General features: G+C 64.0%; 58 protein-coding genes (2 of these 58 only partly in view). 28 read left to right on the top strand and 30 right to left on the bottom strand.

Annotated features, from left to right (window positions below; all coding sequences use genetic code 11):
- Together RMO25_RS01230 and RMO25_RS01225 are read left to right on the top strand one after the other, a co-directional pair.
- Positions 1-1408 carry the 3' portion of a CTP synthase gene (locus RMO25_RS01230; RefSeq protein WP_309660773.1) on the top strand. It extends 227 nt beyond the left edge of the window, so 1408 of the gene's 1635 nt are visible here — the last part of the coding sequence; its start codon lies beyond the left edge, outside the window; it ends in the stop codon at positions 1406-1408.
- Between the two features lie 67 nt (positions 1409-1475).
- On the top strand, positions 1476-1625 hold the full coding sequence (locus RMO25_RS01225; RefSeq protein WP_309660772.1) for a lmo0937 family membrane protein: 150 nt from the start codon (positions 1476-1478) through the stop codon (positions 1623-1625).
- Here RMO25_RS01225 and RMO25_RS01220 read toward each other — a convergent pair.
- Both RMO25_RS01220 and RMO25_RS01215 read right to left on the bottom strand, forming a co-directional pair.
- Positions 1622-2107: an SRPBCC family protein gene (locus RMO25_RS01220; RefSeq protein WP_309660771.1), complete on the bottom strand. Its 486-nt coding sequence runs from the start codon at positions 2105-2107 to the stop codon at positions 1622-1624. The genes RMO25_RS01225 and RMO25_RS01220 overlap by 4 nt on opposite strands.
- A complete protein-coding gene (locus RMO25_RS01215) occupies positions 2104-2412 on the bottom strand; it encodes a metalloregulator ArsR/SmtB family transcription factor (RefSeq protein WP_309660770.1) in 309 nt (102 codons plus the stop codon). Before RMO25_RS01215 ends, RMO25_RS01220 begins: the two co-directional genes overlap by 4 nt.
- A gap of 92 nt (positions 2413-2504) precedes the next feature.
- On the opposite strand from RMO25_RS01215, the gene trxB reads away from it, so the two are divergent.
- Complete coding sequence (gene trxB / locus RMO25_RS01210) at positions 2505-3470, top strand: thioredoxin-disulfide reductase (protein WP_309660769.1); 966 nt, start codon at positions 2505-2507, stop codon at positions 3468-3470.
- 1 nt (position 3471) lies between these two features.
- Here trxB and RMO25_RS01205 read toward each other — a convergent pair whose 3' ends face one another.
- Positions 3472-3765, bottom strand: a complete 294-nt coding sequence (locus RMO25_RS01205; RefSeq protein ID WP_309660768.1) for an acyl carrier protein — start codon at positions 3763-3765, stop codon at positions 3472-3474.
- Positions 3766-3891: 126 nt separating this feature from the next.
- Between RMO25_RS01205 and RMO25_RS01200 the strand changes: the two genes are divergently transcribed.
- Complete coding sequence (locus RMO25_RS01200; RefSeq protein WP_309660767.1) at positions 3892-5358, top strand: AMP-binding protein; 1467 nt, start codon at positions 3892-3894, stop codon at positions 5356-5358.
- The gene (locus RMO25_RS01195; RefSeq protein WP_309660766.1) at positions 5355-6584 is read left to right on the top strand and encodes a pyridoxal-dependent decarboxylase, exosortase A system-associated; all 1230 of its coding nucleotides are present in this window, start codon (positions 5355-5357) and stop codon (positions 6582-6584) included. The genes RMO25_RS01200 and RMO25_RS01195 overlap by 4 nt, the downstream gene beginning before the upstream one ends.
- Here RMO25_RS01195 and truA read toward each other — a convergent pair.
- Together truA and fmt are read right to left on the bottom strand one after the other, a co-directional pair.
- Positions 6581-7321, bottom strand: a complete 741-nt coding sequence (truA, locus tag RMO25_RS01190; protein ID WP_309660765.1) for a tRNA pseudouridine(38-40) synthase TruA — start codon at positions 7319-7321, stop codon at positions 6581-6583. The genes RMO25_RS01195 and truA overlap by 4 nt on opposite strands.
- The gene (gene fmt / locus RMO25_RS01185) at positions 7318-8244 is read right to left on the bottom strand and encodes a methionyl-tRNA formyltransferase (protein WP_309660764.1); all 927 of its coding nucleotides are present in this window, start codon (positions 8242-8244) and stop codon (positions 7318-7320) included. The genes truA and fmt overlap by 4 nt, the downstream gene beginning before the upstream one ends.
- A gap of 57 nt (positions 8245-8301) precedes the next feature.
- On the opposite strand from fmt, the gene recR reads away from it, so the two are divergent.
- Both recR and def read left to right on the top strand, forming a co-directional pair.
- Complete coding sequence (recR, locus tag RMO25_RS01180) at positions 8302-8898, top strand: recombination mediator RecR (protein ID WP_309660763.1); 597 nt, start codon at positions 8302-8304, stop codon at positions 8896-8898.
- 31 nt (positions 8899-8929) lie between these two features.
- Positions 8930-9469: a peptide deformylase gene (def, locus tag RMO25_RS01175; RefSeq protein WP_309660762.1), complete on the top strand. Its 540-nt coding sequence runs from the start codon at positions 8930-8932 to the stop codon at positions 9467-9469.
- 14 nt (positions 9470-9483) lie between these two features.
- Here def and RMO25_RS01170 read toward each other — a convergent pair whose 3' ends face one another.
- Positions 9484-10410 carry an SMP-30/gluconolactonase/LRE family protein gene (locus RMO25_RS01170; protein WP_309660761.1) on the bottom strand — a complete coding sequence of 309 codons (927 nt, stop codon included), beginning with the start codon at positions 10408-10410 and terminating at the stop codon, positions 9484-9486.
- 8 nt (positions 10411-10418) lie between these two features.
- Positions 10419-10811: a four-helix bundle copper-binding protein gene (locus tag RMO25_RS01165; RefSeq protein WP_309660760.1), complete on the bottom strand. Its 393-nt coding sequence runs from the start codon at positions 10809-10811 to the stop codon at positions 10419-10421.
- 106 nt (positions 10812-10917) lie between these two features.
- Between RMO25_RS01165 and RMO25_RS01160 the strand changes: the two genes are divergently transcribed.
- Positions 10918-12222 carry a DNA recombination protein RmuC gene (locus RMO25_RS01160; protein ID WP_309660759.1) on the top strand — a complete coding sequence of 435 codons (1305 nt, stop codon included), beginning with the start codon at positions 10918-10920 and terminating at the stop codon, positions 12220-12222.
- On the opposite strand, the gene RMO25_RS01155 is transcribed toward RMO25_RS01160, so the two are convergent.
- The 8 genes from RMO25_RS01155 to RMO25_RS01120 are packed head-to-tail and all read right to left on the bottom strand — an operon-like array spanning position 12219 to position 17752.
- Positions 12219-12587 (bottom strand): hypothetical protein, encoded by a 369-nt coding sequence (locus RMO25_RS01155; protein ID WP_309660758.1) that lies wholly within the window; start codon positions 12585-12587, stop codon positions 12219-12221. The two genes, RMO25_RS01160 and RMO25_RS01155, sit on opposite strands and share 4 nt — an antisense overlap.
- Before the next feature lie 36 nt (positions 12588-12623).
- Positions 12624-13424, bottom strand: coding sequence for an RNA methyltransferase (locus RMO25_RS01150; RefSeq protein WP_309660757.1), 801 nt, complete (start codon positions 13422-13424; stop codon positions 12624-12626).
- 12 nt (positions 13425-13436) lie between these two features.
- Positions 13437-13709, bottom strand: a complete 273-nt coding sequence (locus RMO25_RS01145; protein WP_309660756.1) for an HPr family phosphocarrier protein — start codon at positions 13707-13709, stop codon at positions 13437-13439.
- Entirely contained in the window at positions 13706-14113 is a 408-nt protein-coding gene (locus RMO25_RS01140) for a PTS sugar transporter subunit IIA (protein WP_309660755.1), read from the bottom strand. The genes RMO25_RS01145 and RMO25_RS01140 overlap by 4 nt, the downstream gene beginning before the upstream one ends.
- A gap of 4 nt (positions 14114-14117) precedes the next feature.
- Positions 14118-15047 carry an RNase adapter RapZ gene (rapZ, locus tag RMO25_RS01135; RefSeq protein ID WP_309660754.1) on the bottom strand — a complete coding sequence of 310 codons (930 nt, stop codon included), beginning with the start codon at positions 15045-15047 and terminating at the stop codon, positions 14118-14120.
- Complete coding sequence (locus tag RMO25_RS01130; RefSeq protein WP_309660753.1) at positions 15044-15487, bottom strand: aldolase; 444 nt, start codon at positions 15485-15487, stop codon at positions 15044-15046. Before RMO25_RS01130 ends, rapZ begins: the two co-directional genes overlap by 4 nt.
- Positions 15484-17049, bottom strand: coding sequence for a HAMP domain-containing sensor histidine kinase (locus RMO25_RS01125; RefSeq protein WP_309660752.1), 1566 nt, complete (start codon positions 17047-17049; stop codon positions 15484-15486). The genes RMO25_RS01130 and RMO25_RS01125 overlap by 4 nt, the downstream gene beginning before the upstream one ends.
- Positions 17042-17752: a response regulator transcription factor gene (locus RMO25_RS01120; RefSeq protein WP_309660751.1), complete on the bottom strand. Its 711-nt coding sequence runs from the start codon at positions 17750-17752 to the stop codon at positions 17042-17044. Before RMO25_RS01120 ends, RMO25_RS01125 begins: the two co-directional genes overlap by 8 nt.
- 220 nt (positions 17753-17972) lie before the next feature.
- Here RMO25_RS01120 and RMO25_RS01115 point away from each other — a divergent pair, with 220 nt between their 5' ends.
- On the top strand, positions 17973-19595 hold the full coding sequence (locus tag RMO25_RS01115; RefSeq protein ID WP_309660750.1) for a phosphoenolpyruvate carboxykinase: 1623 nt from the start codon (positions 17973-17975) through the stop codon (positions 19593-19595).
- A 43-nt stretch (positions 19596-19638) separates the two neighbouring features.
- Positions 19639-20085, top strand: a complete 447-nt coding sequence (locus RMO25_RS01110; RefSeq protein ID WP_309660749.1) for a hypothetical protein — start codon at positions 19639-19641, stop codon at positions 20083-20085.
- Positions 20086-20619: 534 nt separating this feature from the next.
- On the opposite strand, the gene RMO25_RS01105 is transcribed toward RMO25_RS01110, so the two are convergent.
- Genes RMO25_RS01105 through RMO25_RS01095 form a run of 3 tightly spaced genes read right to left on the bottom strand, consistent with a single transcriptional unit; the run spans position 20620 to position 23911 of the window.
- Positions 20620-22467, bottom strand: a complete 1848-nt coding sequence (locus RMO25_RS01105) for a DUF885 domain-containing protein (RefSeq protein ID WP_309660748.1) — start codon at positions 22465-22467, stop codon at positions 20620-20622.
- Between the two features lie 17 nt (positions 22468-22484).
- Positions 22485-22943 (bottom strand): NfeD family protein, encoded by a 459-nt coding sequence (locus RMO25_RS01100; RefSeq protein ID WP_309660747.1) that lies wholly within the window; start codon positions 22941-22943, stop codon positions 22485-22487.
- Positions 22940-23911 carry an SPFH domain-containing protein gene (locus RMO25_RS01095; RefSeq protein ID WP_309660746.1) on the bottom strand — a complete coding sequence of 324 codons (972 nt, stop codon included), beginning with the start codon at positions 23909-23911 and terminating at the stop codon, positions 22940-22942. The genes RMO25_RS01100 and RMO25_RS01095 overlap by 4 nt, the downstream gene beginning before the upstream one ends.
- Before the next feature lie 69 nt (positions 23912-23980).
- On the opposite strand from RMO25_RS01095, the gene RMO25_RS01090 reads away from it, so the two are divergent.
- The 4 genes from RMO25_RS01090 to RMO25_RS01075 all read left to right on the top strand — a co-directional run bounded on the left by RMO25_RS01090 (position 23981) and on the right by RMO25_RS01075 (position 28086).
- Entirely contained in the window at positions 23981-24784 is an 804-nt protein-coding gene (locus RMO25_RS01090; RefSeq protein ID WP_309660745.1) for a CoA ester lyase, read from the top strand.
- Between the two features lie 121 nt (positions 24785-24905).
- Entirely contained in the window at positions 24906-26384 is a 1479-nt protein-coding gene (guaB, locus tag RMO25_RS01085) for an IMP dehydrogenase (RefSeq protein WP_309660744.1), read from the top strand.
- Positions 26385-26387: 3 nt separating this feature from the next.
- Positions 26388-27563, top strand: coding sequence for an RsmB/NOP family class I SAM-dependent RNA methyltransferase (locus RMO25_RS01080; protein ID WP_309660743.1), 1176 nt, complete (start codon positions 26388-26390; stop codon positions 27561-27563).
- A 28-nt stretch (positions 27564-27591) separates the two neighbouring features.
- Positions 27592-28086: a hypothetical protein gene (locus RMO25_RS01075; RefSeq protein WP_309660742.1), complete on the top strand. Its 495-nt coding sequence runs from the start codon at positions 27592-27594 to the stop codon at positions 28084-28086.
- On the opposite strand, the gene rsmA is transcribed toward RMO25_RS01075, so the two are convergent.
- The 4 genes from rsmA to RMO25_RS01055 all read right to left on the bottom strand — a co-directional run bounded on the left by rsmA (position 28083) and on the right by RMO25_RS01055 (position 33478).
- On the bottom strand, positions 28083-28901 hold the full coding sequence (rsmA, locus tag RMO25_RS01070; RefSeq protein ID WP_309660741.1) for a 16S rRNA (adenine(1518)-N(6)/adenine(1519)-N(6))-dimethyltransferase RsmA: 819 nt from the start codon (positions 28899-28901) through the stop codon (positions 28083-28085). The two genes, RMO25_RS01075 and rsmA, sit on opposite strands and share 4 nt — an antisense overlap.
- Positions 28898-29899 (bottom strand): 4-hydroxythreonine-4-phosphate dehydrogenase PdxA, encoded by a 1002-nt coding sequence (gene pdxA / locus RMO25_RS01065; protein WP_309660740.1) that lies wholly within the window; start codon positions 29897-29899, stop codon positions 28898-28900. Before pdxA ends, rsmA begins: the two co-directional genes overlap by 4 nt.
- 35 nt (positions 29900-29934) lie before the next feature.
- Positions 29935-31263 carry a peptidylprolyl isomerase gene (locus RMO25_RS01060; protein WP_309660739.1) on the bottom strand — a complete coding sequence of 443 codons (1329 nt, stop codon included), beginning with the start codon at positions 31261-31263 and terminating at the stop codon, positions 29935-29937.
- Positions 31264-31372: 109 nt separating this feature from the next.
- Positions 31373-33478 carry an LPS assembly protein LptD gene (locus RMO25_RS01055; RefSeq protein WP_309660738.1) on the bottom strand — a complete coding sequence of 702 codons (2106 nt, stop codon included), beginning with the start codon at positions 33476-33478 and terminating at the stop codon, positions 31373-31375.
- A gap of 285 nt (positions 33479-33763) precedes the next feature.
- On the opposite strand from RMO25_RS01055, the gene RMO25_RS01050 reads away from it, so the two are divergent.
- The 3 genes from RMO25_RS01050 to ndk all read left to right on the top strand — a co-directional run bounded on the left by RMO25_RS01050 (position 33764) and on the right by ndk (position 36180).
- The gene (locus RMO25_RS01050; protein ID WP_309660737.1) at positions 33764-35218 is read left to right on the top strand and encodes a leucyl aminopeptidase; all 1455 of its coding nucleotides are present in this window, start codon (positions 33764-33766) and stop codon (positions 35216-35218) included.
- 22 nt (positions 35219-35240) lie between these two features.
- Positions 35241-35681, top strand: coding sequence for a DNA polymerase III subunit chi (locus RMO25_RS01045; RefSeq protein ID WP_309660736.1), 441 nt, complete (start codon positions 35241-35243; stop codon positions 35679-35681).
- A gap of 76 nt (positions 35682-35757) precedes the next feature.
- Positions 35758-36180, top strand: coding sequence for a nucleoside-diphosphate kinase (gene ndk, locus RMO25_RS01040; protein WP_309660735.1), 423 nt, complete (start codon positions 35758-35760; stop codon positions 36178-36180).
- A gap of 37 nt (positions 36181-36217) precedes the next feature.
- On the opposite strand, the gene RMO25_RS01035 is transcribed toward ndk, so the two are convergent.
- Genes RMO25_RS01035 through purM form a run of 4 tightly spaced genes read right to left on the bottom strand, consistent with a single transcriptional unit; the run spans position 36218 to position 38691 of the window.
- Positions 36218-36718, bottom strand: a complete 501-nt coding sequence (locus RMO25_RS01035) for a hypothetical protein (RefSeq protein WP_309660734.1) — start codon at positions 36716-36718, stop codon at positions 36218-36220.
- Entirely contained in the window at positions 36715-37077 is a 363-nt protein-coding gene (locus tag RMO25_RS01030) for an MmcQ/YjbR family DNA-binding protein (RefSeq protein ID WP_309660733.1), read from the bottom strand. The genes RMO25_RS01035 and RMO25_RS01030 overlap by 4 nt, the downstream gene beginning before the upstream one ends.
- Positions 37074-37583 (bottom strand): phosphoribosylglycinamide formyltransferase, encoded by a 510-nt coding sequence (gene purN / locus RMO25_RS01025; RefSeq protein WP_405051813.1) that lies wholly within the window; start codon positions 37581-37583, stop codon positions 37074-37076. The genes RMO25_RS01030 and purN overlap by 4 nt, the downstream gene beginning before the upstream one ends.
- 43 nt (positions 37584-37626) lie before the next feature.
- Entirely contained in the window at positions 37627-38691 is a 1065-nt protein-coding gene (purM, locus tag RMO25_RS01020; protein WP_309660731.1) for a phosphoribosylformylglycinamidine cyclo-ligase, read from the bottom strand.
- Between the two features lie 64 nt (positions 38692-38755).
- Here purM and RMO25_RS01015 point away from each other — a divergent pair, with 64 nt between their 5' ends.
- Positions 38756-40015 (top strand): heavy-metal-associated domain-containing protein, encoded by a 1260-nt coding sequence (locus RMO25_RS01015; protein ID WP_309660730.1) that lies wholly within the window; start codon positions 38756-38758, stop codon positions 40013-40015.
- Complete coding sequence (locus RMO25_RS01010) at positions 40012-40638, top strand: HdaA/DnaA family protein (RefSeq protein ID WP_309660729.1); 627 nt, start codon at positions 40012-40014, stop codon at positions 40636-40638. The genes RMO25_RS01015 and RMO25_RS01010 overlap by 4 nt, the downstream gene beginning before the upstream one ends.
- On the opposite strand, the gene RMO25_RS01005 is transcribed toward RMO25_RS01010, so the two are convergent.
- Together RMO25_RS01005 and rnd are read right to left on the bottom strand one after the other, a co-directional pair.
- Positions 40635-40925, bottom strand: a complete 291-nt coding sequence (locus RMO25_RS01005; RefSeq protein WP_309660728.1) for an I78 family peptidase inhibitor — start codon at positions 40923-40925, stop codon at positions 40635-40637. The genes RMO25_RS01010 and RMO25_RS01005 overlap by 4 nt on opposite strands.
- Positions 40918-42099 (bottom strand): ribonuclease D, encoded by a 1182-nt coding sequence (rnd, locus tag RMO25_RS01000; RefSeq protein WP_309660727.1) that lies wholly within the window; start codon positions 42097-42099, stop codon positions 40918-40920. Before rnd ends, RMO25_RS01005 begins: the two co-directional genes overlap by 8 nt.
- A 113-nt stretch (positions 42100-42212) precedes the next feature.
- On the opposite strand from rnd, the gene aspS reads away from it, so the two are divergent.
- Positions 42213-43988, top strand: coding sequence for an aspartate--tRNA ligase (aspS, locus tag RMO25_RS00995; protein WP_309660726.1), 1776 nt, complete (start codon positions 42213-42215; stop codon positions 43986-43988).
- A gap of 2 nt (positions 43989-43990) precedes the next feature.
- Here the strand turns inward: aspS and greB are convergent, their stop codons facing one another.
- Together greB and RMO25_RS00985 are read right to left on the bottom strand one after the other, a co-directional pair.
- Positions 43991-44473 carry a transcription elongation factor GreB gene (gene greB / locus RMO25_RS00990; protein WP_309660725.1) on the bottom strand — a complete coding sequence of 161 codons (483 nt, stop codon included), beginning with the start codon at positions 44471-44473 and terminating at the stop codon, positions 43991-43993.
- 12 nt (positions 44474-44485) lie between these two features.
- Complete coding sequence (locus tag RMO25_RS00985) at positions 44486-46450, bottom strand: lytic transglycosylase domain-containing protein (protein WP_309660724.1); 1965 nt, start codon at positions 46448-46450, stop codon at positions 44486-44488.
- Positions 46451-46541: 91 nt separating this feature from the next.
- Between RMO25_RS00985 and dapA the strand changes: the two genes are divergently transcribed.
- The 8 genes from dapA to clpX form a co-directional block, all read left to right on the top strand.
- The gene (dapA, locus tag RMO25_RS00980; RefSeq protein ID WP_309660723.1) at positions 46542-47417 is read left to right on the top strand and encodes a 4-hydroxy-tetrahydrodipicolinate synthase; all 876 of its coding nucleotides are present in this window, start codon (positions 46542-46544) and stop codon (positions 47415-47417) included.
- A gap of 5 nt (positions 47418-47422) precedes the next feature.
- Complete coding sequence (smpB, locus tag RMO25_RS00975; protein WP_309660722.1) at positions 47423-47905, top strand: SsrA-binding protein SmpB; 483 nt, start codon at positions 47423-47425, stop codon at positions 47903-47905.
- On the top strand, positions 47898-48461 hold the full coding sequence (locus tag RMO25_RS00970) for a DUF2062 domain-containing protein (protein ID WP_309660721.1): 564 nt from the start codon (positions 47898-47900) through the stop codon (positions 48459-48461). Before smpB ends, RMO25_RS00970 begins: the two co-directional genes overlap by 8 nt.
- Positions 48462-48602: 141 nt before the next feature.
- The gene (locus RMO25_RS00965; protein ID WP_309660802.1) at positions 48603-50669 is read left to right on the top strand and encodes a M13-type metalloendopeptidase; all 2067 of its coding nucleotides are present in this window, start codon (positions 48603-48605) and stop codon (positions 50667-50669) included.
- Complete coding sequence (locus tag RMO25_RS00960) at positions 50670-53054, top strand: response regulator (protein ID WP_309660720.1); 2385 nt, start codon at positions 50670-50672, stop codon at positions 53052-53054.
- A gap of 37 nt (positions 53055-53091) precedes the next feature.
- The gene (locus RMO25_RS00955) at positions 53092-53448 is read left to right on the top strand and encodes a response regulator (RefSeq protein ID WP_309660719.1); all 357 of its coding nucleotides are present in this window, start codon (positions 53092-53094) and stop codon (positions 53446-53448) included.
- A 61-nt stretch (positions 53449-53509) separates the two neighbouring features.
- On the top strand, positions 53510-54262 hold the full coding sequence (locus tag RMO25_RS00950; protein ID WP_309660718.1) for an alpha/beta fold hydrolase: 753 nt from the start codon (positions 53510-53512) through the stop codon (positions 54260-54262).
- A 179-nt stretch (positions 54263-54441) separates the two neighbouring features.
- Positions 54442-55502: the 5' portion of an ATP-dependent Clp protease ATP-binding subunit ClpX gene (gene clpX / locus RMO25_RS00945; protein WP_309660717.1), read on the top strand. Its footprint extends 202 nt past the window's final position; the window shows 1061 of its 1263 coding nt (coding positions 1-1061); its start codon is at positions 54442-54444; the stop codon falls past the right edge of the window.

The raw sequence follows: 55502 nt of genomic DNA, 5'->3' as shown, positions 1-55502 counted from the left end.
ACGCTTTACCGGCGTTACCGCCCGCCAGTCGGACAACGTCACCACCGGCCGTATCTATCGCGACATCATCACCCGTGAACGCCGCGGCGACTATCTCGGCGCCACGGTCCAGGTGATCCCGCACGTCACCAACGCGATCAAGGAATTCGCGATCAACGAGACCGACGACGTCGATTTCGTCATTTGCGAGATCGGCGGAACTGTCGGCGACATCGAAAGCCTGCCGTTCGTCGAGGCGATCCGGCAGCTGCGGAACGACATTGGTCGGGCCAATGGCGTCTTCGTTCACACCACTTTGGTGCCGTGGATCGCGGCAGCGGGAGAATTGAAGACCAAGCCAACCCAGCATTCGGTGCGTGAGTTGACCAGCCTCGGCATCCAGCCCGACGTGCTGCTATGCCGGGTCGATCGGCCATTGCCGGAGAGCGATCGGGCCAAGATCGCCTTGTTTTGCAATGTTGCCCAGTCGGCGGTGATCCCGGCGCTCGATGCTCGGTCGATTTATGACGTGCCGCTGCAATATCATGCCGAAGGCCTCGACGACGAAGTCCTGAAAGCGTTCGGGATCGACGACGCGCCGGCGCCCGACCTCACCCGCTGGACCGACATCATGGACCGGCTCGACCATTATGAGGGCGAGGTGAATATCGGCGTCGTCGGCAAATATGTCGGGCTTCCGGACGCTTATAAGAGCTTGAACGAAGCGCTGGTCCACGGCGGGCTGGCCAATCGCGCCAAGGTCAACATACGCTGGCTCGATGCAGAAATGTTTGAGCATGATGACGCGACGCTCGCGGCCGAGCTGGAACCGCTACACGGCATCCTCGTGCCGGGTGGATTTGGCGAGCGGGGCAGCGAAGGCAAGATTGCTTCCGTCACCTTCGCTCGTGAACGCAATGTGCCGTTCTTCGGCATCTGCCTCGGCATGCAGATGGCGTGCATCGAAGCGGCGCGAAATCTCGCCGGTATCGCTGAAGCCTCGACCACCGAATTCGGTGCCACGACCGAGCCGGTGGTCGGTCTGATCACCGAATGGATGAGTGACGAAGGCTTGCAGCAACGCGCCGTCGACGGCGATTTGGGTGGGACCATGCGATTGGGCGCCTATCCGGCCAAGCTCGACGGTAATAGCGTCGTGCGCAGCCTCTATGGCGAGGATCTGATCAGCGAGCGTCACCGCCACCGCTATGAGGTTAATGTCCATTATCGCGAGCCGCTGGAGAAGGGTGGGCTGGTGTTCTCCGGCATGTCGCCCGACGGCCAGCTGCCGGAAATCGTCGAGCGGCCCGACCACCCATGGTTCATCGGCGTCCAGTTTCACCCGGAACTGAAGAGCCGCCCGTTCGCGCCGCATCCCTTGTTCGCCGGCTTCATCAAGGCGGCGCTCGACAAGTCGCGGTTGTTCTGACGCATCCGGGAACGCCAGCCGCTGTCGATAGTTGCGGCTTTGTCACGAATACAAAAGGGTATCCGCCATGCTTATGACCATTGCAGCCGTCATCCTCGTGCTCTGGCTGCTCGGAGCGTTCGCTTTTCACGTCGGCGGGGGCTTGATTCACATCCTGCTGATCATCGGCCTGATTGTGCTGGTGATGCATTTCGTGCGGGGCCGCCGAGCGATCTAGCCTTCGGCGGCCTGCCGATATTGCTCAAGTAGCGCCGCCCAGCCACCATCCATGCCGCTTTCGTAGCCGCCGCGAAGCTCCTCGGCGCGGGTGCCAAATCGCTCGAGGTCGCGATGTTCAAATTCGACCAGGGTGTGATCGCCATCGGGGGTGAACCGCACCTCGACGGTGGTCTCGAAGTCGGGGTCGTAGGTCCAGTCGGCATTGAGCTGCCAGGCCAGCGCCACTCGCCTCGGCGGTGACCATTCCAGCACGCGTCCCCACTCGGTTTCGCTGTTGTCTTCGCCGATCTCGAACCAGCGTCCGCCGACTTGCGGCTCGACGATCACGGCCTTTTGCGGCGATTTGAGCAACGAATGACTCTTCAGCCACCATTGGCCCATATGGCCCACGAAAACGTCAAACGCCCGCTGCTGCGATGCCCTGACCAGGATCGACTTGCGAATCGGGGCGGGGGCGATGCGCTGGGTTTCCAGGGTCATCGGTCTTTCTCCTCTTCGCGTTCAACCGCGTTCGCATAAGCGGCCAGGGATTCGTCCCAGAAGCGATCTAGCCAGCCGCGGATTTGTCCGAAGCCGGCGGGGTCGATGCAATAGATCCGGCGAGTGCCCTCGGCCCGATCGCGCACCAGCGTCGCTTCCTTGAGTACTTTGAGATGCTGCGACACCGCCGGTCGGCTGACCGGAAGCAGCGCCGCCAGTTCGCCGACCGCCATTGGCTTGTGCGCCAGGCGCTCGACAATTTGCTGGCGAATTGGCTCGGCCAGGGCGGATAAGGCGTTAGTCATCACTAACGGTTAGGTTTGACTTACGGTCAAGTCAATGGATTCTTGATCCCTAAGCATTGCCAGCGTGGGGCCGCCGCTTTTAAAGCGCCGCGATGAGCAACAGCATGTCCAGCCGGGTAGTGATTCTCGGCTCCGGCCCGGCCGGCCTGACCGCCGCGATCTATGCCGCGCGCGCCGGTTTGAGCCCCGTCATCATCCAGGGGATCATCCCCGGTGGCCAGCTGACCACGACTACCGACGTCGAAAATTATCCCGGCTTCCGCGATGTCATCCAGGGCCCGTGGCTGGTCGAGGAGATGCAGGCCCAGGCCGAGCATGTCGGGACCAAGGTGGTGTGGGACCATGTCGCCGCGGTCGACCTGTCGCGGCGGCCGTTTCGCCTGACCGGCGATAGCGGGACAATCTATTCGGCCGATACTTTGGTCATCGCCACTGGCGCTCAGGCACGCTGGCTGGGGCTGCCGTCCGAAGAGCATATGAAGGGCCGGGGGGCGTCGGCCTGCGCGACCTGCGACGGCTTTTTTTATCGCGGCAAGAAGGTCGCGGTGATCGGTGGCGGCAACACCGCGGTCGAAGAAGCGATGTATCTGACCAACCACAGCCATGACGTCACCCTGATTCATCGGCGCGATTCGCTGCGGGCCGAAAAAATCCTCCAAGACCGGCTGTTCGCCAATCCGGCGATCAAGGTGATCTGGAATCACGAGGTCGCCGAATTCGTCGGCGGCGGCGATCCGGAAGCGCTGGTCGGACTCGACATTCGCGACACCCGCAGCGGGGCGATCAGCCGGGTCGAGGTCGAAGGCGCGTTCGTCGCGATTGGCCATACCCCGGCGACCGAGCTCTTCACCGGCCAAGTCGAACTCGACAAGGATGGCTACATCAAAGTCGACAGCGGCTCGACCGCGACCAATATTCCCGGCGTGTTCGCCTGCGGCGACGTAATGGACAAAATCTATCGCCAGGCAGTAACCGCGGCCGGAACCGGCTGCATGGCCGCGCTCGACGCGGAGAAATATCTCGCAGCCCAGGAATTCGAAGCGATGGCCGCTGAGTAGTTTAAGCTAGCGTCATCCGCTTGGTGAAGGCGAGCAGCCGGCCGAAACTGTCGAAATCCTCTGCTTCGACGTCGGAATCTTCGATCAGGACCGCAAACCGTTCTTCGAACGCGGTGAGGAAATTGGCCACCGCCAGCGAATCGAGCTCTGGCAGGGCACCGAACAGCAGCGTCTCGTCGGTGAAGCCGGCGACCCGCTTGCTTGGCAGACCGAGGACTTCGGCGAGTAACGCGCGAAGTGCCGCCTCGACCGTCGCAGCCGTACGCGCCTCTGTGGGTTGGGATTTCGACTGCACCGGCGGCGCGCTAGAGAAACTCTCCAGTTCCAGCAAGGAAATCGTCTTTGCGAGCGGAGCGAAGCAATCCCCCTATTGCGCTTTACTGGATTGCTTCGTCGCATTGCTCCTCGCAATGACGTTGGGATGGCTGAACTGGATCCGACACCGTTCCCGCTCGATCATCTGACGGGCCGAGGCGCCGCCGATGCGCCGGCACTTACGGTCGGCCAACAAACCCTGTCCTATGGCGAGCTGGATATGCTGGTCGGCAAGACGGCGGCGGCTTTGCTCGGGCAGGGGCTTGATCGGGGCGATCGGGTTGCGAGCTGGATGGGCAAGACCAGCCTTGCCTGCATATTGCCGCTGGCCTGCGCCCGGGCGGGCCTCGTCCACGTGCCCGTCAATCCAGTGCTCAAGCGGGCCCAGGCGGCACATATTCTTGCCGACAGCGGCGCCCGCTTGCTGATTGCCAACCAGGCGCGGCTGGTGACGCTGGACGATAGCGCGGACGCGCGACCGGTCGCGCTCGAGGATTGGCGGGTCAATGACGAGTCCCTGCCGCCGTCCTCCGCGAGCCCCGATGATCTCGCGGCCTTGCTCTACACTTCGGGTTCGACCGGGCTGCCAAAGGGCGTGATGCTGAGCCACGCCAATCTATGGCTGGGCGCAGTTAGCGTTGCGCATTTTCTCGGGCTTTCGGCGGCGGACCGCACGCTGGCGGTGCTGCCGCTGGCGTTCGATTATGGTCAGAATCAGCTGCTCTCGACCTGGGCAGCGGGCGGTCACGCGATCGCTTTCGATTATCTGATGCCGCGCGACGTGGTGCGGGCAGTGCGACGCCATGACGTCACGGTCCTCGCCGGGGTACCGCCGCTGTGGCTTCAGCTCACCGAGGCTGACTGGTCGGGTGGCGAGGGCGGGAGCCTCAGAACCCTGACCAACAGCGGTGGGCATTTGCCGCTGCCGGTGGTGCGCAAACTGCGGACGCTGTTCCCCGATGCGGATCTGCACCTGATGTACGGGCTGACCGAAGCGTTTCGCTCGACCAGCCTCGATCCGGCGCTGGTCGACCGGCATCCCGATAGCGTCGGTACCGCGATCCCGTTCGCCGAGATCGCCGTTGTGCGACCAGACGGGACCGAGGCCAGCACTGGCGAGGAGGGTGAGTTGGTCCATCGCGGGCCGCTTGTCGCGCACGGTTATTGGAATGACCCTCAGCGCACCGCCGAGCGGTTTCGCGATGGGGCAGTGTGGTCGGGCGATACTGTCGTTCGAGGAAAGGACGGTCTCATTCGTTTTCGCGGGCGCGACGATGCGATGATCAAGGTCAGCGGTAATCGCTTGAGCCCCAACGAGATTGAGGAAGCGGCGCTGGCCAGCGCCGCGGTTCGCGAAGTGCTTGCGATCGGCGTTTCGGATGACAAGCTTGGCCAGGCGGTGATGCTGATCGCGGTGGCCAAGGGCGACGATGCCGAGAAGCGGTTGCGCGCATATTTTATGGCCGAGCTTCCATTGTTCATGCATCCGCGCGAAATAGTCTGGCGTGACGCACTGCCATTGGGGGCCAACGGCAAGCTCGATCGAGCGGCGCTGGCGAGGGAGTTCGCATGAAAGCAATGGGACCTATTCCGGCGTGGTTCAGCTCAAGCGAGGACGCACAACTTCGCATTGGAGGTTGGTCGGCGGACGAGTTGATCGATCGGGCCGGCGGCACACCTTTATTCGCCTATGACAATAATATCGTCGGCAGCCAGATCGCTCGCTTTCGGTCGGCAATGCCCGACGGACTTGCGCTGCATTATGCTGTTAAAGCAAATTCATACAGTCCGTTATTGAGGTTTCTTGCGCGCTACGTTGAAGGCTTCGATATTGCCTCATCGGGGGAGCTTCAGCTCCTCAAGGACGCGGACGTCGATGGCCTGCCAATCAGTTTTGCCGGACCCGGCAAGCGCGACGATGAAATTGAGCGCGCCATTGCGGCCGGCGTAACGCTCAATGTCGAAAGCGAGGGCGAGGCCGAGCGTGCGCTGGCCATCGCCGAACTCGTCGGGCGGCAGCCGAAAATCGCCATTCGGGTCAATCCGCCGTTCGGCATCAAGGGCGCTGGTATGAAGATGGGCGGTCTCGCCAGTCAGTTCGGCGTCGATGCGGATCGCGCCGCGGCGCTGGTAAAGCGGGTCATCGAAAGCGGGGCCGAATGGCGCGGGCTGCATATTTTCGCAGGCTCGCAGGTGCTTGCCGCGGACGCCTTGATCGAAGCGCAGCGCGCGACCGTGGCTCTTGCCGGTGAAATTGCCGATGCCGCCGGGGCCGAGCCGCCCGAGGTCAATCTCGGCGGCGGCTGCGGCATTCCTTATTTTCCAGGCGAAGAACCGCTCGATATTATCGCCGTTGGCGCCGCGCTGTCGGAAACGTTCGTCGATGTTGCCGATTCGCTCGCCAACACTCGGTTTGCGATGGAGCTTGGCCGCTGGCTCGTCGGCGAGGCGGGGGTTTATTTGACCCGCATCATCGACCGCAAATCAAGCGGCGGCAGCACGTTCCTCGTCACCGACGGCGGACTGCACCACATGCTCGCCGCAAGCGGCAATTTCGGCCAGGTGCTGCGGCGCAATTATCCCGTGGCGATTGCTAGCCGGTTCGGTTGCGAACCCGACGAAGACGTGACTGTCACCGGCTGCCTGTGCACCCCGCTCGACCTGCTGGCGGACGATGTCGCGTTGCCCCACGCGGAGCCAGGCGACGTGGTCGCCGTCTTCTGCGCCGGCGCTTATGGGCTGTCGGCCAGCCCGCAGGCGTTCCTCAGCCATCCCCCGGCGAGGGAAATGTTGGTCTAGGGATAGTTCGCTTCGACGAAGTACAGGCCGTCGGGCGGCGCGTTGAGGCCGAGCGCGGCCCGGTCGCGGGCGTCGAGCGCGGTTTGGATGTCGGCCGGCGACCACTGACCGCGCCCGACCATGACCAGGCAGCCCACCATCGAGCGCACCTGGTGATGGAGAAAACTGCGCGCCGCGGCGGCGATGCGGATGTGCTCACCGTCGCGGATAATTTCCAATCGGTCGAGCGTTTTGACCGGGCTGTTCGACTGGCATTGAGCCGAGCGGAAGGTGGTGAAGTCGTGGGTCCCGACCAGCATCGCCGCGCCTTCGGCCATCGCCTCCAGGTCGAGCGGGGTCGGGATGTGCCAGACCTGGGCGCGCTCGATGGCTGGAGGGGCGCGGCGGTTGAGGATGCGGTACTCGTAGCGGCGCCCGATGCACGAGAAGCGCGCGTGCCAGTCGTCGGCGACGGGTTCGGCCTTGAGAATTGCAATCGGATCGGGCCGCACCAGCGCATTCAACCCGTCGCGCAGCCGGTGGGCGGTCATATGCTTGGTGATATCTACATGGGCGCTCATCGCCAGCGCGTGGACGCCCGAATCGGTGCGCCCGGCGCCGTGCACGCTGGCCAGCTCGTTGGTCATCCGGAAAATCGCCGATTCGATCTGGCCCTGGATCGAGGGGCCATTGCTCTGCCGCTGCCAGCCCATGAACGGACCGCCGTCATATTCAATCGTCAGCCGCCAGCGAGTCACTGGCCTAGCCGGCCGCGAGGATTCAACTGCGCTCCCTTGGGAATGGGAAAGCCGCGCAAGAGCTCATCCGGGTGCATTCGGGACCGGCCTGCCCGCTGAACGACAAATGGACGAATTGCGCGCTCGTCGCATGCGATCTTCAGGTGATCGTCGGCGACCATTCCGGGGGGACCGCTTCCCGGCACGACCTCAGCCTCCAGTAGCTTGATCCGCTCTCCCATAAACTCGAACCAGGCACCGGGTGTGGGACTGAATGCGCGGACTTGTCGCTCAACCACACGCGCGTCCTGCGTGAAATCGAGCTGGGCCTCGGACTTGTCGATTTTCGCCGCGTAGGTGAGTCCTTCCTCTGGCTGAGGCTTCGGTGGATAATCCAAAGGTTTGGCAAGGTAGCGCAACAGTGCAAAACGACCAAGATCTGCAAGTTCTTCAGTAAGTTCACCTGCAGTTTTGCCATCAATTTCAATCAGCCAATTTAGGAGAATGGGTCCAGTGTCCAGGCCCTCATCCATTCGCATCAATGTGATGCCGGTGTGCTTATCACCGGCGAGGATCGCGCGCTGGATCGGCGCCGCGCCGCGCCATCGCGGCAGCAGCGACGCGTGGACATTGATGCAGCCCGCCTTGGGCGCCTCGAGAATCGCACGGGGCAGGATCAGCCCGTACGCCGCGACCACCGCGAGATCGGCATCGAGCGCGCGAAACCGCGCTTGCTCCTCGTCCGATCTGAGGCTGGACGGCGACCGCACCTCGATATCGAGCGCCTCCGCACGGAGCTGGACCGCGGTGGGGCGCGGCGCCTTGCCTCGACCTGCCGGACGCGGCGGCTGGCTATAGGCCGCGGCGACCTCGTGGCCCGCTTCGACCAAGGCGTCGAGGCTCGGCACCGCGAAGTCCGGGCTGCCCATGAAGACGATCCGCATTGCCCGCCTATGGCCGAGACTTGCCCCTCTGGCCAAGCGCCCTATGGAATTGCCACCATGGCATCGCAGCAAATTGAAGCTCTGTCGCAAGCGCTGGCGAGGCTCCCGGGTCTGGGGCCGCGCTCGGCGCGTCGCGCGGTGCTGCACCTGATGAAGCGCAAGGAAACCGCGCTGGTGCCGCTGCTGGCGGCCTTGCAGGATGTCGCGACCCGCCTCTCAACTTGCTCGGTATGCGGCAATCTCGACACGTCGGACCCGTGCAGCATCTGCAAGGATATGCGCCGGGATGAGCGGCTGTTGTGCGTGGTCGAGGAAGTCGCCGATTTGTGGGCGCTCGACCGCTCGCGGCTGTTTCCCGGCCGCTATCATGTCCTCGGCGGGCGGTTGTCGGCACTCGAAGGCATACGGCCCGAGGATCTTGGTATCGACAAATTGGTCGCGCGGGTCGCTGCCGGCGGCATTGACGAGGTCGTACTGGCGATGAATGCGACGCTCGAGGGCCAGACCACCGCCCATTATCTGGCCGAGCGGCTCGAGAAATTCCCGATTCGCCTGACCCAATTAGCCCATGGCCTGCCGGTCGGCGGCGAGCTCGACTATCTCGACGAAGGCACGTTGGCGCAGGCATTGCGGGCGCGGCGCCCGATTGCTTGAAGCAACGCGCTCGAACGACTAAATTACCGCCATGGCCATCCTGCCCATCGTCGAGGTCCCGGACCCGCGCCTGCGCCAGATCTCTTCACCCGTGAAAGAGGTCAACGCCGAGGTGCGGGCGCTGATCAAGGACATGTTCGAAACGATGTACGACGCGCCCGGCATCGGCCTCGCGGCGATCCAGGTCGGCGTCCCGATCCGCGTCCTGGTGATGGATCTCCACGAGCCCGAGGAAGAGGGCGGCGAACCGGTCAACGACCCGCGCGTGTTCATCAACCCCGAAATCCTCACGCATTCCGAGGAAGAGGTGCCCTATCTCGAAGGCTGCCTATCGGTGCCCGACCAATATGCCGAGGTCGAACGGCCGGACCATATCCGCGCGCGCTGGCTCGACGAGAAGGGCAAGCAACATGAGGAGCAGCTCGACGGGCTGCTGGCGGTCTGCCTGCAGCACGAGATGGATCACCTCGAAGGCATATTGTTCATCGACCATTTGTCACGCTTGAAGCGCGAGATGGTGCTCAAGAAGCTCGCCAAGATGCGCAAGGATCGCGGCGAAAGAGCCGCCTAGCGCGAGCAGCGGCGTCAATGGACGTTGCGGATCCTGACGATGCTCCCTTTAGCCTGTGGGTCGTTGCCGTCCTGGACCACGGAGACGTAAAGGTCGCGTTCGCCCGGTCCGAAGGCGACATTGGTCGTCCCGTCGCCGGCCGCGATCCGGAACACGTGCAACAGTTTGCCTTTCGGCGAGATCTTGAGCACCTTGCCGCCGAAGAATTGCGCGACATACAAATTGCCCCGGCGGTCAACCTTCAGGCTGTCGGGCCCCAGCCACCAATTCTCGACTCGGTTCGGCACCAGCAGGTTGAGCAGCGCGAAATTGGATCGATGCGTCAGCGTTCCATCGGCCTCGATCGCGAACTTCAGGATGGCGTTTCCGACCATCTCGTCGAGGTAGAGAGTCTTTTGGTCCGGCGAGATGGCGATGCCGTTGGCGTAATTGAGGTTGTCGGCGACCTGCACCCACGTGTCGCTTCCCGGCGCCCGATAAACGATCCGGCCGGCGATCGCGGTCGGCGCACCATCGTACGGGCCAAACACCGTGGCATAGGCGCCGCCATTGTCGGCAACGACGATATCGTTGATCCCGCCGTCAAAGCTCCGCCCTTCGCTATCGGCGCTCCACCGCCGCAGTTCCTTGCCCGACAGATCGAGTTCGAGGATCACGCCGTGCGCGTTAGTGCAGGCGAGCAGGAACGTGTGCTCCCTGCTCAGCGCCAGGCCGTTGTGCCCGCAGCCTAGAGCGGAATTTAGCACCGTCGTGGTCTTGCCATCCCACTTCGACAAGGTGCCCGAGATCCAGCCGACGAAATAGAGATTGCCCTCGACATAGAGCGGACCTTCGGGCCCCAGAACGCCGCTTACGACCACGACTTCGCGGCTTTGCGCGGCGCTCGCTGAAACGGTAGCGAACAGCGCGATCGCGGCGAGCAATCCGATCTTGATCCGCATGGTGTTTCCTACGCCGTCAGGCTCGCCCCCGCGTTGCGGCAATCGTCGGCGCACTCGCGGCACATGATCGCGCACAGCTTGCAATGCTCGTGATCGTGTTGGTCGCATTCGGCGGCGCAAGCGTCGCAGACCCGCGCGCACAGCTCGAGCATTTCGCGCAGGACGGTCTCGTTGGCGCCGCTGCGGCGCAGGCCGAGATTGGCGGTGGCGTCGCAGACGTCGGCGCAGTCGAGGCAGGCGCGAATGCACTGGGTCAGGTCCATCGGCTCGGCGAGGCAGGCGTCGGCGCACGACAGGCACATCTTGGCGCAATACATCGCGTGATGGACGGCATCGCCGAGCGGCTGGTTGACGTGACCCTTGGCGGCGGGATGGAGCGAAATCATCTTGCGGATGGACATCGGGTTTCCTTTGGGTCGGGGTCGGGCCAAGCGGTATCGCAAGCTTGCCGCTTGAGCAACGCCGACGCGCGAGCTAAGTTCGCTATTCGTTCCTGTGGAGTGGCCGATGGACCTGAGTGTCATTCTAACCGTCGTCATCGCGCTCGGAATGGGCGCGCTGATCGGCTGGCTGGCCGGCAGCCGCGCCGGGGCCGGCGGGGCCCAGGTGATTGATTCGCTGCGGCTCCAACTCGACGAAGTGATCAAGGAGCGCGACGCCAACCGCTCGGCGGCGAGCGAGCTGGCGATCCTGCGCGCCGCGCAGGAAGAACGCGAACGCTCGTTCGATCAGCAGCTCGTGGCGCTGCGCGAGGCCAAAGAGAGCTTGTCGGCCCAATTTCACGAGATTGGCGGCAAATTGCTCGGCGAAGCCCGCAAGGCGTTCCTCGAGCAGGCGGGCGAGAAGTTTACTCAAGCCGTCATGCCGGTCGAGGCGCTGCTCAAAAGCTATCAGGAGAAGCTGCAGACGGTCGAAAAGGAGCGCGTCGACCATTATGCCGGCCTGCGCGAAGCGGTCGAGCTGGTGCGGACCGGGCAGGGGCAGGTGCGCGACGAGACCCGCAACCTCGTCAACGCGCTGCGCTCGTCGCCCAAAGCGCGCGGCCGTTGGGGCGAGCAGTCGCTGCGCAACGTGCTCGAACAATCCGGCCTCAGCCCTTACGCCGATTTCCGCACCGAAGTGTCGGTCGATGGCGAGGACGGTAAGCTGCGGCCCGATGTCGTGGTGCGGCTTCCCGGCGGCCGCCAGTTGATCATCGACGCCAAATGTTCGCTGAATGCCTATCTCGACGCCTGCGAGGAGGTGGACGACGACAAGCGCCTGGCGTTCTTGCGCGCCCATGTCATGTCGATCCGCAATCACGCGCAGCAATTGGGCTCCAAGGCCTATTGGGCCCAGTTCGGGGATTCGGCCGATTATGTGGTGATGTACATTCCGGGCGAGCATTTCTTGACTGCCGCACTGGAGCAGGACGATGGCCTGTGGGATTGGGCCTTCGAGCGCCGCGTGTTGCTGGCCACCCCAACCAATTTGGTCGCCATCGCGCGCACCGTCGCGAGCGTTTGGCGGCAAGAAACGCTGAACGAAGCGGCCGAGGAAATTGCTAGCCTTGGCAAAGAGTTATACTCGCGTCTTGCGACCATGGCTGAACATATGAGCCGGATGGGCAAGAACCTCGCGACTGCCAACACGGCTTACAATCAGATGGTCGGTAGCTTCGAGAGCCAGGTATTCACCCAGGCGCGGCGTTTCGAGGCCCTGGGAGCAGGCAGCGCCAAGGTGATCGAAACCCCGCCGATGGTCGAAGCCAGCCCGCGGCCGCTAACCAAGCTCGCGGCAACGCCAGCGACCGCCAACGAGGGCGTCGCCTAAAGTCCGCCGCAGCCGTTGAAGCGGCGGCCGTCGACATCGACCTGGACCTTATCCGGGTAATTCCGGTCGCTCATCCCGTCGCTGCACTGCGAATGGACGATGTTCACGTTGAGGCGGGGCGTCCGGTAAATCTCGCCGGCAATGCCGACGATCACCGGCGGCGTCGGCTGGGCGACGCGAACATTGTTGCTGCGATCGGTGAAGATCATGTCGCGCGGATCGATGGTGAGATCCCAGAACGGCTCGGTCCCTTGCGCTCGGTAAACGCCTCCCGGCGGGTTCGGCGTGATCGGCGGCGCGGGTGGGGGTGGGCCGTAGCAAGCGGTGAGCAGCGCCAACGGCGCGAGTGCGAATAGATGTTTCATGGTCGGCCTAACCCCGCACGGGGCGTGCAGGTTCCGTCAGACGCGCCAGCTGGCCTTGACCTGGAACGCCATTACGGCCGCCGCGACCGCTGCATTGAGGCTGTCGGCGCGCCCGGCCATCGGGATTTTGACGAGGAGGTCGCAGGCTTGCTCATAGGCCTCGGGAAGCCCTTGCTGCTCGTTGCCGATCAGCAGGAAGCAGGGGGCGTGATAGTCCGCTTCAAGATAGTCGGCCGTCGCTTTGAGGCTGGTCCCGACCAACTGCCCCGGACCGGCCCGCAGCCAGGCTATGAACTCGTCCCAGCGCGCGGTGGCGATAGCTTGGGTGAACACGGCCCCCATGGACGCCCGCACCGTCTCGACCGAGAACGGATCGGCGCTGTCATCCACCAGGATCAGCCCGCCGGCCCCGACCGCGTCCCCGGTCCGCAGGATGGTGCCGAGATTGCCGGGGTCACGCAGCGCCTGCGCGACGATCCACAGCGGGGCGGTCGATCGGTCAATTGCTTGCAGTAAAGTCTCCGGTTGCCGGAACGCTGCCAGCAGCAGCTGCGGATTGTCCTTGCCCGACATTTTGGACAGGATGTCGGGGGTCGTCTCGATCGCTTCACCGCCGGCGGCCTCGGTCGCGGCGATGATGTCGGCGGCGAGAGGATGTTTCGCCCCGTCGGCCGAGAAGGCGATGATCTCGGGTAGGCAGCCACTGTCCCGCGCCTCGGCGATGATCCGCAGTCCCTCGGCCAAGAACAGCCCTTCTTCGCGCCGCGCCTTTTTGTCGCGCAGCGAACGCAGCCTTTTCACGGTCGAATTCGAATAAGCGGTGATTCTCTTAGGCATTGGGCCGGACCATCAATCCTCGCCGAAGCGACTTGCGACCAGCCCGGTGAGCTTTTCCAGCGCTTCCTCGGCGTAAACGCCGTCAACGTGGATGATGATCTGGTCGCCCATCGCCGCGCCGAGCATCATCAGGCCCATGATCGAGGTGCCGCAGACGCGATTGCCGTCTTTCTCAACTTCGATGATCACGTCGAGAGCGCACGCCATGGTAACGAACTTGGCGCTCGCTCGCGCGTGCAACCCCCGCTGGTTTTCGATCCGGACCTCGCGCTGGACTGCGGTCAAGCCGCGGCTTCCCCGAGAATTTCCGAGGCGACCGAAATATATTTGCGCCCGGCCTCACGCGCCGCCGTCACCGCGGCGTGGACGCCCATCACCTTGCGCGCGCTTTCGAGCCGGATCAGCATCGGCAAATTGACGCCGGCGATAACCTCGATGTTCTCGGTCTTCATCAGGCTGATGGCGAGGTTCGACGGGGTCCCGCCGAACAGGTCGGTGAGAATGATTGCGCCATCGCCCCGGTCAACGGTCGAAATCGCCTCGGAAATATCCTTGCGCCGCGCTTCCATGTCGTCATCGGGGCCGATGCAGATCGCCGCGATCTGCTCCTGCGGTCCGACGACATGCTCCATCGCGGTGATGAACTCGGCCGCAAGGCGGCCGTGCGTCACCAACACTAGTCCAATCATTCGTTCAACTCGCCTCCACTGGCCCTCGTCCGGCATTTTCCTCGACCGTGTCGTTTGGCCGGGACCCGAGGTCCCGATGCCGGACATTCGGAGAAAAGCCCGCCCTGCGCAATCGTTCCGCCATTTCAACGGCCGCGGCTACGGAGCGATGTCGCCCTCCGGTACAGCCGAAAGCCACCGTCAGATAGGTTTTGCCGGCGGCCCAGTAGCGGGGAATCCAGTCAATGAGAAGCGCTTCGATGCGGTCCATCGCCGGAATCCAGGCCACATCTGTCTCGATATAGTCACGCACCGGTCCGTCGAGCCCGGTCAGCGGGCGCAGGTCGTCGACCCAATGCGGGTTGGCGATGAAACGCAGGTCGAACACCAGATCGGCGGTCCGCGACATGCCGCGCGCGAACGCGAACGACGTAAGCGTCAGCACTGGCTGGGCAACATCGCCACCGTAGCGGCGTCGAAGCTCGTCGCGCAGTTCGGCGGGGGACAAGTCGGTGGTGTCGAGGACGCTTTCGGCCGCACTGCGCAGCGGCGCGGTGAAAGTGCGCTCGCGAGCGATGCCATCCTCGGCCGGCCGGTCGGGCGCCAACGGGTGGCGGCGGCGGGTCTCGTCGTAGCGCCGAATGAGCTCGGCCCCGGAACAGTCGAGGTAGAGGATTTCGGGAGCCACGCCGGCGATCGAGTGGACGATGGCGGGCAAAGCGGCGGGATCGAAGCCGCGGCTGCGAGTGTCCATCCCGACCGCGATCGGCACCTGACGGTCGCCAATGAGGCCCTGGTCGACATAATCCTTGAGCATCAGGGCCGGGAGGTTCTCGACGCAGTCCCAGCCCATATCCTCCAGCGCGTCGAGGACGGTCGATTTGCCGGCCCCTGACATGCCGGTGACGAGCAGCAGGCGTGGCCGGGGAGGCTGACCCTGCCGCTTTTCGCTCACTGGAGCTTGAGGCCCATGCGATCGAGCGCCCAAGCGACCTTGGATGGCGCCGATGCGGCCATTGCGTCGATGTTGATCAGCGGCAACGCCACGCCCAGGATCGGCCGTTCGCGACTGTCGTCCGGCATGCGCTGGATGTCGCTGGTCAACTCGACCAGCAAGGCGACCGGCATGTCGCCAGCATGGTCCAATTCGACGATGCCGATGCCGCGAATCTCGAGCTTGCCGGCGATATTGGGCGGTGCCGACGCGATTAGCCAATCATCTTCCCGCCGGACGAGAGTCTGATCGTCGCTAACCAACGTGAACCCGCGATCGAGCAGCCGCAGCGTCAGGTCGGACTTGCCGGAGCCCGAGGGACCGGTGATCAGCACCGCGCGGCCATCCAGAGCAACGGTGCTGGCATGGACGGCTTCTGATGATAGGCGCGGCGAGTTCATGGCAGTGGTGCCGCCGGCAAACTGATGGTGAAGCGCGCTCCCGAAGGCGCGTCGTCGCGATCCTGCACGTCAATCTCCCCGTCATGGCCTTCGACAATTGCCCGGGCAATCGCAAGGCCGAGTCCCGAATGGCGACCGAAATTCTCGCCTTCCGGCCTTACTGAGTGGAATCGGTTAAAGATCGCTTCACGGGCTTCGTCGGGAACCCCGGGGCCTTCGTCGTCGATCCGGATCAGTACCTTATCGCCGACCCGGGTGGCGGCGATCTCGATCAATCCGCCGGGCGGCGAGAAACTGATCGCATTGTCGATGATGTTGTTGATTGCTCGGGCCAGCCGATCGGGCTTGCCGAGCACCACCGCGCTCGCGCGCCGCGGCCGAGCGAAAGCAATGCTGGCGTCGCCGTCTTCACGGCGATTCTCCCAGCTGGACGCAAGTTGCTCGATCAGTGGGCCCAGGTCGACGACTTCGAACGTCGCGCGGGCAAGCTCAGCGTCGGTGCGCGCCGCTTCGCCGATGTCGCCAATCAATCGGTCGAGCCGGAGCACGTCGTCGCGAGCAACGTCGATCAGCTGCTTCTGCAACGCTTGGTCATCGACCCGGTCGAGGCTGTCGAGCGCCGAACGCAAGGACGCCAGCGGGTTCTTGAGTTCATGCGTGACGTCGGCGGCGAACGCTTCGATATTATCGATCCGCTGCCGCAGCGACTGGCTCATGTCCGACACGGCCCTCGCCAGCAACCCGATCTCGTCGGTCCTGGAGGGCAGGCGAGGAACATTGACCTCCCGCGCCCGGCCCAGCCGAACGCGATGCGCCGCCAGGGCCAGCCGGCGCAGCGGGCGGACGATAGTCCGGGCAAGGAACAGTGACAGGAGAATCGAAAGGATCGTCGCCATCGTCATTAAGGCCACCAAAACGGAGCGCTGGCTGCGCACGGTGCGGGTGAAGCCGCGATCGTTCTCGGTAATTAACAGCACCTGTTCACCGATTGGCACCGCGGCCGAGAAGACCGGGGTCAGGTCGGGCGCATTGCGGACTTTTGTGGTGGGCAAGCCGCTAATCTTGCTGCTCAAGGCTTCGGGCCACGACTGCAGCTGGTCGACCCGCGGTTCGGCGAAATCCTCGAGCGGGCGGGCGCCGACCAATGCATTGAAGCCACGGTCGAGCGTCCGCGCGACATCTTTCTTCCAACTTTGGGATTGGGGATCAACCAGTTGGTAGGTTGAACCGGTCTGTCGCCAGCTGTCTTCGGCAAGCTGCCCGTCGGCCCCGTACAGGCGGATCCGGCTCCCGGTCGAGCGGCCGATCGCGGCCAGCGCTGGCGACCTCGCCGCGGCCGGAATCTGGGTTAGCGCCGACGCCGTCACCACCGCCTCCGATTTTGTCTGCCGGACGCGCTCCTTGCTTAAGCGGTTGCGGAAGACGTCGAGGTAAATGATGCTGAGTGCGAGCAACATTAGCGTCAGGATATTGACCGCGAGGATGCGATAGGTGAGTGTCCAGCGCCCCGACCAACTCAGGACGAGGTCACCGGTATCACCCGTCTGCATGGCGTCACTCATCGTCAAAGCGGTAACCGACTCCATAGAGGGTTTCGATCGCGTCGAAGTCCGCATCGACGCTGCGGAATTTGCGGCGGATGCGCTTGATGTGGCTGTCGATTGTGCGGTCGTCGACATAGACGTCGTCCTGATAGGCGATGTCGAGCAACTGGTTGCGGCTTTTGACCACGCCCGGGCGCTGCGCCAGTGCTTCCAGGATCATGAACTCGGTCACCGTCAAAGTGACGTTCAGCCCGGCCCAGATCACCTTGTGGCGCGCCGGGTCCATGGTCAGTCGCTGGCGCACCAGCAGCGGCACTTCGGCCTCGTCGCGGGTCGCGCTGGCCTCGCCCATGGCGAGCTCCTGGCGGCGCAAAATCGCCCGGATCCGCGCGATCAGCAGCCGTTGCGAAAACGGCTTGGCGATATAATCGTCAGCGCCCATGGCCAGACCCAGCGCTTCGTCGAGCTCGTCATCCTTGGAGGTAAGGAAAATGACCGGCATCGAGCTGGTTTCGCGCAACCTTCGCAGCAGTTCCATGCCGTCCATGCGCGGCATCTTGATGTCGAACACGCCCAAGTCCGCCGGATTTTCGGCAAACGCCTTGAGCGCCGCATCGCCATCCGAATAGACGCGAGTGATGAAACCCTCGGCCTGGAGCGCGATGGAGATTGACGTCAGGATGTTGCGGTCGTCGTCGACCAGCGCGATCACTTGGCTCATCAATGGCCTTTTGGGGCAGCTTTGCCGGGGACGCTCGGCTTAGCCAGCGTCCGGGGTTGAAACAAGCGTGGCCACTTAGGACAAGCCGCACTTCTGGCTACTTTGACCCCGCGCGGTCTTCGGGTTTATAGACGCCAATACGCACACGCATGCGGCGGCAGGACTCGGTGCAAAAGCGCCAGGGCGCCGCCGCATTGCCATTTTAGAAGGGGACGATTGAGTGACCGACCGGATTCCGAAGCATGGACTGGACGCGCAGGGGATCACCACCGCCGCCGAGCTCCATTGGAATCTGACCACCGCGCCTTTGGTCGAACATGCCGTGCGCCGGGCCGAAGGGTTGCTCGCCAAGGACGGCCCGCTGGTCGTCCGCACCGGGGCACATACCGGCCGCAGCGCCCAGGACCGCTTCATCGTCCGCGATTCGACCAGCGAGCGCACGGTGTGGTGGGGCAAGACTAACAAGCCGATGGACGGCGAGGCCTTCGACCGGCTGCACCAGGATTTCCTCGCGGCGCTTGGCACCAAGGATAAATTGTTCGTCGCCGACCTGTTCGGCGGTTCGGAGCCCGAGCATCGCGTTCGTGTGCGGGTCATCAACGAGCTGGCGTGGCACAATCTGTTCATCCGCACCTTGCTGGTCCGCCCCGAAGCCGACGAGCTGGCGGACTTCGACCCCGAATATACCATCATCGACTTGCCGACCTTCCAGGCCGACCCGGAGCGCCACGGCTGCCGCGGCGCGACGGTGATCGCGGTCAATCTCGAAAAGAAGCTGATCCTGATTGGCGGCACCGCTTATGCCGGCGAGATGAAGAAGTCGGTGTTCGGGCTCTTGAACTTCCTGCTGCCGCCGCACGGCATCATGCCGATGCATTGCTCGGCCAATATCGGCCCCGACGGTGACACCGCGATCTTCTTCGGCCTGTCCGGCACCGGCAAGACGACGCTGTCGGCCGACCCCAACCGCACCCTGATCGGCGACGACGAGCATGGCTGGTCGGACACCCACGTGTTCAACTTTGAAGGCGGTTGCTACGCCAAGATGATCCGCCTGTCGGCCGACGCCGAGCCGGAGATTTTTGCCACCACCAAGCGCTTCGGCACCGTGCTCGAGAATGTCGTGATGGACCCGGTGACGCGCGAGCTTGACCTCGACGACGGCAGCCTGGCCGAGAACAGCCGCGGCGCCTATCCGATCGAGTTCATTCCCAATTCGTCCGCGGACAATATGGGCCCGTTGCCCAAGAATGTGGTGATGCTGACCGCCGACGCGTTCGGGGTGCTGCCGCCGATCGCCCGGCTGACACCCGACCAGGCGATGTACCATTTCCTCTCCGGCTACACCGCCAAGGTCGCCGGCACCGAGATTGGCGTCACCGAGCCCGAAGCAACCTTTTCTACCTGTTTCGGCGCCCCGTTTATGCCGCGCCACCCGTCGGTATATGGCAATCTTCTCAAGAAACGGATCGCGGAAGCGGGGGTCGACTGCTGGCTGGTCAACACCGGCTGGACCGGCGGCAAATATGGCGTCGGCCAGCGGATGCCAATCCAGGCGACGCGGGCGCTGCTCAACGCCGCGCTCGACGGCAGCCTCAAGAATGCCAACTTCCGTAAGGACCCTAACTTTGGTTTCGACGTTCCGGTGGCGGTGCCCGGCGTTGACAGCGGCATCCTCGATCCGCGCGGCACCTGGGCGGACATGGACGAATATGACCGGACCGCGGCCAGACTGGTCGACCTGTTCGTCGCCAATTTCGCCGAGTTCGCCGAACATGTCGACGAAGGCGTGCGACAATCGGGACCGAAGGCGCGCCAACCGGCCGCGCCCGCAACCGCCTGAAGCCCGGCTTTAGGTCGGGCCCCCGCGAAGTAAGGCCCGACCAATGACTGATTATAAACCACGCCTGTTCCACGACGACGCCGGGATCGTCCACATCGGCGAGGGATTGATCGCGCGCACCTTGCCGCGCGTCGAATGGACCCACGAGGCGCATCTTGCGACCACGACCTATCTGCTTACCCGCCGCCCCGACATCGACATCGACGCGGCGCTGCCGGGCTTAATCCGCGCCTACAATGAGAGCGTCGGCGGGGTGAACAGCGACAGCGAAGGCTATCACGAAACCATCACCCGCGTGTTCCTCCACGGCGTCCGCCTGTTCCTCGCCGAGGCCGACCCCAAGGAACCGCTGCACGAACTGGTCAACGAGCTGTTGCTGTCCCCAATGGGCCGCCGCGACTGGCCGCTGCGGTTCTACACGCCCGCGCGATTGTTCTCGGTCGAAGCGCGGCGAGATTTCATCTCGCCAGACATTGCAGCTTTGCCATAAGTGCGAATGTCCGCTTTGGGTGGATAGAGGACATTAGCTCGTCGTCAAACGGTACCCGCGTGCGCGGATCGCGCGCTGAAAGTGGAGCCAGAAAGGTTTCCATGCTTCGTAATCGTCGCTGAAACATGTGCGTTCGACCTCAACCGCGACTGGGCCATCCTCAAGCTCGGCCGTCAGGTTAATGGCGACTGTGGCCTTGGGGCTTTGGAGTATTAGGATTTTCTTGCCTGTAGTCGCGACGCTGCTGAAGCTCATGCCCATCGTCGCCTCAGAAGAAGCTCCCAGCCACTTTTCCAAAAGTCCGAGCTCTGTCCAACGCACAGCGAGCGACGCCCTCGCCTTCACACCCGCCCGCTTCGGACTCGAGCACACTGTCTCGTTGGCCACCGCGCACTGCGCGTGCAGCGCAACAACGAATGCCAAACCGAGACACGCGACTCTAGGGAGGCTTACGCGCATCGTGGCTGTTTCTCATGTGGAGCTAATGTCCGCAATGGGTCGAAAGCCGACATTCGCGCAATCGGCGCCGAGGCGCTACGCCGCCTTCGTCGTCCGGATATACTCGTCGACATTCTTCGCGAGGACATCCATCGGCACGTTGCCGCCGAGCACGACCGCGTCGTCGAACGCCTTGATGTCGTAGCGCGGGCCGAGCGCGGCTTGCGCCTTGGCGCGCTGGCGGTTGATTTCGCTGTGCCCGACCTTGTAGCCGCACGCCTGACCCGGCCAGCTGCAATGGCGATCGACTTCGGATGCGACTTCCTCGGCCTTGGAGCCATTCTCGTCGACGAAGAAGCGGACGCCCTGTTCGCGCGTCCAGCCCTTGGCGTGGAGGCCGGTATCGACCACCAGCCGGCAGGCGCGAAAGGCGATGCCCTGCAGATAGCCAAGCCGGCCGGCGGGGAAATCGTCATAGGCGCCAAATTCGTCGGCAAGCTGCTGCGCATAGAGTGCCCAGCCTTCGGAATACGCATTGAACGCCAGCATGGTGCGGATGAGCGGCAGCTTGTTGGCATATTCGCCCTGCCAGACGTGACCCGGGATCGCTTCGTGGTGGGCCAGGTCGGGCAAATCGAACTTGGTGTGCAGCGAGGTTGAGCGCAGGTTGATCCAGAATTTGCCGGGGATGGTGCCGTCGATCGAGCCGGCACCGCCGTAAGCGCCGGGCGCGCCGGGTTCTTCCTCGGGCGGCAGGCGGCGGACCTCCAGATTGCCCTTGACCAATGTGTTGAACATCAGCGGCAATTTGCTGCGAATGATCCGCAGGCGTTCCTGGATGAAGGCCATGATTTCGGCCCGGCCCTTGTCGCCGTCGCTGAATTTATAGAGCGGGTCCTTGCCCAGCGCCTGCATCCGCTCGCCGATCGAACCCTTGGTATAGCCAAGGCTTTTGAGGATCGGGTCCATCCGTCCCTGCAGCTCGCGCAGTTCATCAATGCCGCGCTGATGGACTTCGTCCGGCGTCATATTGGTGGTGGTCGATGCCTTGAGCGCCCAGCGATAATAATCGTCGCCGTGCGGGCGCGATGACATGCCCGGATTATCGGTGGCGACGGCGCGCTCGGCGCGCAGTTCGGCGAGCTGGCGTTCGAGGGCCGGGGCTACCATCTGCGCTGAAATCAGGCGCGCTTTCGCCGCCCAATTGCCGGGGATCTTTTTCTCCCTTGTGCGGCGTTCGATCGATTCGACCAAAGAACCGCCGTCGTGGGCATTCTTCGCCGACAGCGCCATTTGCTTGAGCGTCTTGTCGAGCAGGAAGCCCGGCGGCACCAGGCCGATGGCGCGTGCGGCGCGGATCCGGCCAAGCTCGCCGTCGAGCTGCTTCGGATACGACTCAAGCCGCGCCAGATAGGCTTGCGCGTCGGCCGCGCTGTCGATCGGATGCTCGGCGTCGAGGAAGCGCGGCAGATCGAGATAGGCGCCGACATTCTGGATGACGACGTAGGGCGAGTTGCGCCAACTGCCGACCGCGACGTCGCCGTACGGCAAGGCAAAACCTTCGAGCGCGGTCGCGTAGGCGCTGCGCACGACCTCGACGCTGGTGCGGACCGAATGCGACAGGCCCGAAACGTCGATCGCCTGGGCGCGTTTGAGGTCGGACCGCAGCTGGGCCGCCAGGCGTTTCTGCCCGAGCGCCGACCGATCGCCGAGCTGATGGCGCATGGCCGCGTGCGGACCCTTGTCGATGCCGAGCGTGGTCGCGGTTTCAGGTGACAGCCGAAGCAAATTCTCGGCGATAGAATCGAGCAGCGCGCCCGCTTGCGCGTCGGTGACGCGGCGAGCGGCGGCGAACGCCGGCGCGGCGCCCGAGACCAGGGGGAGCGCGACACTGGCGGCGAGGGCCGCGACCGTCTCGCGGCGGGAAAGCTGCGTGTTGAACAAGATTGAAGCTCCGTTTTTTACGCGGGAGGAAGAATGCGCTCGGCTTCGACATTGAGGCAATTGCCATCGACGCCGGTGATGCGGACTCGCTCCCCCGGTTGAGCGGGACCGCCACGCGCGCTCCATTCGCCGTCGGCGACCCGCACGCGGCCATTATGCTCGTCGACCGCGGCGACCACTGTCACGACTTTTCCGACCAACCGCGCCGAGCGGTCGTTCAACAGGGGGTCACCACCGTGCCTGGCGGCGTTGGCGTAGACGCGCCGCCCGACCATCACCGCGAGCAGGGCATAAAGCGCAAACAGGCCCAGCTGCGACGCCGTGCCGAGGTCGAACAAAACGGTGAACAAGCCGGTTGCCATCGCCGCGGCGCCGACGAACATAAGGAAGAACCCTGGTGCGAGCACTTCGAAGATCAGCAGCAGGACGCCGCCGATCAGCCACAACCAGCCGGGATCGATCTCCAGTCCGTTCATGACTTGCTGTCGGGCACGGTCGGCGCCGCCTTGGCGCGCACCGCCGGAATTCCCCTGCTGCTATCGCCGAACGCTTCGCGGGCGAGCTCGCCAATGCCGCCCAATGTGCCCATCAACTGGGTCGCCTCGACCGGGAACAGGATCGTCTTGGCGTTGGGTGAGGTGGCGAATTTGCCCAGCGCCTCGACATATTTCTGGGCGATGAAGTAATTGATCGCCTGGCTGCTCCCGCCCTCGATGGCATCGCTCACCGACTTGGTCGCATTGGCTTCGGCCATGGCGGAACGTTCGCGAGCTTCGGCGTCGCGGAAAGCGGCCTCCTTTTGTCCTTCCGCCTGGAGGATCCGCGCCTGCTTTTCGCCCTCGGCGCGCAGGATTTCGGACTGGCGCATGCCTTCGGATTCGAGGATCGACGCGCGCTTTTCACGCTCGGCCTTCATCTGTCGGGTCATGGCGTTGACGATGTCCTGCGGCGGGCGAATGTCTTTAAGTTCAACGCGGGTAATCTTGACGCCCCACGGCTCGGTCGCATGGTCGACCACCGCCAGCAGGCGGGCGTTGATCTCGTCGCGCTTGGACAGCGTCTCATCCAAGTCCATCGAGCCCATGACGGTGCGCAAATTGGTCGTCGAAAGCGCCATCAGCGCCGAATAAAGGTCGCTGACTTCGTAGGCGGCCTTGGCGGCGTCGATCACCTGGAAGAAGACGACGCCGTCGACCGCGACCATCGCATTGTCCTTGGTGATGATCTCCTGACCCGGGATGTCGACCACTTGCTCCATCATGTTGATCTTGCGCCCGACGCGGGTGACGAACGGCAAGACGAAGTTGATTCCGGGTTCGGCAACGCGCACGAAGCGGCCGAAATGCTCGAGCGTATAGCGATAGCCCTGGTGGACGATCTTGACGCCCATCATCACGAACAGGAGCGCCAAAACGGCGATTGCAATCATGAAAGCGGTCAGCATGGTGTGTCTTGTCCTTTATTTGAGCGGCCATGATGCGACGGTCGCGTGTCCCGTGAAAGCGAAATCGGTATGACCATCGACCTCTACACGGTGCGCTCGATCCTGTTTTTGCCGGCCTCGAACCCGCGCGCCATCGCCAAGGCGCGCGGCGCGGGCGCCGACCTGGTGGTCCTCGACCTCGAAGATGCGGTGAAGCCCGAGGACAAGCTGGCCGCGCGCCAGGCAGCAGTCGATGCATTCATCGAGCCATGGGCGATGCCGGTGGCGATCCGAGTCAACGGGGTCGGCAGTCAGTGGCATGACGATGATTTGGACGCCGTGGCCCATTCGCAGGCCGACTTTGTCATCTTGCCGCGCGCTACGTCCGCGGATGCGGTCCGCGCGGCCCGGGATCGGGTCGACCTGCCAACGTTGGCGATGATCGAAACGGCGGCGGGAGTGCTCGCCGGACCGGAAATAGCCAGAGAGGCGGCGGCTTTGATCGCCGGCACCAACGATCTGTCGGCCGACTTGCGCTTGCCGCCCGACGCCGGGCGCGCGCCGCTGCAAATGGCGTTGCAGTCGATCGTGATCGCTGGCCGCGCTGCGGGGATCGCGGTGTTCGATGGCGTGTTCAACGGCCTCGACGACCCCGACGGATTTGCCGCCCAGGCCGGGGAAGGCCGCAGCCTCGGCTTCGACGGCAAGAGCCTGATCCACCCCGATCAAATCGAACCCTGCCACCGCGCTTTTGTCCCGACCGAAGCGCAAATCGACCGCGCCCGTCGCTTGCTCGACGCCGCGACCGGCGGCGCCGAGCGGTTCGAGGACCAGATGATCGAACGCAAGCACGTCGAAGCGGCGCAGCGACTGCTGGCGCGGGCGCCGCAATAATCCGACGTTGCGAGCGGAGAGCGGCAATGCAGGTAGTTTGTTGCGCTGGATTGCCCCGTCGCCGCGCTCCTCGCAATGACGGCGGGGTTGGCGAATCGGCTGCTTCCTGCCAAAGGCCCGCATGGCTGACCTCCACACTATTCCCGACATACCGCTGGGCCTGACCTTTGACGACGTGCTGTTACGCCCGCTCGAATCCTCCGTTCTGCCTAGCCAGGCCGACACCAGCACCTTCCTGACCCGCGCCATTCCACTTAGGATTCCACTGATTTCTTCGGCGATGGATACGGTTACCGAAGCCGACATGGCGATTGCGCTGGCGCAGCTGGGCGGGATCGGGGTCCTCCATCGCAACCTCGACATCGACGAGCAAGCGGCGGCGGTGCGCGCGGTCAAGCGCTTCGAAAGCGGCATGGTGGTCAATCCGATCACCGTCAGCCCCGACCAGACGCTGGCCGAGGCGCTGGAATTGATGACGACCAACCGCATCAGCGGCATTCCGGTCGTCGAGCGGTCGGGTAAATTGTGCGGCATCATTACCAACCGCGATGTGCGCTTCGCCGAAAATCCGAAGCAGCCGGTCAGCGAGCTGATGACCAAGGACAATTTGGCGACGGTGCGGCTCGGCACCAGCCAGAAAGAAGCGCAGCACATCCTGCACCAGCGCCGAATCGAGAAACTGCTGGTGGTCGACGACGCCAATCATTGCGTCGGGCTGATCACCGTCAAGGACATCGAGAAATCGGTCGCCGCGCCGTTCGCCACCAAGGATGCCGAAGGCCGGCTGCGGGTCGCGGCGGCAACCACCGTCGGCGATAGCGGCTTCGCGCGGTCCGAAGCGTTGATCGACGCCGGGTGCGATTGCATCGTTATCGACACCGCCCACGGCCACAACACTGACGTCGCTGCCGCGGTCAAGCGCGTAAAGTCCTTGTCCAATGCGGTCCAGGTGGTCGCCGGCAACATCGCTACCGCGGAAGCGGCCAAGGCGCTGATCGATGCCGGCGCGGACGCGATCAAGGTCGGCATCGGCCCGGGATCGATCTGCACCACGCGCATCGTGGCGGGCGTCGGCGTGCCGCAACTGACCGCGATCCTCGCGGCCGCTGCGGCGGCGGCCAAGAGCGGCGTCCCGGTGATCGCCGACGGCGGCATCCGGACCAGCGGCGACATCGCCAAGGCCCTGGCAGCTGGCGCATCGACGGTGATGGTCGGGTCGCTGTTTGCCGGCACCGAGGAAGCCCCGGGTGAAACCTTCCTGTACCAGGGCCGCACCTACAAATCCTATCGCGGCATGGGTTCGGTCGGGGCGATGGCGCGCGGCTCGGCCGATCGCTATTTCCAGCAGGACATCAAGGATCAGCTCAAACTGGTGCCCGAAGGGATCGAGGGACAAGTGCCGTTCAAGGGCCCGGTGCGCGACATCGTTCACCAACTTGTGGGCGGGGTGAAGGCGGCGATGGGCTACACTGGGTCGAGCAGCATCGCTGAGCTGCAAAAACGCGCCAAGTTCGTCCGTATTACCAACGCCGGCCTGTCCGAAAGCCACGTCCACGATGTCACCATCACCCGCGAAGCGCCCAATTATCCGACACGCTAGACCATGACCCCGGCCGCGCGGCTGCAGGCGGGCATCGAAATCCTGGACGAAGTGATTGCTTCCGCCCGCGACGACGGGCCGCCTGCCGACATCATCGTTACGCGATACTTCAAGACGCGCCGTTATGCCGGGTCGGGCGACCGCCGGGCGGTGCGTGAATTGGTCTTCCGGGCGATCCGCCGGTCGGCCGAAGTCCCGGCGAGCGGGCGCTCAGCGATGCTCGGACTGGCGCAGGAGGCGCCCGAGTTTCTCGCGCTATTCGGGGAAGTCCGCGGACCGGCAGCCATCGTCGACGGTGAGCAAGGGAGTCCGGCGCGGGTCATCCCAGCCTGGCTGGAGCCGCAGATCTCGCGACTGGTTGAGCCCGGTGAATGGCCGGTGCTGCTCGATCGCGCGCCGCTCGACCTGCGGGTCAATGCGGCGCGCGCCAACCGCGACGAACTGCTTGGTCAGTTTCCTGGCGCCGAGCCGACGCGGATCAGTCCGTGGGGCCTGCGGCTCCCGTTCGACACGCGGATCGATGACCATGCCGCCTTTACCGACGGCCTGGTCGATGTGCAGGACGAAGGCAGCCAGCTGATCGCGCTGGCCTGCGAGCCCAAGGACGGCATGCGGATCCTCGATTTGTGCGCCGGGGCCGGGGGCAAGGCGTTGGCACTGGCGGCGGCCGCGCCGGGCGCGGCGATCCTCGCCACCGACACCAATCGTTCGCGCCTGTCGAAGCTGGCGCCACGGGCTGTGAAAGCCGGCGCCGTGATCGAAACTCGCCTGCTCAATCCGCCACACGAACTGGAGATGCTGGCCGATTGGGCCGAAACCGCCGACGTCGTGCTGGTCGACGCGCCCTGTTCGGGGAGCGGCACCTGGCGGCGCAATCCGGAAGGTCGCTGGCGACTCTCGCCCGAGCGGCTCGATCGCCTTGTGCGGGTTCAGGCCCAGCTGCTGGAGATTGCCGCCGCGCTAGTTCGCCCCGGCGGCGCACTGGTTTATGCGGTGTGCTCGATCCTCGAGGCTGAGGGCGAGGGCCAGGTGACCGGGTTCCTCAGCGGCCGTTCATCCTGGATTGCGCAGGAAACGCCGATTGCCGCCGGGCGTTTAACGGGTAGCGGGCGCCTCCTGGTCCCAAGCCAGGACGGCACCGATGGCTTTTTCGTCGCGCGGCTGGTCCGGCCATGCTAGATAAGCCGGGAGCGAATTGGAGAATTTGATGCAATCGTTGCACCGCTTGTTGTTGGTGGGAGCTGCCGGAGTAATACTCGCGGCCCCGGTCGCGAGCCAAAAGCCGGACGATCAGATCGTACCGAAGTCGCAGGAAATGCTCCGACAGGGCGAAACGTTGCTCGCCGCCGGGAAATTCGAGACCGCCGACGATACCCTCGAGACCGCACTTGCGGTCGATCCGCGCAATCGCGCCGCTTATGTGGTCTTGGCGCGTGTCGCCCAAAAGGAAAAGCTGTTCGGGAAAGCTATCCGCTTCACCAACAAGGCGCTGGCATTGGAGCCGGCCGACCGGGACGCGCTGGCGGTGCAGGGCGAGGCCATGGTTGAGTTGGGTGCGGTGCCGCGCGCGAGGGACAATCTGGCCAAACTCCAGAAGCTATGCCCAAACGGCTGTCAGCAGCTGGCGATGTTGTCGGCGGCGATCAGTCGCGGCCCTTCGGTCGCAGCGGCCAAGCCGGTTCAGATCCCCAAACCCAACTAGCTCAGCGCTCTCGCTAGTGAGACGAAGTCTGCGACGCTGAGCGTTTCGGCCCGTCGTTTGGCGTCAATGGCAAGTTGTTCGAGCGCGTCGAGGGCCCCGGGCAACCCCTTCAGGCTGGACCGCAGCATTTTTCGGCGCTGGCCGAATGCCGCTCCGGTGACTCTCTCGAGAATGGCCGGATAGACGCCCGCCGGCGTGGTCGCGGGTACGATATGCACCACCGCGGACGTTACCTTGGGCGGCGGCACAAACGCCGAGCGATTGACCGTCAATGCGATCTTCGGAGATGCGCGCCACTGGGCCGCGATTGCCAGGCGGCCGTAATGTTCGGTGTCGGGCTTGGCGACGATGCGCTCGGCGACTTCCTTCTGGAACATGCAGGTCAGCGACCGCCACCAGGGCGGCCAGTCTCCACTCAACCAGCGCAGCAATAGCGCGGTGCCGACATTGTACGGCAGATTGGCGACGACGTGGGCACCGTCCCCGGCCTCAACCGCCTCGTCGACACGCATGGCATCGTCTTCGATCACCCGAAGGCGCGCCGGATATTCCCGCTCGAGTTCGGCCAAGGCCGGAAGGCAGCGGCGATCTCGCTCGACGGCGACCACCGTCGCACCGGTGTCGAGCAGCGCCCGGGTCAGGCCGCCCGGACCTGGCCCGACTTCATAGACCGTCTTGCCGGCCAGCGGCCCCGGCACTGCGGCAATTCGGCTGAGCAATTGCCGGTCGAGGATGAAGTTCTGGCCAAGGGACTTGCGCGCCTGGAGGTCGTGCCGCGCGATCACGTCGCGCAACGGCTCCAGATCTGAACTCATGCCTGCGCGCGGTGGACACCGCACTGCGCCGCCAAGCGGATTGCCGCTGCCATCGCCCGCGGATCGGCGCGATCCTGCCCGGCGATGTCGAAGGCGGTGCCGTGGTCGGGCGCGGTGCGGATGATCGGCAGGCCCAGCGTCAGATTGACGCCTTCCTCGAAATGCAGCGCTTTCAACGGGATCAGCGCCTGGTCGTGATACATGCACAACGCCGCGTCATATTTCGCCCGGGCGCTGGTGTGGAACATGGTGTCGGCGGGGTGGGGGCCGGTCACGCGCCAGCCTTCCGCGACCAGCGCCGCGACCGCTGGCTCGATGATTTCGATTTCTTCGCGGCCCAGCGTCCCGCCTTCGCCGGCGTGCGGGTTGAGCGCTGCGACGGCGAGCCGTGGATCCTCGATGCCGAAGTTGCGCTGCAGACCGCGCAACGCCGCCCGGCCGCGTGATTCGATCAACGCGGTGGTCAAGGCGCCCGCCGCGACGGTCAGCGGCATATGGGTGGTAACCGGCACCGTCCGCAACGTCGGGCCGGCCAGCATCATCGCGACATTGGACGCCGAAACGCCGCACCGCTCGGCAACGAATTCGGTCTGGCCGGGATGGGAAAAGCCGATCGCGTAGAGCTGCTCCTTGGACACGGGCCCGGTGACCACCGCTCTGGCGGAGCCCGATCGGGCCAGCCCGACCGCGATTTCCAGCGAATCGAGCGAGCAATGCGCTCCGGCAACGCTGGGATGACCGGGAATGTCGGCCTGCGCGGCGGCCAGCTGGATGAGCGGTAGGCCGACGTCGAATGCCGAGTCCGCTTCATCAAGCCCGTCGATCAATGCAATCGGGCCGTCCCACACGGCAGCGATCGATCGCGGATCGCCAATGGCGACGAACGGCGGCAGCTCGAACCGGGCGCGATTGTCCCAGCATTTGGCAATCACTTCCGCGCCGATACCGGCCGGATCACCGATCGACACCGCCAGCGGCGCGGTGGAATAATCAGTCATTCGAATTCTCGGGAACGCGCGTCATCGCGCCGGCCTTATCTGAATTCGATCACCGCATCACGCCGAAGATCGCGCAGGTAGCGGCGGGCGCGCAGGTTGACGCGCTCATCGTTGAGCTGGGCGTACACTTCATCGTGTGTCGGCGCGTTGGTCGCGGCTTCTTCGCGGCCGCAAATCACCAGGATGCGCACACCTTCTTCAATCGTCCCAAACGGCTGCGTTGCTTGCCCGACCTGCAGCGGCAGCATGATGCGCTGCAGCGTTTCCGGCAGGTCGCGTATCTTGGCTTGATCGCTCTGGACCATTTCGCCGTTGAAATCGGCGGCAATCTTGTCGGCACCCCCGCATCCGCCAACGTTGCGTGCGGCCTCGGCAAAGCGGGAAACAATCGGTTCCGCCTGAACCCGCGAGATGCCTTTGGGAAACGTGATCGACACCTGCTTTAGGCTCAGGACCGCGTCACGCGGATCAGCCATCAAGACCTTGCGCGTGTCCTGCACGGCGACGATCGATATGCCGCCTTGCACCTGAATTGGATTGCTGACCTGTCCGGGGCCCATTTGGCGCAGCGTTGCCGCGATTGGTTCGGGCAGTTGCTCCGGCCGAACCCAGCCGAGATCGCCGCCGACCGCCGCTGTCGATGCCTCGGAATATTGCCGGGCATACCCTGCGAACGATGCGCCATTGCGAAGTTGCTCAAGAATCTTGTTGGCGTTGGCCATCGCCTGCGATTCATTGCCGGCGTTCGCCGACAGGAAAATCTCGCCGACGCGGAATTCCTCGGTTCCCTTGGCGGCGTTCATGCGGTCAAGGACAGCCTTCACTTCATCGTCGCCAACACTGACCGCGCTTTCGATCTTGGCCCGCTGGAGCCGCGACCAGGCAAGTTCGCCTTCAATCTGGCGGCGCATTGAGTTGATCGACGATCCATGGGCTTCGAGTAGTGCGGACAGCTGTTCGACCGTCTGCTTGTTGTTGCCGGCAACGCGAGTAAGCGTGCGGTCGATATCCCCCGACTTCACGATAATTTTTTCCGCCCTGGCCGCCTGGATTTGCAGCAATTCGTCGATCAGGTTGCGCAGCACCTGTTGGCGAAGGCGGTCGACTTCGTCGGCCGGCAGGCGCCCACCGTTGGCCATGACGAGCAGCCCCAGGCGCTGGTCAATGTCGGTTTGGGTGACGATCTCGCCATTGATGATCGCCGTCGCCTTGATCACCGACGGCATGGTCGTGCCGAACAGCTGGGGGTTATCCGGCAGCCGCAGTGCCGTGGTGCTGTTCGGTGTCGCTGCAGGCGGAGGCGGGGCCGCGTCCTGCGCGAATGCCGTGCCGGCAACCGCCAGGATGCTGGCGGCTGCGGCCAATCGCGCACGCGTCGAAAAGAGTTCAGAGCCTGCTGCCACGTTCGTCAAATCCCTTGCAAAAACAACTATAAATCCGATCGCCGTTTACCCGGGCCCGCTGAACGCAGGCTTAGCGGCCAAGCCCTTTCAGCGCGATTCTGAGCGAGAAAGTGCTTCCTTTTCGGAATTCTCCGATGCGCTCATAGTCGCGGCGCCAGGATAGGCCAAGCTCCAGGCATTCATCTTCATAGGCAATGCCCAGTCTTTGCCGAACTGGCTGGAAACCGTCGGCCAGCGACAGGGGATCCTCGGCGCTGTCGGTAAGGTCGAGGACAGTCGCGCCAAACACCGACCAGTAACGCGCGAATTTCCACCGCCCGGCCACGCGCAACTCTTCCTTGTCGCGCAGATCCTCGACTGCAGCGCTGATGTTGCGATTAAGTTTGAGGTAGCCGATCTGGACATAGGTCTGGTCGGTGCCAACGGTCAGGTCGACCTCGTTGCGTCGCACCGCCAGGCTGTTTTTGTCGACTCGGAACCGGTGCGTGAGGTCGATCAGCCGACCATAGCGAATGCGCGTCCGTCCGACGATGTCCGAGAAGCGGTCTGACAGCCCCGTGCCATCGGGGAAAATCACGTCGCGGCGAACAAGCCGATAGCTTTGACCAATGGTGGTGCCGATCGACAGGTTCGGTCGCTCGAGCGACCAGTCGACACCGTAAGTGACGCGGGACGCATCTTCCCAGCGATCGTAGCCGGGGAAACGGTTGAGCGCGAACAGGTTGCTGTCCTCAAGATCGACCGCGCGCGCGTCCTCGTTGGGGATGGAGAGGTTTGGTGTTGACGGAGTGAGGACCAGCTGGACCCGTGGCACCAGTCGCTGGAACCCGCCGAACGCCGGGCCGACGAATGGCCATTGGACATCCGCGGCGAGGGCGGCGATGCCACGCGTGTGCCAGCCGTCGGTGCCGCGGTAAATCGGCACCGGGTTACTCGCCGAATCGTCGGTATGATACACATCGCCGCGAGCGTAAGCGGTTAGCAAAACCTCTTGTCCAAGGGTCGTTAGCCGCCGCAGGTCCCAACGGGCGCCGACGAACGCCCGCTGCGTGTCCTGCCCGTCGATCCTGAGGATCGCGAGGCTGTTCGCCTGCAACTCCACATTCCCGCCAACCACTGGGCCGTCGAACCGAAAGCGGGCGTCGATCGCCGGCAACGCGATCGGAATCTGTTTCTGGACGTCATCGACCCGCAGGCCCTGGAACGCCCAGCCGGCGATGCTGATGTAAGACGTAGGGCTGATTCGCTCGGCATTGATAAAACTGCGCAAACGGTCGTCACGGGTGATGTCGTAGCGCTGGGTGACGGTCTTGTCGGTCGCCACCCGGAACGATGTCGTCAGGCTCCACAAAGGGTCGAGTTGGGCTTTGCCATTGCCTTCGAAATAGCCGCGAAAGCCGCGGCGCGTGCCGGGCGTCGGATCATTGAGGTCGGGGTTGTCGAATTGCGCATAGGTTGCAAACGCACCGAGCTGAAACGCGCCAAGGCTATTGAGATGGCGATATTTGGCTTCGAACGCGGGCCATGTTCCAGTATATAAATGCGGTGTCAGCGTTAGATCGCTGTTGGCCGAAAACCGCCGATAATACGGCATTTGGACTTCGAACCCGTTGCGTGAGGAAAGGCTGATTTCGGGCACCAGCCAGCCGTTGACTCCGCCGCCGCCCGACGACGTGCCGATGCTGAAAATGGGCAATAAAGGCAGGGTCACGCCAAACAGTTGTAGTCGCCCGCCCTGGAACCGGACCTTTTTGCGAGCGGGATCGTAAACCACGCGGCCCGCGGTAATCGACCAGCTCGGATTGCGAGGGCAACCGCTCGGCTTGGTCACCGGGCATGGCGAGTAGATCGCATTGTCGAGGGTGGTAATGTCGCCGCTGCGAATTCCGCGCGCCGCCGCGATCCGGCCACCGCTGTCGAGCACGACCAGGAGATTTTCGATGGTTCCGTCGCGCAAAGTGTCGGTCAGCACAACGCTGTCACCGACCAGCTTGTCACCTTGCGGGTTGACGACGACGACATTGCCGGTGGCGCGAACTTCGCCGTTCTTGCGGTTCCAGATCAGCTGATCGGCGGCCAAATAATTTCCATCGCGCGACATGCGTACCGCGCCGCTGGCAGTCACCAGTTCGTCGCCGCTGTCATAGCTGACCTGGTCGGCGCTGAAATTGATCATTGGCGTTGAATCGGCTGCGTTTGTCGCCGTCTCGGGGCCGATCGGCTGGGCGACGGCTATACCCGGCACCCCAAACATTATCGGCAGCGCCGACCACCAGACCAATCCCTTACGCAAACCTGCTGCCCCGTTACCTGGCCATCGTGATGCCGCCTATCGCACCTCGGGCGGCGGGCGACAATCCGAGTTGAGCCGGCCTGTGGCTGCGATCCGCCTGCTTTGCCCTTTTCCGCCTTGCGTCCTAAGAAGCCGCCAACTCTCGCTTCCCTTCAAGGACTGCCCTTCATGCAAGTAAGTTTCGCTGACCGCCTCCCTGACGGAGATTTTGCGCTGGTTCTGCCCGCCGACCGCGTTGACGCCGACGCAATCAAAGCCTTGGGCGACGGGCCCGCGGCCACGCTGAAGTTGCAGCGCTTCGATGGCGATGCAGGCAGCGCCGTCGAGCTCTTCCAGTCAGCGGGCGCGAAGCGGTTGCTGGTCGTCGGCACAGGCAAGGGAATTGCCCCTGCCGCGGCGGCCGAGAAGCTTGGCGGGACGGTTGTCGCGAGACTGCTGACGTCCGGCGCAGCGCACGCCGTGATCGACCTCACCGGCCTTGGCTATGATGCCGATGCCGCGGCGCGTGTCGGCTTGAGCGCGGCGCTGCGGTCGTGGCGCTATGATCGCTACCGTACCAAGCTCAAGGACAAGCATAAGCCAACCCTTGAAAAGGTGACCATCGTTGGCGCCGGTGCCGGCGCCCAGCAACGCTGGGAGCAACGGTGGCAGCCGGTCATGGAAGGGGTTGCCCTCACCCGCGAGCTGGTCACCGAGCCCGCCAACATCATTTATCCCGAAACGTTCGTCGAACGGGTCCGCCACCTGGCCGATTTGGGCATCGAGTTCGAAGTCCTCGATGGCGCGGCGATGAAGAAGCTCGGCATGGGCGCGTTGCTCGGCGTCGCCCAGGGGTCGGTGCGCGATCCGCGGCTGCTGATCCTGCGCTGGAACGGCGGCCAGGATGGCGACGCGCCGCTCGCGCTGGTCGGCAAAGGCGTCACCTTCGACACCGGCGGCATTTCGATCAAGCCGGCCCAGGGCATGGAAGCGATGAAGTGGGATATGGGCGGCGCCGGCGCTGTCGTCGGTGCCTTCAAGGCGCTGGCGCTGCGCAAAGCCAAGGCCAACGTGGTTGGCATCTGCGGATTGGTTGAGAACATGCCGTCCGGGAACGCCCAGCGGCCGGGCGATGTGGTGACCACCATGTCGGGACAGACGGTCGAGGTGATTAACACCGACGCCGAAGGCCGGCTCGTGCTCGCCGATGCGATCACTTTCGTCCAGCGCAACTACAAGCCCAAGACGATTGTCGACCTGGCGACCCTGACGGGGGCGATCCTGATCAGCCTCGGCCATGAATGGGGCGGGCTGTTCACCCCCGACGACGGCCTTGCCACCCAGCTCCTCAGCGCCGCCGATACGTCCGGGGACAAGCTATGGCGGATGCCGCTTGGCGAGCCGTTCGACCGGTTGATTGATTCGCCCATCGCCGACATGAAGAACGTCGGCCCGCGCGAAGGCGGCTCGATCACCGCGGCGGAATTTATCAAACGCTTCGTCGACGATGGCGTTCGCTGGGCGCATCTCGACATCGCCGGCATGGCCTGGTCGGACAAGGCTGGCAGCACCTATGACAAGGGCGCGACCGGTTTTGGCGTGCGGTTGCTCGACCAGTTCGTCGCCGACACTGCCGAGGGTTAGTTTGCCCGTGCCGGCCTGATCGATGCAGGTAGATTTCTATCAGCTCGGCCAGACGCCGTTGGAGCAAGTCATCGCCAACCTAGCGGAGAAGCTGCTGGCGCAGGACGCGCGCCTGCTGATTGTCGCATCCGATGAGACCTTGCTAGCCCGTCTGGACCGACTGCTGTGGGATCAGGGCGCAACCAGTTTTCTGCCGCATGGGGTCGCAGGCGGTGCCGACGATTTGCGCCAGCCAATTTTGCTATCGACCAGTCCGGACGCGCCCAATTTGGCGCGCAACATGCTGATTGCCGACGGTGAGTGGCGCGAGGCGGCGCTGGGCTATGACCGCGCTTTCTATCTGTTCGACGATACGGCGCTCGACGGCGCGCGGATGGCGTGGAAGCTGCTGTCGGGAAGGGACGGGGTCGATCGGCGCTTCTGGGCCCGGGATGAACGCGGCCGCTGGCAGGAAAAAGGGTGAGGCTTGCCGCAACCGGCCCGCGCGGCTAGGCGCTGCCGGACATTCCAACCCTTCAAAAAGCAGGAGACGCTCGGCGATGACGACCGAACGCACTTTTTCGATCATCAAGCCCGATGCGACCCGCCGTAACTTGACCGGTGCCGTCACCAAAATGCTCGAGGACGCCGGCCTGCGGGTCGTCGCTTCCCGACGCATCCGCCTGACCCGCGACCAGGCCGAAGGCTTTTACGGCGTTCACCGCGAGCGGCCGTTCTTCAACGATTTGTGCACGTTCATGACTTCGGGTCCGGTCGTGGTGCAGGTGCTGGAAGGCGACAACGCCGTCGCTCGCAATCGCGAAGTGATGGGCGCGACCAACCCGGCCCAGGCCGACGAAGGTACCATCCGCAAGGCTTACGCCGAATCGATCGAGGCCAATTCGGTCCACGGCTCCGACAGCGCGGATAATGCCGCGATCGAAATCGCTTTCTTCTTCAAGCCTGACGAAATCGTCGGTTAGGCCATCCGGGGGATGGTCGTAGGCCGACGATTGTCGGTTAGCGGCTGAAGCTGTCGAGCCGCAGGGAACGGCCGCCGAACAAGCCGCCGCCCTCCCAGTGGTAGCGGACCGCGTACGTCGCGCTGGTGCGGCGTTCCTTGCCCATCTCTACGTAGCGGGTGGCAATCCGGATGGCAGCTTTGCCGCTGCCTTTGCGATCCTTGTCATTCGTCAACGCCGACTCGACGTCGCTGGCCGCTAGCCGCCCGTCGCTGCCGACCTCGATAGGTGCTTTGCCAGGCAACGTCATGGTCAGCGATTCAAGCGCATGGCTCTGTTCAACCGGGGCAATTACCAGCGCGCGGCCGTCCCGCTCGACTGTCCCGCGTAAAGTCAGCGGGATCGGTTGCCGCTGCTCGACGACGCGGGTCGGGCTGTCCGAGGAATTGCCCTGCCACGCGATCCACACGCCGACCGCCGAGACAAATAGCGCGGCCAGCGCGATCAATTCGCCAAGATTGATCCAGCGCTTGCGGCGCTCCGCTGGTGATTCGGTCATCGCCCGCCTGCTTCGAGCAACCGGCGCGGCGCCGCAAGCTCCCAGCTGGCCGCAATCCGGTCGGCGACATGGCCCCAGTCGACGGTTTCGCCGGCGACGTTGATCGAAATCCACCCCGACCGGCCAAAATAAGCCGGTCTCGAATAGGTCTCGGGATCGGCCTCGATCAGCATTGCCTGCTCGTCCAAACCGCTGGTCCGCACGCACACGACGGTCATGCCATCGCCGTGATGGTCGTCGCGAAACTGGGCGAATTGCTTGCCGGCAACGAAGAAGGTCGGCTGGCCGTGCGACACCCGCTCCTCGGATTCCGGGAGGTCCAGGGCGGCTTGGCGAATTAGGGTCAGGGCCTCACTCATCCGCAGACGAACGTCTGCAAAGCGCGGGGATAGAGCTTGTGCTCGGCTTCGAGCACTCGCGCCTCGACCGACGCGGCGTCGTCATCGGTTTCGATCGGCACTTCGGCCTGGGCGATCACGTCGCCGGCATCGACTTCTTCGGTGACGATGTGGACCGAGCAACCCGTGACTGCGTCGCCAGCGGCAAGCACGCGTTGATGAGTGTCGAGACCAGGATATTTGGGCAGCAGCGACGGGTGGATATTGATGATCCGTCCGCGCCATTGGTCGACGAACCGGTTCGAAAGCAGCTTCATGTAACCGGCCAAAGCGATCGTGCCGACCCGATGATCACGAAGCGCGGCGCTGAGGGCGGCATCGAATTGCTCGCGCGGGACGCCCTTGCTGTCCTGGGACCAGGTCGGGATGCCGGCATCTCGCGCATAGTCGAGCGCGGCAGCGTGCGGATTGTTCGAGGCGACCAGCACGACTTCGTAACCGCTGGCTTGATCGATCAAGACGCGCATATTGCTGCCGCGACCCGAAACCAGAATAGCGACGCGCCCGGGATCAGGCATGGTGGGATGCGGTCCAGTTTTCGTCCGATCCCCAGCTTCCGGCAGGTCCGTGAACCGTGCAGCCGCGCTTGCCGCTCTCAATGTGGCCTATGCGGTGCAATGTTTCTCCGGCTTCCCGCAACCGCTGCTCCACGGCTTCGACGTTCGATGCGGCGACGATTGCGGCCATGCCAATACCGCAGTTGAAGGTCCGGGCCATCTCGGCTGCGGCGATCTCGCCACCGTTCTGGAGCAGGGCGAAGATCGGCGGTAGCGACCAGCTGTCTACATTTACAATGGCGTGGCAACTATCCGGCAGAACCCTTGGTATATTGTCGAGAAGTCCGCCGCCCGTTATGTGAGCCAAGCCGTGAATTCGGTCAATTATCGGCAGCAGCGCTTGCACATAGATTCGCGTCGGCGTCAGTAGACGTTCGCCGAGTTCGTCCGCGAAAATGTCCCATTTCCGCTCGGCGATAATCCGCCGGACCAGAGAGAAACCATTGCTGTGTACGCCCGAGCTGGCGAGACCGAGAATGACGTCGCCGGGCGCCACGCGGCTGCCAGTGAGCAGCTTCGAGCGCTCGACCGCGCCGACGCAGAAGCCGGCGAGGTCGTAGTCGCCATCGGCATACATGCCGGGCATCTCCGCGGTTTCACCGCCAATGAGCGCGCAGCCGGCGATGCGGCACCCTTCGGCGATTGACGCGACGACAGTGGCTGCGACGTCCTTGTCCAGCTTCCCGGTGGCGTAATAATCGAGGAAGAACAACGGCTCGGCGCCCTGGACGATCAAGTCATTGGCACACATCGCGACGAGGTCGATGCCGACGCCGTCGTGGCGGCCAAGCTCGATCGCCAGTTTCAATTTGGTCCCGACGCCATCGTTGGCGGCGACCAGCAGCGGATCGTCAAATCCCGCTGCCTTCAGGTCGAATATGCCGCCGAAGCCGCCGATCTCCGCGTCCGCGCCAGGCCGAGCGGTTGATTTGGCAAGCGGGCCAATGGCCTTCACCAGGGCATTGCCGGCGGCGATCGACACGCCCGCGTCGGCATAAGTAAGCGGCTTTTGGGTCACGGCTGTGGCCCGTAGAGATAAGCCGCTTGGATTTCCACGCTGTTATCGCCAAAAGACCGCCGCAATGATCCGCCGGCCGTTCCTTCCTGCCCTCCTGCTGTTTTTGGCCGCGGTCCTATTGTCGGGCGCGCTCTACGCGCAGCTCGAAAGCGGCGAGCGCGGCATCTTGCCGCTCGACAGTTCGGGGACACTCGAGATCGGTGGTATCCACGTTGATGTCTCCAGCAAGGATGCACTGAGCGCGCGCTACGCGGGCTGGCGGCTCGCCCAGCGCGATGGCTTCCGCGCCTTATGGGCGAAAACCCATGGCCGTCCGGTCAGTGAAGCGCCGGACTTGCCGGACCCGACGCTGGACGGCCTGGTCAGCTCGATCATCGTCGAGCGCGAGCAGATTGGCCCCAACCGCTATATCGCCGATCTTGGCATCCTGTTCGATCGCGCCCGCGCCGGTGAGTTGTTAGGCGTTGGCGGTGAGATGCGGCGTTCGGCGCCAATGCTCCTGATTCCAGTCACGGTCAGCGGCGGCACCGCGACATCGGTTGAGCTGCGCAATGGCTGGCAACGGGCCTGGGCGCAGTTTCGAACCTCGCAAAGTTCGATCGACTATGTCCGCATCAGCGGCATGGGGGTCGACCCTTTGCTGGTCAACGCCGCCCAATCCGATCGTCCGGGCCGCGGCTGGTGGCGTAATCTGGTCGATCTTTACGGCGCTGCCGACATTCTGGTCGCCGAAGTCCAGATTCAGCGGCTCTATCCCGGCGGACCGGCGCAGGCTCGCTTCATCGCGCGGCATGGGCCGGACAATGAGATCGTCGGCGGCTTCAGCCTGACTGCGGCCAACAGCGACGCCATCCCGGCGATGATGAACGAAGGCGTGCGGCGGATGGACGAGCTGTACTCGGCGGCGCTTGCCGCCGGTCGGCTCCAGCGCGATTCGACGCTCGACTTGCCGGCGCCGCCGCCGTTGCCGGAAGAAGTGGTCGAAGGCCCGCCGGTTGCCCAGCAGATGGGCAATGCCTTTCAGGTCCAGATCGCGGCCAGCAACGTCAACACCTACAATTTCGCCATGGCGCATTTGCGGACGCTGCCCGGCATGAGCCAGGTGATCCCGCAGAGCATCAACCCGAGTGGCACCAGTTATGTCCTTATTGGTTACCATGGGACCGGCCCGCAATTGGCCGCGGCGCTAAGTGCGCGCGGCTGGAAGGCGGACGCGAACGGCACGGTGATCCGGATGTCCGGCGGGGCAGGGCCACCGCCGCCAATCCCGCAACCGCGCCCGCCGGTGGCCACGCCAACCTCGCCGGTTACCAATAGCCAATGAAGAGTGGCCCGGACCAGATCGCGCTGCCGCTCGACTGGCCGCAAAGTGCGGGGGACGCCCGGCTGATCCTGTCCGACGCGAACCGCGATGCTTTCGATCATTTTCGCAAATGGAGCATGTGGCCGGTCAAGGCGACGATCCTGACCGGACCGCGTCGATCGGGCCGAACCTTGTTGGCGCGCAGCTTCGTCGAGCGGGTTCAGGGCCGGTTGTTCGACGGCGCTGAACGCGGCGATGAGCATGACTTATTCCACGCCTGGAACGATGCCCAGGACAGCGGCCGCCCGTTGGTCATGATCACCGACGTCATCCCACCGCAATGGCAGCCGCTTTTGCCCGATTTGCGGACCCGGATCGCGGTTACGCCGGTGATCCAAATCGGCCTTCCCGACGACCCGTTGTTTGCGGGTTTGATCGAACTCTTGTTCGCTGATCGCGGGCTGCACGTGCCGGGTGAGGCCCTGCGCTTCATGGTCGAACGACTCGAGCGCGATTATTGGGCGGCCGAGCGGGCGGTGGAGATTATCGACCGCTTTGCCATTGCCGAACGGGCGCGTCTGACGCTGCCGACGATCCGGCGCGCGCTCGCCGACGCCAATCTAATCGGGCGCGACCTCAGCTAGCCGCAGCTGGATGAAGCGATGCGTCCTTGCTGGTCAAGTTTCACGGTCAGCCGCTGGGGACTGTAGTCCATCGTCATCGCGCCGCCGAAGGCGACCCAGCGCAGGGATTTGGCGCGCGCGAAGCCCATCAGCTTGAGGGCGGTTTCCTTGGTTGGCTCCTGGCCGACGAACTTGACCAGCGCCCGGGCGTCACAGGCCGGCCCGACTTGATCTGTCGTCGTCCGCTGCGCTGCCCCCGCAACGCAGGCGGCGAGCGGAACAAGGACCAAAAGCAGCACTTTATGCATCGACCGTTTCCTCAATGACGCGGCTTAGCTTGAGCTTGCCGCCTTCGATCGCGAAGCCGATGCGGCCTTCGACCAGATCCACGGCGTCGCGCCCGAATTCTTCAAACCGCCAGCCGGACAAGATTTTCAGATCCTTGCGGACGCCCGCCGCCAGCGCTTCGATGTCGTCGGTGCGGGCGATGAGCTTGGCCGCCACGCCGGCTTCCTTGGCGCGGATCTTGAGCAGCAATTTCAACAAGTCGCTGACCAGCGCGCCTTCCTTAGTCAGGCCCGGGCGGCGCGGCTCGCGGTCGGGCATCTCGTCGGGCTCGAGCGCCTTGGCCGACGCCAGCGCGTTCATCAGCCGGCCGCCGATGTCGTTATTCCGCCAGCCCGAGGACAAGCCGCGCACTCGACCGAGCTCCTCTTGGTTCTTGGGAGGATGGATGGCGATCTCGCCCATCGTATCATCTTTGACGATCCGGCCACGCGGCAGATTTTTCGAGCGCGCTTCGGTCTCGCGCCACGCGGCCAACGCTTTCAAGCGCCCCAGGACGGCCGGGTTACGGCTCGGCAATTTCAGGCGCTTCCAGGCATCCACGGCCTCGAAAGCAAAGCTCGACGGGTCGGCGAGCCGCTCCATCTCTTCGTCGAGCCAGGCGCCGCGGCCGTTCTTGCGGAGTTTTTCGACCATGCGCGGGAAGATCGTTGCGAGATGCGTGACGTCGGCGATGGCGTAATCGATTTGGCGCTTGTCGAGCGGTCGCCGGCTCCAGTCGGTGAAGCGCGCGCCCTTGTCCAAACTGTGGCCAAGCAGCGATTCGATCAGGTTTGAATAACCAATCTGCTCGCCGTGGCCGAGCGCCATTGCTGCGATCTGAGTGTCGAACAGCGGCGTTGGCACCTTGCCGGTCAAATTGTGGATAATCTCCAGATCCTGGCCACCGGCGTGGAAGACTTTGAGCACGTTGCGGTTTTCAACCATCAGATCGAGGATCGGCTTGAGGTCGAGATCGGCTTGAGGATCGATCGCCGCCGCTTCGTCGATGCTGGCGACCTGCAACAGGCACAGCTCCGGCCAGTAAGTGTTTTCGCGCATAAACTCGGTGTCGACGGCGATGAACGGGTGCTTCGAGAGTCGGTCAACGAGTTGGGAGAGTTCGTCGGACTTGGTGATGAGCGGGTGAATTTGCATGAGTCTCGCGGGCAATAGCGGGCCGCCCGCGGGTTGACAAAGCGGCGAGTGAAGGGCGAAGCGCGGCGCTCCGTTTCCAGCCATATCCAAGACGCAAGCGAGCAGCAATCGACATGCATGCCTACCGTACTCATAATTGTGCCGACCTGCGCGCCGCCGACGTCGGTGCGACCGTGCGCCTGTCGGGCTGGATCCATCGCAAGCGCGACCATGGCGGGGTGCTGTTCGTCGATTTGCGCGATCATTATGGCCTGACCCAGATCGTCGCGCGCGCCGGCAGCGAGGCGCTGAAGATCCTCGATTCGCTGCGGGTCGAATCGGTCGTGACGGTGAGCGGCGATGTCGTTGCCCGCGAAGGCGGGGCGGTGAACGCCAAATTGGCCACCGGCGCCATTGAGGTGATTGCGGGCGACGTGATCGTCCAGTCGTCGGCCGCCGAATTGCCGATGCCGGTCGCCGGCGAAGCCGACTACCCCGAGGATATCCGACTCAAATACCGCTATCTCGACCTGCGCCGCGAGCGCCTCCACGCCAATATCCTGCTGCGCTCGAACGTTATTTCGTCGATCCGCCGGCGGATGATCGACCAGGGCTTTACCGAGTTCCAGACCCCGATCCTGACCGCGTCCAGCCCCGAGGGCGCCCGCGACTATCTCGTGCCGAGCCGCATTCACCCGGGCAAATTTTACGCGCTTCCGCAGGCGCCGCAGATGTTCAAGCAATTGATCATGGTCGCCGGCTTCGACCGTTATTTCCAGATCGCGCCCTGCTTCCGCGACGAGGACGCGCGCGCCGACCGCAGCCCCGGCGAATTCTATCAGCTCGATTTCGAGATGAGCTTCGTCACCCAGGACGACGTGTTCGCGGCGATCGAACCGGTGATGTCCGGCGTGTTCGAAGAATTCGCTGATGGCAAAAGCGTCACCCCGGCGGGCGAGTATCCCCGCATCGCGTACAAGGACTCGCTGCTTAAATACGGCAGCGACAAGCCCGATTTGCGCAATCCGTTGCTGATCGCCGACGTCGGCGACCGGTTCCGCGATTCCGGCTTCGGGCTGTTCGCTAAGATCGTCGACGGGGACGGCGTAGTGCGCGCCGTCGCCGCGCCCGGGACCGCGGACAAGAGCCGCAAATTCTTCGACGACATGAACGAATGGGCGCGCGGCGAAGGCTTTGCCGGCCTCGGCTATGCGACCCGCAAGGGCGGCGAATGGGGCGGCCCGATTGCCAAGAACCACGGGACCGAAGGCATGGACGCGCTGGCCGAAGCAATGGGCCTGGGACCCGACGACGGCATCTTCTTTGCCGCCGGCAAGGAAGCCGAAGCGGCCCGGCTCGCCGGTCTCGCCCGCACCCGAGTCGCCGAACAGCTCGACCTGATCGAACAGGGCTCGTTCCGCTTCTGCTGGATCGTCGATTATCCGATGTTCGAATATAATGACGACCAGAAGAAGATAGATTTCAGCCACAACCCGTTTTCGATGCCGCAAGGCGGGCTGGATGCCCTGGAAACGATGGACCCGCTCGACATCCTCGCCTGGCAATATGACATCGTCTGCAATGGCGTTGAATTGAGCTCGGGCGCGATCCGCAACCACCGGCCTGACATCATGTACAAGGCGTTCGAGATCGCCGGCTATTCGCGCGACGAGGTCGACACGAGCTTCCCGGGCATGATCGGCGCGTTCAAATATGGCGCGCCGCCGCACGGCGGATCGGCGCCGGGCATCGACCGCATCGTCATGCTGCTCGCCGGTGAGCCCAATATCCGCGAAGTGGTGCTGTTCCCGATGAACCAGAAAGCCGAGGATCTGATGATGAACGCCCCGGCCCAGGTGATGGACAAGCAACTCAAGGAACTGTCGATCAAGATTGTCGAGCAGGGTTAGCGTCAAGCCCGGTAGCGGATCGCCACCACCGCATAGTTTTTCTCGCCGCCGGGCAGGGTCACAACCCGTTCGTCGCCGACCTTGGCCCCGATCAGCGCCCGGGCGATGGGCGAACTCCAGCCGATGCGCCCATGGCCGGCGTCGGTTTCGTCATCGCCGACGATGGTGACGGTGCGGCGCGCATCTTGCTCGTCGGCAAGTTCTACCGTCGCGCCAAACCGTATCTGATCCGTGTCCTGTATTGCCGGGTCGACGATCTTGGCGGCTTTCATCACCCGCGCGAGGTGCGACAGACGGCGGTCGATCTCGCGCAATCGTTTCTTGCCATAGAGATAGTCGGCATTTTCCGACCGATCGCCAAGCGATGCCGCCCAGGACACAATCTCTACAACCTTGAGCCGTTCTACGCCGAACAGCTCGTCATATTCGGCGCGAATCCGCGCGAATCCTTCTGCAGTGATGAATCGAACGTCCGGCTGGGCCATCGGCCGCGATTATCAGCCGGGGCGGCTCTTGCCGAGGTAGCGCGAGACGTGGAGCGCCGATTGCGGCGCCTGCGACGGCCGCATAGAATCATAAACCACGCTATTTTCGATCACCCGTTGGACATAGCCCTTGGTCTCGGCGAACGGGATCGCTTCGATCCAGCGGACGACGTCGGTGCCGCTGCGCGGATCGCCATAGGCGTTGATCCATTTGCGAACGTTGCCGGAACCGGCGTTGTAACTCGCCACCGCCAGCGGAACACTGCCGCCCCAGGTGTTGAGCAAACGAGAGAAATAGGCCGATCCGAGCATGACGTTATAAGCGGGGTCGCTGGTCAGCCGAGAACCATCATAGTCCAGGCCCATTTTGCCGGCCTGCTCGCGCGCGGTGCCGGGCATCAGCTGCATCATGCCGCGGGCGCCGGCGTTGCTGACCGCACTGCGATCGAACGAGCTTTCCTGGCGAGTGATGCCATGGGTCAGCGACCAATATTGCCCGCCCGGAACGCCGGTCGCCAGCATCGGATAGGCTTGGCGGACAAAGTAAGCGGAACCGCTGTTGCGCGCGGCGCGAGCGACCCACACCGGCAAGTCCTGGCGGTCGAGCTGCTGCCCCAGTTCGAGCGCCAGAGCCCGTTCGCCGTCGGTCTTGAGCGATTCGGCGAGCGCCCGGACGAACAAAGCCTGCTCGTCGCGGCGGCCCTGCTGGCCAAGCAGGCGTGTCGCTCGGGCCAACCGATTGTTGTTGAACAGAATGCGCTGACCTTCGGTTATGGCCGGCGCAACGGTCGGCGGCGCGGTTACGGATCGGCCCAGCCGCTCAAGCGCGAGCTGGCCATAGAATAGCTCCGGATAGACCGCGGCGTTCTGGAAATAGAGGGCGGCATCGGCTGGCCGGCCAGCGGCGAGGGCAGCGCGCCCGGACCAATACAGCCCCTTCGAATTTACCTGGAGCGAGCGCCCGCCGCGCGAGTAGCGCTGGAACAGGCCGATGGCATCCGACGGCCGGCCGATCGCATCCAAAGCCGCCGACCCCGCGAGCCAGGTCAGCGAGGTGTAGTCGTCGCGAACGCCAAGCGGTTGCGCACTGATGTCGGCGCCAGTCGGGAAGCTATCATCGACCTGCCGCGCGATATCGTAGGCGGTGCGCCACTGCCGCTGCGAAGCGGCGCTGGTCGCGAGCAATAGCATCATCTCGTACAGGCGCTCGGGATCGGCCGGGCGATAAGTGAAGCTATGCGGCCTGGCGAACAACTGCTCCGCGGCCGTCTCGTTGTTGGCGTCGCGCAGATAGCGGGCACGGTCCATCATCAAGCCGGCGTCGCTGGTCACCGTCGCCATCAGCGGCTGGTACCGCGTTTCCGCATCGACGGCGTTGGTCTGCAAGGCGACCCGCGCGGCGAACGCTGCGGCGCGGTTCGGACTGACCAAGGCCAGGAAGCGATAGGCATCGTTCGGCTTCTTGGCGAACAGCAACGCATCGGCGCGGCGGTCATGGTCGGCTCGGGTAAAGCTTGATCCAAATTGCGCGTAAACCGCCGGCTCGTCGGTCGCGCTAAGGTCGTCCGATGCCCACGCTTCCCTGGCAGCATTGAGCGCTTCGGCCTGACGGCCATTGGCGCTCAGTGCCTCGGCGAGGCGGGCGAAGCCGCCACCGGTGGTCGGTTGTTTGGTTTGGAAGAAGGCCAGGACCGTCCCGGCATTTTCCCCCGGCCGCATCGCTTTTTCGGCATATTTGCGCAGCGTCGCGTCGCCCGGCCAGCCTGGGTTGGCGTTGAGGAAACGCGCATAATCGCCGAAGCTGTAGCCATTGCTTTGCCGCAGCCGGCGCCAATCGGCGAGCGCATAGGCGATGTCGTTGCTGACCTGCGGATAAGCCGCGGGAAAAGCGGGCTGGTAGCTTGGCTGCGTCGGCGCCTGCGCGGAACCCGACGTCGCCAGGACCAGCACGGTGAGAAGATATGCGGCGCGCCTCATGCTGGACATCCTGCAGTATCGGTCCTTATCAGCCGGTGAACGAAGCCTCGTCCCACTATAGCCGGGAACAGAGCGGAAAGGACTTAAGTTCATGTTTTTTGGGTCCATACCGGCACTTGTGACCCCTTTTGTTCGCGGGCGTGTCGCCGAAGACACATTCCGCGAGCTGGTCGAGTGGCAAATCACCGAAGGCAGCAGTGCGCTGGTGCCGTGCGGGACGACCGGCGAAGTCGCGACGCTGACCAGCGACGAACACCGCCGAGTAATTGAACTGTGCGTCGAACAGGCGCGGGGCCGCGTGCCGGTGATTGCCGGTTGCGGAAGCTATTCCACCGCCCAGTCGATCGAGCGGATGGCGGCCGCGTCAGCTGCCGGGGCGGCGGCGGCGCTGGTCGTCGTGCCTTATTACAACAAGCCCAGCCAGGCCGGCATCGCCGCCCATTTCCGCGCGCTGGCCGAGGCTTCGGACTTGCCGATCATCGTCTACAATGTGCCGTCGCGCACTGTCGCCGACATCTCGGTCGAGACCCTTGCCGATGTCGCCCACTTGCCGACCGTCGTCGGAGTGAAGGATGCCAGCGGCAACCTCGCCCGGGTGACCGCCCAGCGGCTCGCCTGCGGCAAGGAATTTTGCCAGCTCAGCGGCAATGACGACACGGCGCTGGGGTTCAACGCGATGGGTGGGGTCGGGTGCATTTCGGTCACCGCCAATGTTGCTCCGAAGCTATGTGCCGAGTTCCAGGAAGCGATGCGTGAGGGCCGCTGGAACGAGGCGCTGGAGCTCCAGGATCGTCTCTATCCGCTGCACGCGGCTTTGTTCAGCGACGCGTCGCCGGGGCCGGCAAAATATGCGCTGACTCGGGTTCGGCCGGGTTTCCCGATCGAGCTGCGCTTGCCGCTGACCGAGCCATCGGAGGCCTCGCGGGCCGCCATCGACGCGGCGCTCGCTCACGCCGGACTTATCTGAACGGCATGGGCAAGCCGCTCCCGCCGCCGTTCGACAAGCAGAAGGTCGTCGCCGAGAACCGGCGGGCGCGGTACGATTATTTCGTCGAGGATCGGCTGGAGGCCGGCATCGAGCTGACCGGGACCGAGGTCAAATCGCTGCGCGGTGGCGAAGGCTCGATTGCCGAAAGCTATGCTGCGGTCGAAGCCAAGGAATTGTGGCTGATCAACAGTCACATCCCCGAATACAGCCATGGCAATCGGATGAACCACCAGCCGCGGCGACCGCGCAAACTGTTGCTCAAGGGTCGTGAGATCGCCAAATTGCAAGGTGCGGTGACCCGCCAGGGATTAACGCTGGTGCCGTTGTCGCTCTATTTCAACGCCAGCGGCCGGGCCAAGGTTGAGCTGGCGGTCGCCCGAGGCAAGAAGATGCACGACAAGCGCGACACCGAAAAAGAGCGCGACTGGAAGCGCGAGCAGGGACGGTTGCTGCGCAATAATGGCTGACGACGAAACCTTGCTCGGCAGCCGCTGGCTTCGCCATCATATCCCGACCCGCGAAACGGTGCAGCAAAATCGCATCCTGCGGCCGTTCGCCCGGCATTTGAGCGACCCCGCTCTGTGGCGCCTGACCCGCCGCTCGGTGCCGCGGGCGGTGGCGTTGGGGCTGGGGGTGGGTGTCATCATCCCCATCATGCACGTGTTGATCGCGGCGCTCCTCGCAATTCCACTCCGGGCCAACGTTGCCATCGCGGCGGCGTGCACTTTAGTCATCAATCCGCTGACCATCCCGCCATTGTATTATGCCGCCTATCGCATCGGGTCGTGGGAGCTGCATCACAATGGCGCGGTCATCAATCACGGCGCCGCCGAGCAAGTGTCCGGCGAATTGAGCCGCGTCCTGTTCTGGATCCACCACGCATCCGGCCCCATCGCGCTCGGGGTGGTGACGATCGCGCTTGGGGCGGCGGTCATCGGCTATGGCATCACGGCCATCCTGTGGCGGCGCTGGCTGTCCAGCAAATGGCGGGCCCGGCGCCACGCGCGACGCGCTGCGAAGTAGCCAGGCCGGCGGTCATTGGTCGGTGAGAGAGGCTCGCTTGTCGGATGGCACTGGCCGGCGGCATGGAGTTCGCGGCAGATCGGCTGAGTTTTAACGTGAGGCTGGGCGCCGTGGCGCTCGTCGCGGTTGGAGGACATGAACATGGTTAGAATGATGGTCGTGCTGGCGGCTGGGACCGTGCTTGCGGGATGTGCCACTCAGGCGGTTCCCCCGGCCGAAATCACGCCGCCGGTGGCCGAGGCCGCTCCGGTCCCGGTTGAGCCAGCGCCAAAGGCCGAATACGGCACCTTCGGGTTCGACACCGCGGGCATGAACTCGGCCGTGCTGCCCGGTGACAATTTCTACCAATTTGCCAATGGCACCTGGGAAAAGCAGACGCCGATCCCCGCCGACAAGTCCAACTACGGCGCCTTCAACGTGCTCGACGATTTGTCGCGCGAGCGCACCCGTGGTCTGATCGAGCAATCGGCGAAGGAACCGAACAGCCGCATCGGGGCCGCTTTTGCGAGTTTCCTGGACACAGCGGCGATCGAAGCCAAGGGCCTGGCGCCGCTACGGCCGTGGCTGGCGACCATCAACGGATTGAAATCGCGCTCGCAATTGGCGTCGCTTTACGCGCAGGCTCGAACCAATGGCGTCGGCATTCCGTTCGCTTTGGGAACCGCCCAGGATGCCAAGGATTCGGAGCATTACGCGCTGCACATGTTCCAGTCCGGCCTCGGCATGCCCGACCGTGACTATTATCTATCGGCCGATCCCAAGTTGGCCGACGCCAAAGCCAAATATATTCAGCATCTGACCACCATGCTGACGCTGGCCGGCGAAACCAATGCGGCGGCGCGGGCGAAGGCGATTGTCAGCTTCGAGACCGCCATCGCCAAAGCGAGCTGGACCCGCATCGAGAGCCGCAACGCCACCAAAACGTACAACAAAATGACGGTCGCCCAGCTGGCCAAGGCCGCGCCGGGCTTCGATTTTGCCGGGCTGTTCAAGGACATGGGCGTGTCGATCACTGATCTCGTGGTTGCCCAACCGAGCGCGATCAAGGGCATTGCTGGCCTGATCTCCAGAGCGCCGCTGGGCGTCGTGCGCGACCAATTGCTGGTCCGTTCGCTCGATTCCTATGCGGCCTATCTGCCGGTGGCCTTCGACAATGAGAATTTTGCTTTCTACGGCACCGTCCTGTCGGGCACGCCGGAGCAGCAAGTGCGGTGGAAACGCGGGGTCGATTTCACCGTCGGGGCGCTGGGCGACGACGTCAGCAAACTCTACGTCGCACGCTACTTCCCGCCCGAGACCAAGGCCGCGGCCGACGAGCTGGTCCATAACGTCATCGCGGCGATGGATCGGCGCATCGATCGCCTCGACTGGATGACCGCGCAGACCAAGGTCAAGGCGCACGCCAAGCTGGCCGCATTTACGCCGAAGATTGGCTATCCGAGCCAATGGCGCGACATGAGCGGGCTCGAGATCGTGCCTGGCGACGCGCTTGGTAATGCGATGCGTTCGGCCCGGTTCGAAGATGCCTACGACCTCGGCCATCTCGGCGGACCGATCCGGCGTTGGGAGTGGGGCATCACGCCCATGACGATCAACGCCTATGCCAATCCGCGGTTGGTCGAAATCGTCTTTCCGGCGGCAATCCTGCAGCCTCCCTTCTTCGACCCGAACGCTGACGCGGCGATCAACTACGGGGGGATCGGAGCGGTCATCGGCCATGAAATGAGCCATCATTTCGACGACCAGGGCTCGAAATTCGACCAGACCGGCCAGCTCAGCGATTGGTGGACCGCCGCCGACGTTGCCGCCTTCAATGCCCGGTTGGAGAAACTCGGTGCCCAGTTTGACGCTTACGAGCCGCTGCCTGGCATGCATTTGCAAGGCAAGTTGACAATGGGCGAAAATGTCGCCGACCTCGCGGGCCTGAACGTCGCCCACGATGCGTATATCGCTTCGCTCGCCGGCAAGGATTCGCCCGTGATCGACGGCACGACGGGCGATCAGCGCTTCTATTTCGGCTGGGCACAGGTCTGGCGCCGTAGCTATCGCGAGGCGAATTTGCGCCAACGGCTGCTGACCGATCCGCATTCGCCATCCGAGCAGCGAACGGCGACAGTGCGCAACCTTGATCCGTGGTACGATGCCTTCAAGGTCCAGCCCGGCCAGAAGCTTTACCTTGCCCCTGCCGACCGGGTACGCATCTGGTAGATGCTCCATCAGGACCTGCCCGCGCTCGACTCGACGCCGCTTGACAGTGTTTCGCGCTGGCTGTTGCCAGTGCTCGTCGGCGGGGCAGCACTAACCGGGGCGGTATTGGCGTGGTTGCTCGCCTATCCGATGGTGGCGGGCTTGCTTGGGTTGGCGGGCCTGGTCGCGGCGCTGGCGGCCGTTTTCCTGGACAAAAAGCCGCAACCGCCGGCCGTCGACGGGATTGGCCTGTCGCGCGATTTTTCGATCCTCGGTTCGGCGCTGGGGCTGACGACTGAGCCGGCGGCGCTCACCGACGGCGACGGCACGATGCTGATCGCCAACAGCGCTTATCGCGACCGGTTCGGCGGCGCCGGCTCGCCGCTTTCGCTCGGCAATGACGAGGATTCCGGGCAATCACTGCAGCTGGTCAAGACGATGGCCTGGCGCGATGGTGGCGGCTGCGCGGCAGGCATTGGCACTGCTTCCGGGCCGACCGCGGTCGAGGTCGAGCGGGTCGGATCGAGCGGCGATCTTTTGCTGTGGCGATTCCCCCAGCTCGGCGCTCCAGATCCCACGCAGGCGGCCGCCAAGCGCCTGGCCGGGCCGGTCGGCGATCGGCTGGGCGCGGCGGGCCTATTGGCGGCGCTGGTCGATGCCGACGGGATGTTGCTGGCCGCCAATCGCACGTTTGCCGCTCGCGCCGTGCCGCTGAATCAGGCAACGGAAAAGTTGCGGTTCACCGACCTCGTCGAGTTTTCCAGCGAGGGGCAGGCACGGCTGGTCAATGATGGCGAATCCGCCCGGCCGATGCAGGCGGTTCATATCCCGGTCGATCCGCGCGAGGATCAGGGCGCCGCGACCTTCCTGCTGGTCGATGCCCACGACAAAGGTTCGCTGGACAGTGCCGATCTTCAGGCGTTGCTCGAAATCTTGCCAATCGGCCTGGCGCTCGTCGACCGTGACGGCCGTTTCCTGACCATGAACCGCGCGTTCCGGGTCGCCGCCGGCATCAAGGGAACGGCGATGCCGAGCTATCCTGGCGACCTGGTGGTCAAGGAAGACAAAGCGCCGGTCGCCAATGCCGTCCGCCGCAATGCCCGGGGCCCAGCGATGTCGGGCGATCTCGCCATCCGGCTGGCGCGCCAAAACACCGATCCGGTGGCCCTGACGGTCGCCGGGGTGCGCGGCCTGGGCGATGCCGCCGTGCTGCTATTGCTCAAGGACAATAGCGAGGAAGCCAAGCTCAAGCGGCAGATTGCGCAGGCGACCAAAATGCAGGTTGTCGGCCAGCTCGCCGGCGGTGTCGCGCACGATTTCAACAACATCCTGACCGCGATCATCGGCCATTGCGACCTGATGCTGATGCGCCATACGCCGGGCGACAGCGATTATGACGACATCCAGCAGATCAAGTCGAATTCGAACCGCGCGGCGGGCCTGACGCGGCAGCTGCTGGCCTTTTCGCGCCAACAAACCTTGCGCCCGCAGGTGCTCCAGCTGCCCGACGTCGTGTCGGAAGTGTCCCATTTGCTCAAACGCCTGTTGGGCGAGACGGTGAAGCTGGTCGTCAAGCACGGCCGCGACCTGGGGCCGGTGCGGGCGGACCCTGGCCAGCTTGAGCAAGTCATCGTCAATTTGGCGGTCAATGCGCGTGACGCCATGGCTGCGGAAGGCGGCGGGACGCTGACCATCCAGACCTACGCCGTGCGCGCCGACCAGGTGGCCGAGCTGGGCTCCGAGATTCTCCCCATTGCCGACTATAGTGCGCTGTCGGTGACCGATACAGGGTCGGGAATTGCCGCCAACGTCCTGGGCAAGGTGTTCGAGCCGTTCTTCACCACCAAGGAGATCGGCAAGGGCACCGGGCTCGGGCTGTCGACCGTCTATGGCATCGTCAAACAGTCGGGCGGCTTCATCTTCGCCGATTCGAAGGTCGGCGAGGGGACCCGCTTCGTGATCTATCTGCCGGTCCACCGCGAAGAGGCGGGCGCGGCCAAGCCTCGCAAGGTGGCCAAGCCCAAGGAACATGAATTGTGGGGAACTGGCACCATTTTGCTGGTCGAGGACGAGCCGATGGTCCGCGGCGTCGCCGAGCGCGCGCTTTCCCGCCATGGCTACACCGTCATCACCGCCGACAACGGCGAAGAAGCGCTCGAAGTGCTGGCCCGCGGCGAGGAAATCGTGCTGCTGATCAGCGATGTGGTGATGCCGGTAATGGACGGGCCGACGATGGGGCGCGAAGCCCGCAAGTCCCGTCCCGACCTCAAAATTCTCTTCATGTCGGGCTATGCCGAGGAACAATTGCGCAACTCAATCGACATCGACAATGTCGCCTTTCTGCCCAAACCCTTTTCAGTTCAGGAACTTGCCGAGGCAACCCGGCGGGCGATCGCCGCCAAATAAACGTTGCGCTTGCGGGCCGGTTGATTATCGGAGGCTGATGCCGACGCCGCGCAGCATCCTGATTGTCGAAGACGAGCCGCTGATCGCGATGATGCTCGAGGACTTTCTTGAATCCCTCGGGCACTCGATTGCGGCCAGCTGCGACAGTGTCGATTCCGCGATGGTCGAAGTCGAAAAGGGCGGGTTCGACCTTGCTATTCTCGACGTCAATTTGAAGGGCCGGAATGTGTGGCCGGTCGCCAGCCGCCTGCGCGAACAAGGCGTCCCGTTCGTCATCGCCAGCGGTGGCCATGTCGACCCGCCGCCGGCCGAATTCGCTTCGGTGCCGCTGATCGAGAAGCCCTATACCGTTGATCGGGTGACGCCGGCGATCAATGCCGCCTTCGCCGGTTAGACCGCAGCTGCTGACGATTCTGGTTGCAGCTGTTGTCCATCTCGCCGCGGTCGTATTCCTGATGTTTGAATTCCAGAACCATATGATGTTTCCGACGCATGCCGTGGCGTCGCCGGGCCCGCTGCCGTCGGGCGCGACACGACATAGTATTCCGGCGTCAGGCGGTGACACGCTGCATGGCGTGCATATCGCGCCGTCGTCGCCGCCCGGTCCGGGCAAGCGCGTCTTGATCCTCGGCTTTGGCGGCAATGCGTGGAATGCCGAAGATGCCGCATCTTACCTGCACAAAGTCTATCCATCGGCGGACATCATCGCCTTCCACTATCGCGGCTACCGCCCGTCGACCGGGACTCCGTCGGCCGAGGCACTGATCGAAGATGCGCCTTTGGTGTTTGATTTCGCGGTGTCCACCGTGCATCCGGACCAGACCATCGCGGTCGGTTTCAGCATCGGCAGCGGGGTGGCGGCGAGCCTGGCCAGCCAGCGCCCGGTCGACGGGCTAATCCTGGTCACGCCGTTCGATTCGCTCAAGGCCGTGGCCAGCGATCTGTATCCATTGCTGCCGGTTGCGGCGTTTTTTCATGATGACATGGCAGCCGCGACCGCGCTCAAGCATAGCAAGGTGCCGACCGCGATCATCGCCGCCGCGCATGATGAGATTGTTCCGCGGCGCCGCACCGACGGCTTGCGCGCTTCCGTTGGCAAGCTCGTATTCGACCAGACCATCGCGCGGGCCGGCCATAATGACATCTACGCCCGGTCCGCATTCCAGCAGGCGATGGACGATGCGCTGGGGGCGGTCAGCAAGGGTTAGCGAGCGCGGCCGGGCCACCCCCCTTGCCGCCGCGCCACACTCCATCCATATTCTTGAAACATAAGGATCAATCGGACCACCGGCGGTCGTTAAGACTCCCGAGAGTTTGACTGTGCAATAAAGCGGGCTAGCATGACGCTCGACAACAAGGGCGTCCAAGGCCGGACGATAGGACTGGAATGACCAAGCTTACAGGCGGCGACAGCAAGAGCACGCTCTATTGCTCGTTCTGCGGCAAGTCGCAGCATGAGGTGAGGAAACTCATCGCCGGGCCAACCGTGTTCATCTGCGATGAATGCGTCGAACTGTGCAACGACATCATCCGCGAGGAGACCAAGTCGTCGCTGGTCAGGACCCGCGACGGGGTGCCGCCGCCCAAGGATATTTACGCAACGCTCGACGATTATGTCATCGGCCAGGCGCGCGCCAAGCGGGTTCTATCGGTCGCGGTACACAATCATTATAAACGGCTCGCCAACAGCCAGAAAGCCGGCGATGTCGAGCTGGCCAAGTCCAACATCCTGCTGATCGGCCCGACGGGCTGCGGCAAGACCCTGCTTGCCCAGACCCTGGCCCGGACTTTCGACGTGCCGTTCACCATGGCCGACGCGACGACGCTGACCGAGGCCGGTTATGTCGGCGAGGACGTCGAGAACATCATTTTGAAGCTGCTCCAGGCGTCCGACTATAATGTCGAAAAAGCCCAGCGCGGCATCGTCTACATCGATGAAATCGACAAAATCAGCCGCAAGTCGGACAATCCATCGATCACCCGCGATGTCTCGGGCGAGGGCGTCCAGCAGGCGCTGCTCAAGCTGATGGAAGGCACCACGGCTTCGGTCCCGCCGCAGGGCGGCCGCAAGCATCCGCAGCAGGAATTCCTGCAGGTTGACACCACCAATATCCTGTTCATCTGCGGCGGCGCGTTTGCCGGCCTGGAAAAGATCATCGCCGACCGCCTGCAGGGCAAGTCGATCGGTTTCGGCGCGCATGTCGCCGCCCCCGAAGACCGCAAGACCGGCGAAGTGCTGCAGCATTGCGAGCCCGAGGATCTGCTCAAGTTCGGCCTAATCCCCGAATTCATCGGCCGCCTGCCGGTGATCGCGACCTTGATGGACCTCGACGAGGAAGCGCTGGTCAAGATTTTGATCGAGCCCAAAAACGCCCTCGTCAAACAATATCAGAAGCTGTTCGACATGGAGGATGTCGAACTCGCTTTCTCCGACGACGCGCTGCATTC

The sequence above is a fragment of the Sphingomonas sp. genome (assembly GCF_031361285.1).
In the GTDB taxonomy this organism is placed as follows: Bacteria; Pseudomonadota; Alphaproteobacteria; order Sphingomonadales; family Sphingomonadaceae; genus Sphingomicrobium.
This window is presented reverse-complemented; position numbering and strand designations above follow the sequence as displayed.

Bases quoted from the DNA above. Each gene is read 5' to 3' on its own strand.
- trxB (WP_309660769.1), top strand. From the start codon at position 2,505: ATGAGCAACAGCATGTCCAGCCGGGTAGTGATTCTCGGCTCCGGCCCG.
- RMO25_RS00970 (WP_309660721.1), top strand. From the start codon at position 47,898: ATGGCTGACGACGAAACCTTGCTCGGCAGCCGCTGGCTTCGCCATCAT.
- RMO25_RS01010 (WP_309660729.1), top strand. From the start codon at position 40,012: ATGAAGAGTGGCCCGGACCAGATCGCGCTGCCGCTCGACTGGCCGCAA.
- def (WP_309660762.1), top strand. From the start codon at position 8,930: ATGGCCATCCTGCCCATCGTCGAGGTCCCGGACCCGCGCCTGCGCCAG.
- pdxA (WP_309660740.1), bottom strand. From the start codon at position 29,899: ATGACTGATTATTCCACCGCGCCGCTGGCGGTGTCGATCGGTGATCCG.
- smpB (WP_309660722.1), top strand. From the start codon at position 47,423: ATGGGCAAGCCGCTCCCGCCGCCGTTCGACAAGCAGAAGGTCGTCGCC.
- RMO25_RS00955 (WP_309660719.1), top strand. From the start codon at position 53,092: ATGCCGACGCCGCGCAGCATCCTGATTGTCGAAGACGAGCCGCTGATC.
- ndk (WP_309660735.1), top strand. From the start codon at position 35,758: ATGACGACCGAACGCACTTTTTCGATCATCAAGCCCGATGCGACCCGC.
- RMO25_RS01155 (WP_309660758.1), bottom strand. From the start codon at position 12,587: ATGAAACATCTATTCGCACTCGCGCCGTTGGCGCTGCTCACCGCTTGC.
- RMO25_RS01165 (WP_309660760.1), bottom strand. From the start codon at position 10,811: ATGTCCATCCGCAAGATGATTTCGCTCCATCCCGCCGCCAAGGGTCAC.
- RMO25_RS01030 (WP_309660733.1), bottom strand. From the start codon at position 37,077: ATGAGTGAGGCCCTGACCCTAATTCGCCAAGCCGCCCTGGACCTCCCG.
- RMO25_RS01140 (WP_309660755.1), bottom strand. From the start codon at position 14,113: ATGATTGGACTAGTGTTGGTGACGCACGGCCGCCTTGCGGCCGAGTTC.
- RMO25_RS01225 (WP_309660772.1), top strand. From the start codon at position 1,476: ATGCTTATGACCATTGCAGCCGTCATCCTCGTGCTCTGGCTGCTCGGA.
- RMO25_RS00950 (WP_309660718.1), top strand. From the start codon at position 53,510: ATGTTTGAATTCCAGAACCATATGATGTTTCCGACGCATGCCGTGGCG.
- RMO25_RS01055 (WP_309660738.1), bottom strand. From the start codon at position 33,478: ATGATCAATTTCAGCGCCGACCAGGTCAGCTATGACAGCGGCGACGAA.
- RMO25_RS01045 (WP_309660736.1), top strand. From the start codon at position 35,241: ATGCAGGTAGATTTCTATCAGCTCGGCCAGACGCCGTTGGAGCAAGTC.
- RMO25_RS00965 (WP_309660802.1), top strand. From the start codon at position 48,603: ATGGTTAGAATGATGGTCGTGCTGGCGGCTGGGACCGTGCTTGCGGGA.
- RMO25_RS01220 (WP_309660771.1), bottom strand. From the start codon at position 2,107: ATGACCCTGGAAACCCAGCGCATCGCCCCCGCCCCGATTCGCAAGTCG.
- RMO25_RS01015 (WP_309660730.1), top strand. From the start codon at position 38,756: ATGATCCGCCGGCCGTTCCTTCCTGCCCTCCTGCTGTTTTTGGCCGCG.
- RMO25_RS01200 (WP_309660767.1), top strand. From the start codon at position 3,892: ATGGCTGAACTGGATCCGACACCGTTCCCGCTCGATCATCTGACGGGC.
- RMO25_RS01170 (WP_309660761.1), bottom strand. From the start codon at position 10,410: ATGCGGATCAAGATCGGATTGCTCGCCGCGATCGCGCTGTTCGCTACC.
- RMO25_RS01195 (WP_309660766.1), top strand. From the start codon at position 5,355: ATGAAAGCAATGGGACCTATTCCGGCGTGGTTCAGCTCAAGCGAGGAC.
- RMO25_RS01050 (WP_309660737.1), top strand. From the start codon at position 33,764: ATGCAAGTAAGTTTCGCTGACCGCCTCCCTGACGGAGATTTTGCGCTG.
- guaB (WP_309660744.1), top strand. From the start codon at position 24,906: ATGGCTGACCTCCACACTATTCCCGACATACCGCTGGGCCTGACCTTT.
- RMO25_RS01130 (WP_309660753.1), bottom strand. From the start codon at position 15,487: ATGAACTCGCCGCGCCTATCATCAGAAGCCGTCCATGCCAGCACCGTT.
- rnd (WP_309660727.1), bottom strand. From the start codon at position 42,099: ATGCAAATTCACCCGCTCATCACCAAGTCCGACGAACTCTCCCAACTC.
- fmt (WP_309660764.1), bottom strand. From the start codon at position 8,244: ATGCGGATCGTCTTCATGGGCAGCCCGGACTTCGCGGTGCCGAGCCTC.
- RMO25_RS01005 (WP_309660728.1), bottom strand. From the start codon at position 40,925: ATGCATAAAGTGCTGCTTTTGGTCCTTGTTCCGCTCGCCGCCTGCGTT.
- RMO25_RS01110 (WP_309660749.1), top strand. From the start codon at position 19,639: ATGACTGATTATAAACCACGCCTGTTCCACGACGACGCCGGGATCGTC.
- RMO25_RS01120 (WP_309660751.1), bottom strand. From the start codon at position 17,752: ATGAGCCAAGTGATCGCGCTGGTCGACGACGACCGCAACATCCTGACG.
- greB (WP_309660725.1), bottom strand. From the start codon at position 44,473: ATGGCCCAGCCGGACGTTCGATTCATCACTGCAGAAGGATTCGCGCGG.
- RMO25_RS00960 (WP_309660720.1), top strand. From the start codon at position 50,670: ATGCTCCATCAGGACCTGCCCGCGCTCGACTCGACGCCGCTTGACAGT.
- RMO25_RS01035 (WP_309660734.1), bottom strand. From the start codon at position 36,718: ATGACCGAATCACCAGCGGAGCGCCGCAAGCGCTGGATCAATCTTGGC.
- RMO25_RS01100 (WP_309660747.1), bottom strand. From the start codon at position 22,943: ATGAACGGACTGGAGATCGATCCCGGCTGGTTGTGGCTGATCGGCGGC.
- RMO25_RS01080 (WP_309660743.1), top strand. From the start codon at position 26,388: ATGACCCCGGCCGCGCGGCTGCAGGCGGGCATCGAAATCCTGGACGAA.
- RMO25_RS01150 (WP_309660757.1), bottom strand. From the start codon at position 13,424: ATGCCTAAGAGAATCACCGCTTATTCGAATTCGACCGTGAAAAGGCTG.
- aspS (WP_309660726.1), top strand. From the start codon at position 42,213: ATGCATGCCTACCGTACTCATAATTGTGCCGACCTGCGCGCCGCCGAC.
- rsmA (WP_309660741.1), bottom strand. From the start codon at position 28,901: ATGAGTTCAGATCTGGAGCCGTTGCGCGACGTGATCGCGCGGCACGAC.
- RMO25_RS01075 (WP_309660742.1), top strand. From the start codon at position 27,592: ATGCAATCGTTGCACCGCTTGTTGTTGGTGGGAGCTGCCGGAGTAATA.
- dapA (WP_309660723.1), top strand. From the start codon at position 46,542: ATGTTTTTTGGGTCCATACCGGCACTTGTGACCCCTTTTGTTCGCGGG.
- RMO25_RS01090 (WP_309660745.1), top strand. From the start codon at position 23,981: ATGACCATCGACCTCTACACGGTGCGCTCGATCCTGTTTTTGCCGGCC.
- purN (WP_405051813.1), bottom strand. From the start codon at position 37,583: ATGCGCGTCTTGATCGATCAAGCCAGCGGTTACGAAGTCGTGCTGGTC.
- recR (WP_309660763.1), top strand. From the start codon at position 8,302: ATGGCATCGCAGCAAATTGAAGCTCTGTCGCAAGCGCTGGCGAGGCTC.
- RMO25_RS01215 (WP_309660770.1), bottom strand. From the start codon at position 2,412: ATGACTAACGCCTTATCCGCCCTGGCCGAGCCAATTCGCCAGCAAATT.
- RMO25_RS01125 (WP_309660752.1), bottom strand. From the start codon at position 17,049: ATGAGTGACGCCATGCAGACGGGTGATACCGGTGACCTCGTCCTGAGT.
- RMO25_RS01160 (WP_309660759.1), top strand. From the start codon at position 10,918: ATGGACCTGAGTGTCATTCTAACCGTCGTCATCGCGCTCGGAATGGGC.
- RMO25_RS01095 (WP_309660746.1), bottom strand. From the start codon at position 23,911: ATGCTGACCGCTTTCATGATTGCAATCGCCGTTTTGGCGCTCCTGTTC.
- RMO25_RS00985 (WP_309660724.1), bottom strand. From the start codon at position 46,450: ATGAGGCGCGCCGCATATCTTCTCACCGTGCTGGTCCTGGCGACGTCG.